The organism is Planctomycetota bacterium (assembly GCA_033763975.1).
GTDB lineage: Bacteria > Planctomycetota > Phycisphaerae > Phycisphaerales > UBA1924 > RI-211.
Window position 1 is genome coordinate 1 of the sequence record JANRJM010000012.1, and the last position, 57671, is coordinate 57671.

The window sequence follows — 57671 nt, forward strand, 5'->3', positions numbered from 1 at the left end:
GACATCGCCTGCATCTCGCAGGTCGTCGCGGGCGACCCGAGCTGCTCCCCGGTTGATCCTGACTTCAACCGCGACGGCAACGTCGACCAGGACGACATCGCCAGCCTCGAGCAGGTCGTCGCCGGGTCGCCCTGCCCGTAAGTTCGCCTTCGAGCCTTCACCGGGCCCGAAGCGCACGCGAGGGCCTCTTCCGACGCATCAACGCACTTGATCTCAATGCCGCCCCGGGCCCCGCGCCCGGGGCGTTTTCATTCAGGGGCGGGCCGCGGCGAGCGCGGCCCGGACCGCCGCGACGTGGGCGCTGGGCACGCCCTGGTCGACGAGCGCATCGGGCAGCACCCAGCGGCGCGTCCGGGAAGGGCGCGGGCGGGTCGGGACGTGTGCACGCCACAGGCGCAGCCGCACCCGCCGGTGCGTGAGCGTGCGCGCGAGTTCGCCCGCGGGGAGGAGCGAAAGCCCGCGCCGGGCCGCGTCGCGCGCGAGGTCGGCGTCGGCGCCGGCGATGGTCGGGGGCGCCCAGAGGCGGGCCCACAGGCCGTCGGCGGGCAGTTGCTCCAGCAGCACGCGTCCGGCGAGGTCGGTCACGACGAGCACGTGCAGGTGCACCTCGGCCCGCGGGGGCGGGCGCTTGGGACGGGGGATCTCGTGCACGCGTCCCGTGCGGCGCGCGACGCACTGCCGGGCGAGCGGGCAGGCGTCGCAGCGCGGGGCGGCCGGGGTGCAGACGAGCGCGCCGAACTCCATGATGCCCTCGTTCACCTCGCCCGGCTGCACGCGCGGGTCGGCGGCGAGGTGGCGGGCCTGCGCCCAGGCCCACGAGACCGAGGCGGGGTCGTCGGCCGCGCCGTCGCGTCCGTGCAGACGCAGCAGCACGCGCAGGACGTTGCCGTCGACGATGGGCTCGCGCTCGTTGTACACGATCGACGCGATCGCGCCGGCGGTGTACGCCCCCACCCCCGGCAGCGTGCGCAGCGCCGCGGCGTCGCGCGGGACGACGCCCCCGAACCGCGAGACGATCTCACAAGCGGCGGCGTGGAGCATCGAGGCTCGCCGGTAATACCCAAGGCCCGACCAGGCGCGGCGCACCTCGTCGGGATGCGCGCGGGCCAGCGCGCGCACGGAAGGAAACCGGCGGACGAACGCGCGGAAGGCGGGCTCGACGCGCGACGCCTGCGTCTGCTGGAGCATGAACTCGCTGACGAGGGCGCGGTACGGATCACGCCGCCCGGTGCGGGGGTTTACCTTCCGCCAGGGAAAGGGGCGGCGGGACTGCTCGAACCACCGGACGAGCGCGACGGGGACGCGCTCGTGTGCGTCAGGCTCGGCGAGAGGAGGTTTCACGCGGGGCCCGGCGCCGCGGCGAGGGCTTCGGCGACGCGCCGGCGGAGGGCGTCCCAGGGTGTGCCGGGAGTGCGGGAGACGGTGATCCAGCCGTCGTGGATGAGCACGTGCGACACTCCCTCGATGGCCATCAGAGCGCCGGCGAGCGGATCGGCGGCCTCGGCCCGGGACCGCACGGAGCGGGGACGGTCGGGCGCGGGAGAGGCGTCGAGGACGAACTTGAGCGCGTCGGGGTTGGGCGTCTGGACGACTTCCACGATGCGGTAGGGCACGGGGCGATGGTACCGCCGCGGGTGATCGGCGGCGGTAGACTCACCCCGGAGTACGCCGCCTGATGTTCACGGACCGCCCGCAAGCGCTGATCGACCGGCTGGGGAACTACTCCCTATGGGAGGTCGCGCTCGAATTGGCGCTCATCTGGGTCGTGGTGTACGTGGTGATCCGGTTCGTGCAGGGGACTCGTGCGGCGGGGGCGCTCAAGGGCCTGCTGCTGCTGCTCGTCGCGATCACCATCGCGTCGCGGGTGCTGGGAGGCTCCGACGCGTTCCAAAGGCTGACATACCTGTACGACAAGTTCATCGCGCTGGCGGCGGTGGCGCTCATCGTGATCTTCCAGCCCGAACTGCGCCGGGCGCTGGTGCGCCTCGGCGAGACCCCGTTCCTGCGGGGATCGCCCAAGGACGTGCAGCACGTGGCGTCGGAGATCGCGGCGGCGTGCACGTACCTGTCTCGCTCGAAGTTCGGGGCCCTCATCGTGCTCGAGCGCAACACCCCGCTCGCGGGCGTGGTGGAAGGCGGAACCGTGCTGGGGGCCGAGTTGTCGGCCCGGCTGCTGCAGACGATTTTCTTTCCGGGATCGGCGCTGCACGACCTGGCGGTGATCGTGAAGGGTCGGACGGTGCACGCGGCGGGGGTGCAGTTGCCCCTCGCCGAGCCCGAGGAGATGCGCGACGCGTCGCTGGGGTCTCGCCACCGGGCGGCGGTGGGCGTGTCGAAGGAAGCGGACGCGCTGGTGGTGGTGGTGAGCGAAGAGACGGGGTCGATCCGCATCGCGGAGCGCGGGCGACTCGCCGGGCCCTTCACGCCGGCCCAACTGCGCGATGAACTGACGGTGCGGCTGTCGAAGACGCCGGTGCTGGCCGGGCCCAGGGCGTCGGAGCCCGAGCGGGGTGTCGAAACGCCGGAAGAGGCTTCGGAACGGAGCGTGTGATGGCGCGGCACGTGCAGACCATTGTGGCGGCGACGGTGCTGGCGATGCTGGTGTGGCTGTTCGCCGAGGCCGAGAGCCTGCGCACGGAGGAAGTGACGATCGAACTGGTGTTCGACGCGGACCGCGGGTCGGAGCGGACGATCGACCTGGTGGATCCGTCGTCGACGCCGGGGGCGCCGGGCACGCCGCGCCCGAGCGGGACGGTGCTGCGGGTGGCGATGACGGTGGAAGGGGCGACGGAGTCCATCGAGGGCGTGCTGCGCCTGTCGCGGTCTGGGCCGGTCCGGATCACGCCGGGGAGCGAGGGCGTGGGCACGGCCCGGGGCGAGTTCTCGCTGCCCCTGCGCCCGGTGGTCCGCGCGCTCCCGGAGTTCGGCGCGCAGGGCGTGAGCATCCGGCGGATCGAGCCCGAGGACGTGACGGTGCGCGTGGACGACCTCGTCACGCGCGACGTGAAGATCACCGTGGTGACACCCGAGGGGGACCTGGAAGGGCTGCCCGAGGCGGTGCCGGCGACGGCGAAGGTCATCGCACCGTCGCGCGAGGCGGCGAAGCTGACCGAGACGTCGGCGGTGGTGCTGCGGATCGACGATCGGACATGGTCGCGCCTGGTCCCCGGACGGCGCGAGACGGTGCCGGCGGTGCCCCTGGAGGCGCCGGCCGAGCTGCGCGGCGCGACCCGCGTGCAGATCGTGCCGGGGGCGGCGGACGCGATCCTGACAGTCCGAAGCCGCACCGCGACGGTCCGACTGCCGAACGTGCCGGTGCACCTGCGTGTGGCGCCGGCGGAGTTGGCGGCGTTCGACATCACGGTGCCGGAGGCGGACCGGGCGCTGCTCGACGTGACGGTGTCGGGCCCGGCGGACCTGATCCGTCAGATCGAGACGCGGGAGATCCCGGTGGTGGCGTTCGTGCCGCTGTCGTTCGAGGAACTGGAACGGGCGATCACGTCGAAGGAAGCGGTGTTCACGGGCTTTCCGACCGCGCTTCGGTTCGAGGCGGCAAGCCGCGTGGTTCGGCTGACGATCACGCGGCGCGCCCCGGCGGGGACCGGTGCGACGCCCCCCGGCCAGTAGCCCGGCGGGCCGGCCCTAGGCCTTGTATCCCGGGGGAGGCTTGCGCGCCGGCGGCTTGGGCAGCGGTCGGCCGGCGTTGGGGTTGGCCTTGGCCCCGGCGGGCTTGGCCGGCGCGACGGGCGGCTTGGTGGCGGGGGCGGGCTTGGGCGGTGGCGCGGGCGGCTTGGCCTTCTGCAGTTCCTTTGCTTCTTTGACCAGCTTCTCCATCGTCGACAACTGGGTCTTGTACGTGGAGATCACCCCGGTGGTGCCGCTGTAGACACCGGCGGCCATCTGCACCGGGAGAATGGCTTTTCCCACGCGCGAGAGTTCGGCGACGACATCGCGCATTTCCTCGAGATCTGCGTCGAGGGTGGAGAGCGCCGCGAGTTCGCTCGGGTCCTTCCCGCCGTAGGCCTTGTAGTGCTTGGTCGCCACATCCTCCCACTTCTTGATGTGGGCCTTGACCGCCTCCGCCGCCGCTTTGAGTTGCGCGTCCATGTTCGTGTGACCCCTTCAGTAGAGCGGCGGATCCTACCGTGAACGGGCCGAGTTTCGCAAGCGAGCCGCAGGCGCGGCGGGCGCGCGGTCTTCGCCGGCGTGCAGGGCACCAGGCGGGGGCGTCGCCCGGTCGGGGTGACATCGGCGGCGCGGGCGACTACCCTTCACCCCCCGCGGCGGGCAGGTCGTCGCGGATTCGAAATCAAGCATCCGCGAAGGACTAACGCCGTGAAAATCCGCGCCGACGAGATCGCCACCGTCATCAAGAACGAGATCGCCCAGTTCGGGGCCGACCTGGAAGTGTCCGAGGTCGGACGGGTGGTGGAGGTCGGCGACGGCATCGCGCGGATCTACGGCCTGAGCAAGGCGATGGCGGGCGAACTGCTGGAGTTCCAGACCGCCGAGGGCGCCGTGATGGGCCAGGTGTTCAACCTCGAGCTCGACACGGTCGGCGCGGTCATCTACGGCGACTACCTGTCCGTCAAGGAAGGCGACATGGTCAAGTCGACCGGCCGCCTGCTCGAGGTGCCCGTCGGCGAGGGGCTGCTGGGGCGCGTGGTGGACCCGCTGGGGCGCCCGATCGACGACGCGGGCCCGATCCAGGCGGCGGCGTACCGGAAGGTCGACATCATCGCCCCGGGCATCGCCGAGCGTCAGCCGGTGCACGAGCCCCTGCAGACGGGCATCAAGGCGGTCGACGCCATGATCCCGATCGGGCGCGGGCAGCGCGAGCTGATCATCGGCGACCGCAAGACGGGCAAGACGGCGGTCGCGCTCGACACGATCATCAACCAGAAGCAGTACTGGGGCACGCCCGACGCGGTGGTGTGCATCTACGTCGCCGTCGGCCAGAAGGAGTCGACGGTCGCGGGCGTGGTGGAGACGCTGAAGAAGAACGGCGCGATGGACTACACGATCGTGGTGAACGCCGCCAGTTCGGCGCCCGCGCCGATGCAGTACATCGCGCCGTACTCGGGCTGCGCGATGGGCGAGTACTTCATGTGGCAGGGCATGCAGGGCAAGACGCCCAAGCACGCCCTGTGCATCTACGACGACTTGTCGAAGCAGGCCGTCGCGTACCGCCAGTTGTCGCTGCTGCTGCGTCGCCCGCCGGGGCGTGAGGCCTTCCCGGGCGACGTGTTCTATCTCCACAGCCGCCTGCTGGAGCGCGCGACCAAGCTGAGCAACGAGAACGGCGCCGGCTCGCTGACGGCCCTGCCCGTCATCGAGACGCAGGAGGGCGACGTGTCGGCGTACATCCCCACGAACGTGATCTCGATCACCGACGGGCAGATCTACCTCGAGCCCGAACTGTTCTTCAGCGGCGTGCGCCCCGCCATCAACGTCGGTATCTCGGTGTCGCGCGTCGGCGGCAACGCCCAGGTGAAGGCGATGAAGAAGATCGCCGGCTCGCTGCGCCTGGACCTGGCCGCGGCCCGCGAACTCGAGGCCTTCGCGCAGCTCGGCACCGAGCTCGACAAGGCCACGCAGCGCCAGCTCGACCGCGGGCGCCGCATGGTGGAGCTGCTCAAGCAGGGGCAGTACACGCCCTTCCACATCGTGGACCAGGTGATCTCAATCTTCGCCGGCTCGAAGGGCTACATGGACGACATCGCGGTGACGAACGTCCGGCAGTTCGAGAGCGGGCTGCTCGAGTACTTCAAGGGCGTGGGCAAGCCCGTGTGGGATGAACTCAACGCGAAGCGCGCCCTCGACGCCGACCTCGAGAAGAAGCTCGAGAGCGCGATCAAGGCGTACAAGAGCACGTTCAAGGCCGAGAAGTAGCGGCACTCCCCTGCGAGCGACGGCCCCGCAGACTACCAACGCGTTCGGGACGCCTGGTGTACGCCGATCTCGCTGAGCGGTGAACGCGGGCGACATCCTGGCGCTCACGAAGTCGTCGCCGGTTCCGGCTGCCCAGAGGCAGCACGCACGCGTGCATCGCTCCGCCTTCAGGGTGGCATTACACACGCATGTGGAGTGCGCCTGGCGTCCGCACGCGCATTTTCTCGCGTCATCCGGGTGAGTTATCGGCGGCGGCGTCGCTCACCACGTACGCACGCATCCTCGCGTGCCGCGGCCGGGGGGCCGGGGCGACGCGCGGAGCGGCACGAACCACCGGAGACACGGTCATGGCATGCACTCGTCTGGCCTCGATTCTGGCCCTCACGCTCGCGAGCGGCACCGCCCTCGCGCAGGGCGATCATTTCAGCTATGAGTATCAGGACGACCTCTTCCTGAACGCCGCCGCGGAGTTCCCCGTCGTCGCGGGCGGGACCGGCGGCTGGGCCTCGGTCGGGCGCGTCGACGCGTCGAACCCCGCGCAGCTCCGCATGCCGGTGGTCCGCCACGCGCCTTCGGGCGCGCTCGTCTGGGACCGCGTCTGGCGGGTGAACATCGCCGGATCGCTGGAGGACATCGTCGGCACCGACGTCGTCACGACCTCGAGCCAGGACATTCTCGTCGCCGGGCAGACGACGTGGAACCCCGCCACCGCCTTCGACTACGGGAACATCCTCGCCCGCTTCAACGGCGCGGGCAATCTGCTCTGGTCGTGGAACTACCTCGGGCAGGGCTTCATCAGCGAGCCCGGGCCCGCCCTCACCCTCGGGGGCGACGGCGTCGTCACCATGGTCGGCACCGCCCTGCGACCCGGCGGCGCGCCCGGCAACCGCGGGCACCTCGTTCGGGCGAGCGGCGCCACCGGCGCGCCGATCCTCCAGCGCATCGTCAGCGCGTCGATCGGCGGCGTCGGCGTTCCCGTGCAGTTCACCGATGTCGTCGAGTACCCCGGCGGGCGCCTGTTCATCGTCGGGTACACGGTGCGCGGCGGGCAGAGCGACATCATCGTGCTGCTGGGAAACCTCGACCTGTCCCTCGCGATCGCGTACGTCGTCGACATCCCCATGTCCGACGAGCGCGACGTTTCGGTGGACATCCGCGGCGACGAGGTGATCGTCGCGGCCCCGTCGCGCACCATGGCGTCGAGCGAGCCCGATTCGACGATCGTGCTGCGGATGAACCCGTCGATCCCGCCCACGGCCGGGGCCCTGCGATGGGGGGTCCGCCTGCCGCAGTTCATCGTGGGCGCGCGCGGGACGGCGTTCGACCAGGTGGCGGCGGGCGGGCCCGAGACGGTGCTGCTCGCGGGGCGTGAGTTCCCGCTCGGGGCGGGGCGTGCGGCGGTGGTCGCGCTCGACGGGCTGGGCGCCCCGCAGTGGGGCCGTCGCTACGGCGCGCCCAACCCGCGCGAGAGCTTCGACGGGATCGCGACCTCGCCCAGCACGCTCTTCGCGGTCGGGCAGCGCATCGACGGGGCGACGCCGATCTCGGGGTACGGCGTGACGGCGCCGAAGACCACGGGCGTCACGGACTGCCTCGACGACCGCCTGCCCGTGCCCGTCGTCCCCCTCGAGGCGCCGCTGCCGGAACTGGGGCTGAACGTCGAAGCGTTCAGCGGTGCGCTCACGCTGCCGCTCGCGTTCGTGCGGGGCGTCGAGGCGGTTGACCTGTGCACGCCGCCCTGCGACCCGGACGTCAACTGCGACGGCAACGTCGACCAGGACGACATCGACTGCCTGGCGCAGGCGGTGGCGGGCGATCTGACGTGCATCTGCGTGGACCCCGACTTCAACCGCGACGGCAACGTCGATCAGGACGACATCGACGCCCTGGCCCAGGTCATCGCGGGCCAGCCCTGCCCGTAAACCGGCGCTCGAAACGCGGCGCGCCCGCCGATCGGCGCACGCACCTTTGATAAACCCAAGACCGCGACCGACCTCGCCGCCGGGGTCGGTTTTCGCTTGAACTGGGGTCTGCAGAGGCTCTCCGTCGACCTACATTCGCGTCCGACGTGAAGTTTGTATGAATCAACAGAAGACCCCGCGCGTCGATTCGCGCCGACTGGTAGCCTCGCGCCACCGTCGGCTTGTGCCATTGATGGTGCGAGTGAGTATCCGTCTTTCAGGAGACATGATCATGAATCTCGCGTCGCTCGGTCGTCGCGTTTCTTTCGCACTCGCGGCCGTCACGTGCTTGGGCACGCCCGTCGCCTCGGCCCAGATCACCATCCCCATCGTGCCCATCGGCAACCCCGGCAACGCGCCGGACCCGACAACGGGCTACGGCTCGGTGGCGTACACCTACAACATCGGCACCACTGAGGTGACCAACGCGCAGTACGCCGCGTTTCTGAACGCCAAAGCCGCGTCGGATCCGTTCAACCTGTACAACACGAACATGGCCGGCTCGTTCGGCGGTATCACCCGCTCGGGCTCGCCGGGGTCGTACACGTATTCGACCGTGAGCGGGCGCGAGAACAATCCGGTGAACTTTGTCTCGTTCTGGGATGCGACGCGCTTCGCGAACTGGCTGCACAACGGCCAGGGCAGTGGCGACACCGAGACCGGCGCGTACACCCTCACCCCCGACGGCATCAACAACAACACCGTCATGCGCAACGCGGGCTGGCGGTGGGCCGTGACCAGCGAGGACGAGTGGTACAAGGCGGCGTACCACCAGCCCGCTAGCGCGGGCGGTAACGCGGACAACTATTGGCTGTACCCGACATCGAGCAACACGGCGCCGATCGCTGGGCTTCCGCCCGCGGGCCAGGCGAACTATAACAACGTGATCGGCAACTACACGCCCGTCGGCTCGTACGCGGCGAACTACTACGGCACGTTCGACATGGGCGGGAACGTGTGGGAATGGAACGAGGCGATCATTTTCGGCTCCAACCGCAGCCTCCGGGGCGGGTCGTTCCTCAGCAACGGCAGCGGCCTGCGGGCCGACGTCCGCATCGCCGACAGCCCGGCGAACGATGACGACGTCACCGGGTTCCGTGTCTCCCGGGTTGTCTCGCCTTCCGATGGGTGCGCGGAGGCCCCGATCTTCTCCACCTACGGCACGTTCTCCTTCGACAATCGCCTCGCGGACACCGGGCCGGTCCCCACCGGGTGCGCACTCAGTGTCCAGGACGTGTTCGTCCGGTGGATCGCACCCGCGACCGGCCGCGTCCGCTTCTCCACCTGCGGCCTGACTGGCGTCGACACCGACCTTTCGGTCCACACGAGTTGCATCGATCCTCCCTTGGAGTGCAACGATCAGTTCTGCGGCGACCAGAGCGAACTGGTGTTCGACGCGGTCGCGGGCGTTCAGTACTACCTCCGGATCGCCACGTACCCCGGCACGCCGACGGGTGAGGGCCAGTTCTCGCTCACGCCGGTCACCGTGGGCGGCTCGGCGTCGCTGGTCGACTCCACGTATCTCACTACCGCCAACAGCGGCGGCATCAACCCCCAACAGTTCACGCTCGAAGCCCGCATCCAGCCGACCGGGCCGGGGTACGGCGGCACCAACTCGGGCCCCGGCGCGGCCATCATCGAGAAGCCCCGTCAGGGTGCCACCGGGCTCTGGCTTGGATCGATGGCGTTGTATTGGTCGCCCGTGTCGCAGCGCGTCACATTCGTCGTCACCCACGTCTTTGGCAGTTCCGGAACGTCGGTCGCCTCCAACGCGATCGTGGGCGTCGGACAGTCCGCCCACGTCGCCGGGACGTTCGACGGCACGACGCTGCGCCTGTACATCAACGGCGTGCTCGACGCCTCCGCCACGGCCGTGAGCAGCGTGGTGTACTACGGCGCCAACGAGCCGGTGCTCATCGGCGCGGGCAACTTCGCGTTCGGATTCACACGCCGCTTCCAGGGCCGGATCGACGACGTCCGGATCTGGAGCGCCGCGCGCTCGGCCTCGGACATCGCCGCCAACGCCGTCTGCCAGCTCCCCACCGGCCCCCAGCCGAACCTCCTGGCGCACTGGGTCTTCGACAACAGCTCGACCGTCGACCAGAGCGGGAATAACCGCAACGCGTCGTTTGTCGCCGGCCCGCCCGCCTTCGGGCCGGACCTTGCCACTCCCGTGGGCTGGACGCAGCTCCCCGTGTCAGGCCCGGCATCGCGCGCAACTCCCGCCATGGTCTACGACACCATTCGCGACCGTGCCGTCATGTACTCCGGCAGCTTCGGCTCACAACGCCGCAACGACACGTGGGAGTGGAACGGGGCTGCTTGGTTGCTAGTCAGCGCCAACGCGCCCCAGGTTGGCCGGAGCGCCAGCGGGGCGGCGTTTGACGTCTCCCGCGGGCGCTTCGTCCTGTTCGGCGGCGCTCTCGCCGGCGACATCCTCAGCATCGGGGACACCAACGAGTGGGACGGCTCTTCGTGGTTCCAGCGCCTCCCGTCCCCCTCCGGCCCGGGGCTCCGCTGCTGCCTGGGCATGACCTACGACGCCGCACGCGGGCACACCCTGCTCTTCGGGGGCATTAACGGCACAACCGTCTTCCGCGACACCTGGCGCTGGGACGGCTCGACATGGCTCCAACTCTCCAACACCGGCCCCTCGGTCCGCTACGCCCCCGCGCTCGCCGACGACCCTGTCCGCCAGCGCGTCGTCTTCTTCGGCGGTACCACGTCCTTCGGCGCCTCCACCTTCTTCAACGACACGTGGGAGTGGGACGGCTCAACCTGGACGCAGAAGTTCCCCGCGGTCTCTCCCCCGGCGCGCCGCTTCCACACCATGGCCTTCGACCCCGTCCGCAACGCCGTCATCCTCTTCGGGGGTGAAGGCCCCACCAATGGCGCGATCCTCGGCGACACCTGGGCCTGGGACGGGACCAACTGGACGCTGCTGGCCGTCGGCGGCCCCTCGCCGCGCGCGGGACCGGGCATGGTCTATGACGAAGTGCGGCGCGGGATGCTGCTCTTCGGCGGCGCGACCTCGGCCACAGTGCAAGTCGCTGAAACCTGGTTCCTTCCCTCGGTGTCACCGTTCGCGATCACGCGCCAGCCGGTGTCCACCAGCGTGTGTGCTGGCACGGATCTGACCCTCGACATCCTCGCCATCGGCGACGGACCGTTCACATACCAGTGGCTCCGCAACGGCGTGGCGCTCGCCAACGGCGGAAGGATTTCCGGGGCGACCTCGCCGGTCCTGACCGTCAGCGCGACGGTGCCCGCTGATTCGGGTGTCTACGCCTGCGTGGTCTCGCAGGCGTGCAGCCAGAGCCTCACCAGCGGTGCCGCGACGGTCACGCTCCGCTCACCCAGCGACCCCGCGTGCATTCCGCCCTGCGACCCCGATTTCAATGCCGACGGCAACGTCGACCAGGACGACATCGAGTGCCTGGCGCAGGTGGTGGCGGGCGATCCGTCGTGCTCGGCAACCGATCCGGATTTCAATCGCGATGGCAACGTCGATCAGGACGACATCGACGTGCTGGCTCAGGTCGTCGCCGGTTCGCCGTGCCCGTAGCCTCTCGCACATTCCCACACCCGTCCGACCCCCGCCGCCGGGGGTCGGGCGCCTTTTGGCGGGACGCAGTCCACGCGCCGCCCCCGAGACGCGGCACGTCGGCCCGGACGGGGCAATCCCGGTAGACTCGCGCGCGGGCGGCGGCGCCCGGCGGGAGGCGACACATGCGCGACGGGCTCACTCGGCGTGGATTTCTGGGCGGAGCGGCGGCGGCGGCGATCGCGGGGGCGGCCGGGCCGCTGATCTTCACGAGCAAGACGCGCGGCGCCCTGTGGAGCGCGGGCGGGCGGGCGGGCGCGCAGGTCGGGCTGGGGTTCATCGGCGTGGGGCTGATGAACCGGATCCACCTGCAGAGCTTCGTCAAGAACCCGCGGGTGCGCGTCGTGGGCGTGTGCGAGGTGGACACGACGCGGCGCGAGCACGCGAAGGGATTGGTGGACAAGGCGTACTCGAACAGCGACTGCGTCGCGACCGACGACTACCGCACGCTGCTGGCACGCCGCGACATCGACGCGGTGGTGATCGCGACGCCCGACCACTGGCACGCGATCCACGCGATCGACGCGTGCGCGGCGGGCAAGGACGTGTACTGCGAGAAGCCGCTGTGCCTGACGCTGCGCGAGTGCAAGGCGATGATCGACGCCGTACGCACGCACGGACGCGTCTTCCAGACCGGCTCGCAGCAGCGGACGGAGTACGACGGGAAGTTCCGCACGGCGTGCGAGTACGTGCGCAGCGGGCGGCTGGGGCGCATCCTGTCGGTCAACGTGGGGGTGGGGACGTCGAGCCGCTGGTGCGACCTGCCGGCCGAGACGCCGCCCGAGGGGCTCGACTGGGACCGGTGGCTGGGCCCGGCCCCGGTGCGGGCGTACAACGCGATCCTCTCGCCCCGGGGCATCCACGACCACTTCCCGCGCTGGCGCTGGTTCCGCGAGTACAGCGGGGGCATCATGACGGACTGGGGCGCGCACCACTTCGACATCGCGGCGTGGGGGCTCGACATGGACGTGTCCGGCCCGCTCGCGGTGAAGCCTCCCGCGCGCCAGGGCGACGAGTACGGCGCGGAACTGATCTACCCCGGCGGGGTGCGGGTCATCCACGGCGGGCCGAGCGGGGTGACGTTCGTGGGCGAGCAGGGCGTGATCTTCGTGACGCGCGAGCGGCTGGAGAGCATCCCGGGCGACATCCTGAAGAAGCCGCTGGAAGACGGGGACGTGCACCTGCCGCGCGCAAAGGGCCACCACGAGAACTGGCTGGACTGCATCGCGAGCCGCCAGCGCCCGATCTGCGATGTCGAGGTGGGTGCGCGCAGCATCGCGGCGGCGCACCTGCTGAACACGGCGTACTGGTACGGCGAATCGTCGGAGTGGTGCCCGGTCGGGTGGCGGTTCCTGTCGGAGCGTCAGAACGCCTGGCTCGACTATGAACGCCGCAAGGGGTTTGAGCTGCCCCGGGCGTAGCAACGAGCCCGGCGGAAAATCCAGCGCAAATCAGGGCGCGGGGCGGGCTGTTCGTTATTAGACTGATGGAGGGAAGTTCGTGCGCCGCCCGCGGAGGATGCTCCCATGGAAGCCGGCCCGCTCTCGATCCAGCGTCTGCTGGGCGCGATGAAGAAACTGAACGCGTCGGACCTGCACATCAAGGTCGGCGTGCCGCCGACGTACCGGATCAACGGCGCGCTGCGTGCGGTGGCGGGCGAGCCGCTGACGGAGGACGAGGCGGACCACCTGCTGGACCCGATCGTGCCCGAGGCGCTCAAGGCGCGGTTCGAGCAGGCGGGGAGCCTGGACTTCGCGAGCCACCTGAAGGACGGGGACCGCTTCCGCATCAACATGTTCCGCGCGGGCGGGCACACGCACGCCGCGATCCGGCGCGTGAAGGCGGAGATCCCCAGCTACGCGGACCTGCACGTTCCGGCGTCGTACAGCGACCTCATCGAGAAGACGATGGAGGGGCTGATCGTCGTGGTGGGCGTGACGGGGAGCGGGAAGAGCAGCACGCTCGCCGCGATGATCGAGCACATCAACCAGACGCGGGCGGACAACATCATCACGGTCGAGGACCCGGTCGAGTACCGCTTCACGCCCAAGCGGTCGATCATCAGCCAGCGCGAGATCGGGATCGACGTGCCGGACTTCGCGTCCGCGCTCAAGTACATCGTGCGCGAGGACCCGGACGTGGTCTTCATCGGCGAACTGCGCGACCACGCGACGGTGCTGAGCGCGGTGCAGGCGGCGGAGACCGGGCACCTGGTCTTCAGCACGATGCACACGGCGGACACGATGCAGGCCTTCAGCCGCATCCTCGAGTTCTTCCCCAGCCACGAGCACGGGTTCCTGCGCCACGCGCTCTCGAACACGCTGCGGGGCGTGCTGGCGCAGCGCCTGCTGCCCGCGACGCCCGAGACCGGGTTCGGCGTCGTGCCCGCGTGCGAGGTGCTGCTGGGGACGTCGGTGGTGCGCGAGAAGATCCGCGAGGGCGACGACGCGGCCCTGCCGATGATCGTGGGCAAGAACGAGGAGGGCATGCAGACCTTCACGCACGCGCTCGCGGACCTGGTGAACAAGGACTGGGTCACGCTGCAGACGGCGATGGAGTTCGCGCCCAACCGCGACGCGCTGTCCAGCATCCTCAAGGGCGTCGAGGTCAAGAGCCAGGGGCTGGTGAGCCGCATCAAGTCGGCGGGGAACCGGAGCTAGCCCGGGCCCGGGCGGCGCCGGGCGAGCAGGTCGCGCGGTGTGCGCGCACCGGTGGCCGGAAGGGCCGGAATCGCGCGAAACTTCGCGGTTTCTTTGCAATCGCGGGCCGCCGGGGCTCTGGCGCCACCAGTACAGTGGCGGGATGAAGACTCTCACATTCGTGGCGGTGCTGGCGTTCGCGTCGGCGGCGTGGTCGCATCCTGATCACGAAGAGCCGGGGCTGCTGTCGCACTGGGCCGTGGGACACCTGGACCCTGATACCGGCGCCCCGGGCGGGCTGGTCGAGGACGTGACGCACTCGCTGAAGGCGAAGCTGATGGGCGCGCCGGCGATCGAGACCGTGGGCCCGACGCTCGCGGCGATCTTCAACGGCAAGTCGGACTACCTCGTCATCCACCAGGACATCGCCAAGGACCGCAAGGGCCTGCCGACGAAGGAGTTCAGCGTCGCGGCGTGGGTGAGCGTTCGCGAGACCCAGCAGTGGGGCTCGATCATGGGGTGCGTGCAGGACGACGGGGGCACCGAGAAGGGCTGGGTGCTCGGCTTCAACGACCAGACGTTCACGTTCGGGCTGTCGACCGTGGGCGGGAGCGACGGCGACGGGAAGCTGACCTTCCTGCCCGCCAAGACCCCCATCGTGCCGGGCAAGTGGTACTACGTCGTGGGCACGTACGACGGCACGACGATGCGGCTGTACGTCAACGGCGTGCAGGAAGGCGAGAGCAAGGACCAGAGCGGGGACATCCTGTACCCGCCGAGCGGGCCCTACACGATCGCGTGCTTCAAGGACGCCAACGAGGAGTATCCGCTCGCGGGCGCGCTGCACCGCGTGAAGGCGTACTCGCGGGTCCTGACGCCCAAGGAGATCACGGACGTCACGCAGAAGAACTCGAACCTGGTGGCGTACGTGCCGCCCGAGGACGCGGAGGTGCGCTGGCTGGTGAAGCCCTACCTGCAGGCGGCGACGCTGAGCAGCATGGTGGTGATGAGCGAGACGAACCGCGCGTCGACGATGACGGTGGAGTACGGGCGTCGTCAGCCCCTGCAGTACAAGGCGGAGATGACGACGCCGGCGATGATCGGCGAGGTGAAGCTGTCGGACCTGGAGCCCGCGACGGACTACTTCTACCGCGTGACGCGCACGACCGAGGACGGGAAGACGATCTCGAGCGATGTCAAGGCGATGAAGACGGCGATCCCGGCGGACATGCCCTGGTCGTTCGGGATCATCGGCGACACGCAGCGGAACCCGAGCGTGACGCAGGCGTGCGCGGAGGTGATGTACAAGAGCCGCCCGAACTTCGTGCTGCACTGCGGGGACGTGGTGGACGACGGGTACTCGAAGAACCAGTGGCTGAAGGACCTGTTCGAGCCGATGTCGGGCCTGCTGGCGCACGCGCCGATCTACCCGACGATCGGCAACCACGAGCGCAACAGCCACTTCTACTACGACTATTTCAGCCTGCCCACCCCGGAGTACTACTACACGTTCACGTTCGGCAACGCCGAGTTCTTCATGATCGACACGAACAAGCCGTGCGGCCCGGACAGCGAGCAGTGGAAGTGGCTCGAACGCGACCTCGCGAAGAGCACCGCCACCTGGAAGTTCACCTGCCACCACCACCCGTGCTTCACGAGCGACGAGGACGACTACGGCGACACCATCACCGGCAAGAAGAACCCGCCCGACATCGCCGAGCCCTCGTTCCGGGGTGATCGCAACGCCCGCCAGCTCGTCGAGCTGTACGAGAAGTACGGCGTGGACATCGCCTTCAACGGGCACATCCACGTGTACGAGCGCACCTGGCCGATCCTGGACATGAAGATCAACCAGGCGAAGGGCATCCGGTACATCACGTCCGGGGGCGGCGGCGGCGGGCTCGAGCACCCCGCGCCGAACAAGGCGTGGTTCAGCCTGCAGGTGAACCGCGAGCACCACGTGTGCTACGTCGCGATCCACGACCGGACGATCGTCTTCAAGGCGATCGACACGTCGGGGCGGATGTTCGACGCGTTCGAGCTGACCAAGCCCTCGGACCGTTGAGGTCGGCGTGACGTGGCGGGCGTCGGACGCTCGCTCAGTGTGCCCCGTCGGACCCCCGCGAGACAGTGGGACGCGCCACGCCCGCGAGACGGCGCGGGCCGTTCAGGATGCGCCCGATCAGCGTGTGGCGCACCATGACGTGGTACGTGGGGAGCAGCACGGCGGCCGTGCCCGCGAGCAGGAGGGGGAGTTTCCACGCGCACGAGATGGGAACGGGCAGCAGCAGGCCGCCGATCGCGAAGACGACCGGCAGGTGCATGAGGTAGAACCAGTACGAGGCATCGGCGGCGTATCGCCAGGCGTGCGAGGGCGTGGTGCGGTACTTCAGGAAGACGCCCAGCAGCGCGAAGCTGAGCGCCCACGCCGCGACGGAGAGGAGCGTGCGGGCGAGGGCGTCGACGAGCGGCCAGGCGGGCGCGTCCGGGGTGTGGTTCTTGAGCCAGGGATAGCACCCGAAGAGGATGATGACGAGGCAGCAGGCGCCGATGGTGAGGTGGCGCCCCCAGCGTGCGGCGAGGTGGTCCATGGCGGCCTGCTTGTTGCCCCAGAGGACGACGCCGTAGGTGAAGAAGAGGGCGTAGTAGGCCCAGATGTGCGGCGTCGGGAAGATGTGGCGGGGCGTGTCGATGGTCCATTCGTGCATGACGGCGACGAAGGGGAGCGTGGCGAGGGCGAGCGGGACGAGCGCGTAGGACGAGGTGGTGAGGAAGTCGCGGTAGCGGTGCGCGCGGGCGCGGAGCGACGCGGGGCATCGGGCGGCGAGGTGATGCCCGGCGAGCGCGATGGGGTACATGCACCCGAGGTAGACAAGGAACCAGAGGTGGATGGGGTCGAACCACTGGCCGGGGGTGCGCGAGATGTAATACCCGAGGAAGAGCCGCCAGGTGGAGGCGTCGGGGTCGGCGCGTCCGGACTGCTGAAGGGCGAAGAGGATGGTGAACATCGTGAGCGGGCCGATGAGGAGCAGGCCGCCGACGGTGGGGATGCCGATGCGGACGAGGCGGTTGCGGACGAAGGCGCCCGGGCCCTTGGTGGCGATCATCATGGCGCCGAAGAAGCCGGCGATGAGGAAGAAGGCCTGCATGCGGTGGGCATGGATGACGTAGACGATGACGTCGAAGAAGGGGCTCTGGGAGGGATCGGCGAGGGGCCACTGGGGCGGGCGGTTCTCGATGTAGCCGATGGCGCCGTGGAGGAGGAGCCCGCCGAACATGGCGACGGCGCGTGCGGCGTCGAAGGCGTGGAGCCGCTCACCCGTGGGCGGGAGCGCCGGGCCCGTCATGGGGTGGCGCCCGGGCGGAGGGTGCGGCCGATGCGAGGCCACGCGATCAGCATCGGGACGAGCGCGAGCATGGTGAGGATGGAGCCGGCGAGGAAGGGAGCGCCGGGGAAGTAGACCGGGGCGGTGTCGGCGGTGAAGGAGCGGAACGCGGCGCTGCCGACGAGCGGGCCGATGACGCCGGCGATGCTCTGGAGCCCGCTGAGCGAGCCGTGGAGGAGGCCCTGCTCGTTGGGCGGGACGCTGCGGCTCATGATGCCCTGGGCCGCGGGGCTGGCGAGCCCCCCGAGCGAGCCGGCGATGATGGTCGCGTAGATCATCCACGACTGCGTGGCGAACGCGTACCCGCCGAAGGCGAAGACGCTGATGACCAGGCCCCCGATGAGGCAGGCGCGTTCGCCCAGGCGCGGGATGATCCGGCGCGAGAAGAGGCCCTGCACGAGCGCGGAGGTGACGCCGACGGTGAAGAGCGACCAGCCGACGTCGCGCGCGGACCAGTCGAAGCGCACGTCCATGGAGAGGACCCAGGTGGCGTGCAGGCCGAACTGCGCGATGGCGACGAGGAAGAACCCGGCGCCGATGGTGAATACGAGGCGGTGTCGCCGGACCCAGAGGAACGCGCCCAGCGGGTTGGCCTTGCGCCAGGAGAACGGGCGCCGGTTCTCGGGGCTGAGCGACTCGGGGAGCACGAAGCACCCGTAGAGCCAGTTCAGCAGCGTGAGGATGCCGGCGGCGATGAAGGGGAAGTGCAGGTCGCCCGGACCGACGAAGGGGAATGTGATCTCGGGGTCGCCGAGCACGCCCCCGAGGAGGGGCCCCAGGATGAAGCCCAGCCCGAAGGCCGCGCCGATGAGCCCAAAGCCGGCGGCACGCTTCTCGGGCGGGGTGACGTCGGCGATGTAGGCGCTGCAGGCGCTGACGTTGGCGCCCGAGATGCCGTTGAGCGCGCGGGTGATGAAGAGGATGGTGAGGTTGGGCGCCAAGGCGGCGACGATGTAATCAACCCCCGAGCCGAAGAGCGAGATGAGGATGACCGGGCGCCGGCCGAAGCGGTCGGAGAGCGACCCGAGGATCGGGGCGAAGAGGAACTGCATGGCGGCGTAGGTGGCGGCGAGGGCCCCCACCGCGAGCGAGGCCTCGCTCTGCGCCCCGTCGGGCGGAAGTCCCATCACGCGCTCGACGAGCTTGGGCGCGACCGGGATGATCAGGCCGATGCCAAGCACGTCGAGCAGCAGGGTGATGAAGACAAAGACGAGGCTGGGCGCCCGGCGCGTCATGCGAGATCGAGCGTACGCCGCGGGACCGGGGAGCGATGCTCAGTGATCCCGCAGCCAGGCGAGCGCCGCGTCGAGCACCGGGTCGCGATCGGCCGGCGGCGGCGAAGGCCAGGGCACGGCGTGGTCGGGCTCGATGCCCCGTCCTTCGACCTCGGACCCGTCGGGCGCGAGGTCGCGCCATGAGGGAAGGTGCACGGTGACGGCGTGCCCGAGGTCGTGCGGGCGCGGGTTGCCGCTGCTGCCCCAGGTGCGGGCGCCGAAGAGCTCGCGCTGGCCGGGGCGTCGCATCATGAGGACGAACGACTCGTTGGAACTCATGCACGCGGGGCCGATGAGGATGGCGACGCGATGGCCGAACGGCGTGGCGTCGGGCGCGGGCTCGACGGTGCGTTCGAACGGGCCGTCCCAGCCGCCCGAGGCGTCGGGGCTTCGGATAAGGCTGCGCGAGTAGACGGTCGGCCCCTCGACGAATCGGGTGGCGAAGGCGCGCGCGGCGGCCTCATCGCCCCCGGAGTTCAGGCGCACATCGACGACGAGGCCGGTGATGTCGCCCAGTGCGCGGAGGTCGGCGAGCGCCTGCGTGCTCGCGTCGGCGTTCCAGGTGTGGATCGCGATGTAGCCGATGCGCCCGTCGCGGGAGGGTGTGTCGAACACGCCGCGGGCGCCGGTGCGCGAGGGCGTGTAGTTCGGCACGATCGTCGCGAGCGTGCGGGCGTTGTAGTTGGGCGCGACGGCCCGGCGTCCGGTCGCGAGGCGCACGCCGCTGACTTCGAGCGTGAGATGCAGGTCGTTGTTTACGCGGAGGCACTCGGCGGCGGCGCGCGCGAACGCGGCGGGCGTGGGCGCGCCGGCGAGGCGCCCGCGGAACTGCTCGAAGCGGGCGGGCCAGTCGATGTCGTGCAGGTCGCGATGCGAGTATCGCTCGTCGATGAGACGGCGCAGGCGGACGAGCATGTCGGCGGCCTGCTCGGGCGCGAGCGTGGGCGGGGCCTCGCCGGCCTTGGTCGTGGCGAACGAGATGGCGTAGGGCTCGGCGGGCTCGCCGGTGACGGACTTGAAGTTGCGGGCCGCGGGGCAGTTGACGCTCAGGACGTACGCCTTGTCGGCCTGGAGGGTGATCGGCAGGACGAAGGTCCGGGCATCGAGCCATCGCGGTGCGCCGGAGATCGTGGGGAATGTGTCGCCCCCGCCGCAGATTGATCGCCCGCCGGGTTGCATGTCCTGGTCGAAGATGATCCGGAGTTCGGTCGTTGTGGGGTCAACCCGGTCGGCGGTGTCGGGGAAGGCCTCGACGACCCGAGGCGGGGCGGCGTGCAGCGAGAGCGTGGCGGCCCACGTGCACATCAACATGCCGGCTGACACGGTGCGCATGCGCGAGCGTAGCCCGGCACACGGGCTGCGCACGCGGCTTGCCTTGGGAGAGTCTCTGCCCTGTTGTGCAACGCGGGTGCGTCGGCGCGGTATAACGAGCATTGCTCGCGGTATCACGTTGGGAGGTCCTATGAGCGCAGCGCGATGGACACGCGGCTTGACGGAGTGGGCGAGTGTGCTGGCGCTCGCGGCCGGGGTCGCGGGGACGCCCGAACGCGCGGCCGCCTGCCTGTGGGACCGCGACACGCTGGCGCACGAGGCGCGGGCACGTCGTGCGTCTCGTTGCCGCTCGCGGCTGTCGCGACCGCGGGCGTTCTCATTGCCGTGCGTCGCATCCGTCGCGCATGGGCGGGGGCGGCATAGCCTCGGCGTGCTTCGCGCGCACGACTCACGCGGACGGACGCGGCTGATCTCCCGCTCGGTGCGACGCCGGCAGCATCCACCGGAACACACGCCACTCGATGACCTCTGTGAACCCGCTCGCGCGGAGGTTGCGAAGCGAGGTCTCGGTCGTGGTGTTGATCTCGCTCGCGCACCAGGCGGCGCCGAGTTCCGCGGCCCGCGCCACTCGGGCGGCGATGAGCCCACGCTGTGCGCCGCGCCCGCGCGCATCCGGGCGGGTGAGCGCCGAGCCGAGGTACGCCCACTTGGCGTCTGGCGTCAGCGGATCGGAGGTCTGCACGTCGGGGGTCAGCAGGCCGAGCGCGACGGGCGTGTCGGCGTCGAACGCGCCGTAGGTCTCGATGAGCCCGCCCTGCATCTGTCGCAGCGCGGTGTCGGCGCCGGTGGGCCAGTACCACGGGCGGACGTGATCGAAGAACGCGGGGGCTTCGTCGAGGTGCACGCGCCGGATGCGCAGCGACGTCGCGGGCGCGGGCTGGGGCGCGGGCGCGGGCTCGATCGGCGCGGCGGGGCGCGCGAGCGCGATGAACCGCACGTCCGGCACGGGGACGGCCCCGGCGTCGAAGAGCGCCCGCTCGCACGCGGCATCGCACGCCCAGGGCGCGAGCCACACGAAGATCGAGGCGAGCCCGAGTTCACGGGCGCCGGCGGCGGCCTGCGCGATCTCGGCGACGGAGATGGGGCCGGTGGGCGCGTGCCAGTAGACGCGGTTGCGCGTGCCGGAGGCGGTCTCGCCGGAATCGGTGTTGGGCTCGGCGCAGAGCCAGCCGTTGGGCAGGTCTCGCACGCCCATGGAAGGCCGGAACGCGACCTGCCAGCGGCGTGTGCGGTCGATGTGCCGGGCGAGTTCGGGCGGGTCGATCATGGCGGCAGCGTACCCGCACGAAAGCGGGGGGCCGAGCATGTTCGCCCGGCCGCCCGTGGTGTTGTCGCGTCGGACTCACACGGGTACATCAGCGGGCGCTGGCCGCGGCGCCGGCCGGGGCAGCGCCCCCGGAGCGGATGGAGCGGTCGAAGAGGACGGCGAGGCGTGCGCGCTTGACGCCGTCGGGCCCGGGGGTGACCTTCGACCAGTCGACGCGTGCGGCGGCGCGGGCGACGATGTGCCCGGTGGGGAAGCGCGCGGGATCGTCGAGCATGACGTGCCCGGGGATGGCGGCGCTGATGAGGAGATCGCCGGGCTTGATGTTGTCGCGGCCGTCGTCGGTGACGAAGACGTCGCCGTTGCCCTCGGCTAGGACGAGCACGGGGTTGGAATCCGAGCCGGGCTGGGCCTCGTCGAGCAGGCCGTTGTAGACGCCGATGACGGCGGGGTCGTTGGGGGTGGAGGTGAGCGCGACGCCGTGCAGGGTCTCGCCGTCGTCCTGCGCGTTCATGCGGAGGTTGTTGCCGGTCATGGTGAGGAGCAGGCCGCGCTCGGGGCGCCGGGTGTAGTCGGCGTCGAAGTGCCCGTAGTGCGAGCCGCTGAAGGCGTTGTACGAGACGGTGGCGCCGACGACGCTGATGGAGCCGGCGGGGGTGCCGTCGTTGCTGAAGACGACGATGGCGCCGTCGGTGCCGGTGCGGTCGAAGATGGCGGTGATGGCCGAGTCGTCGGTCACTTCGAGCCGCGCGCCGGGGTCGATGGTGCCGATGGCGAGGCGGTACGGGACGCGCAGGTACGTGTCATTCTGGAAGACGTCGAAGGACATGCCGACGTCGCCCAAAGTGCCCTCCGGATTCCAGCGCCGGAAGAGCGAGCGCCCGCCTTCGTTCGCGATCTCCACCGACGGCTGGGTCGACGAATCGAAGAACCGAACGCCCGATGCCTCGATCGACATCCGCTTCGTGTTGTTCTGCACGAGCGACCACTCGCCCGAACTGCCGTCGACGAAGTGATACGCGAGGGGAACCCCGTTCGCGGCGTAGCCGTAGAACGGCTCGCCGCCGGCGTTGGTCGAGACGTACATCCCGCCGAAGCTCGCCGTGGGTCGGTGCACGCCGAACTGCTCGGCGCTGGTGATCGAGGTGGTTCGTCCGCCGACGCCGACGAACTGTTCGTTGGAGTTCACGTAGACGCCGCGGACCTCGCGGGCGAAGTCGGCGTACGGGGCGCTGGTGAGTTCCTGGCGCGGGAAGAGGGTGGTGAGATCGGTGCAGCTGTTGTCGGGGTTGTATGGCTTGACCTGGATCTGCAGGAAGCGCTTCTGGCCGTCGGCGTTCGCGACGAAGTCGGGCAGCGTGACCTTGAACCGACCGTCGGCCACGGTAAGTCCGGCCCAGCAGACCGGGGTGCCGACGGGATTTCCGCCGAAGGGATCGTCGAAGAACTGAAACCGCATAGTGTAGAGGCCGTTGGCCGGTTGCCCGTTTTCCTTCAGCTCACCCTGATAGGTCCAGCTTCCGTCGATGGGCTCGGCAAGGGCCGACGTGCCGCCTGCGAGCGCGGCCAAGAGGGCGATGACGCGGACAGAACGGTTCGCATATGGACGCATGACCGGCTCCTTCGTGAGTTCGGGGCCGACGCGGCCCGCCGATGTCAATGCGACGTCTGGCTGGGAACCTGCTAGAAATTCGGGAACGCATACCGGAACGATCGCACGCGGAATCCGCGGGGGCGGCGAGCGGAGTCCGCCCGCCCAGCCGAGGCACCCCTAGAGTCGTGCACGCTTCGGGGCGCGGCCGGGGACTGTCCCTGGCCGCTGAGACGTACCCGTGGAACCTGATCCGGTTCGCACCGGCGGAGGGAAAGCACCATGTCGTTCAATTCGGATGTCGCCGGCGCTTCGCGATTCATGCCGCCCGTGCACGGCGCGCTCAACCCCGGGTCTACGCCCAACGTCACCACGCCCGGCTCGTTCGCGCTGCGGCACGACGTGGGCGGGCCGCGGATGTTCGCATCGCCCGACACCCCGAACATGCCCGCGCCGAGCGAGAAGACGGCGTGGGACTTTCTGCCAGCGGGTTGGAGCGTGGTCGAACTCGGCGAGATCGCCGACCGCGCGTGGTCGGGCGAGGTGCCGAGCGGCAATCCGCACGTGCCCGATCAGTCGTCGCGCTCGTTCCCGCGTTCTTCGGGCGAGGTGTGCACGAACTGCGCGGGGAGCGCGCGCGACGTGGTCGAGTTCGCGACCGCGCGCGGGCGCCGGCTGCGGGTGATCTTCCCGTCCGGCTTCCGCCCGGTCACGCAGTTGGAGTTCGCGCGCCTGGGGATCATCACGCCGCAGATGCGGCGCGTGGCCGAGCGCGAGCCGCATTTCGAAGCCCTGTTTCCGAGTGATCCCGCGGGCGGGTGGAGCGAGGGCGAGCGTGCGGCGGCCGCCGTGCGAGACGAGATCGCCGCGGGCCGAATGGTGATCCCCGCGAACGTGAACCACTTGCAATACAACCTCGACCCCATGTGCATCGGGCGCGCGAGCAAGACGAAGGTGAACGCGAACATGGGCGCCTCGCCGGTCTCCAGCGGCACGGACGAAGAGGTCGAGAAGCTCAAGTGGGCCGAGCGCTGGGGCGCGGACACGGTGATGGACCTGAGCACCGGGGGCGACCTCGACGCATGCCGCGAGGCGATCTTGCGCGCGAGCACGGTGCCCATCGGCACGGTGCCGATCTACTCGATGATCATCGGGAAGAAGATCGAGGACCTCGACTGGGCCACGATCGAGGCGAGCCTGCACCACCAGGCACGCCAGGGCGTGGACTACTTCACGATCCACGCGGGCGTGCGCCGGGCGCACCTCAAGCACGTGAAGAACCGGCTCATCGGCATCGTCTCGCGCGGCGGGAGCCTGCTCGCGAAGTGGATGCTCGTGCACGGGCGCGAGAACATCATGTACGAGCGCTGGGACGACATCTGCGCGATCCTGCGCCGGTACGACGTGACCTTCTCGATCGGTGACGGCCTGCGCCCCGGCGGGCTCGCCGACGCCACCGACGCCGCCCAGATCGCCGAGCTCGAAACCCTCGGCGAACTCACCGAGCGTGCGTGGCGGCACGGCGTGCAGGTCATGATCGAAGGGCCCGGGCACGTGCCGTTCGACCAGATCGAGTGGAACGCGAAGGTGCAGCGCACGCTCTGCCACGGTGCACCGTTCTACGTGCTCGGGCCGCTGGTCACGGACATGTTCCCGGGGTACGACCATATTACATCGTGCATCGGCGCGACGGCGATGGCGTACCACGGCGCGGCGATGCTGTGCTACGTGACGCCCAAGGAGCACCTTGGCCTGCCGAAGAAGGACGACGTGAAGCAGGGGTGCATCGCGTACAAGATCGCGGCCCACGCCGCGGACGTGGCGCTGGGCATCCCCGGCACGCGCGACCGCGACGACGAGCTGACCAAGGCCAGGGCGGCCCTGAACTGGGAGAAGCACTTCGAGCTGTCGTTCGACCCCGACACGGCGCGGGCGTATCACGACGAGGACCTCGACGTCGATACCGACTTCTGCGCGATGTGCGGGCACGACTGGTGCAGCGTGCGCATCAGCAAGGAGATCCAGGAGTTCGCGAGCGGCAAGGCCGAGGGCTTCGAGCGCATGGGCGGCAAGGACGGCACGGTGACCGGAGGAGCCAAGAAGTCCGCCGCGCTCACGCCCGAGCAGCAAGAGATTCTCGCGAAGCGCGGCGTGCTCTCGCCCGACGAGATCCACCGGCTCGCGAGCAAAGTGAAGAAGGCGGTCGGCACCGGGCCGCGGGCATCAGCCGGGGCTGCTGCGACGGCCAGCCATGACCCGGGCATCGCGGGCGTGGACGGCGGCACGAATGCCGAATCACGAATGCCGAACGCCATGCAAAGCAAGCTCTCGTGCCACAGCGACTACGTCGACCCCGACGAGGCCAAGCGGCTCCAGACGGCCAAGGCCGGGCGCGAGGTGCTGGTGCAGGTCGACGTCCGCCCGGCGCTGGGGATCGCGAAAGAGGATCGGGTGGTGTGAGCGTCACGCCTTCCATGCCCATGTTACTCGGTTACCACCCGCGTCAACCTCGGGTTGTTACGGGCGACTTGTGTTTGCCGGGCGTCCGCGTGGTGTGCAGCGCCAGCAGGTGTCTCTCGGCAGAGATTCCCAAAGCGCCCGAATGGGACCTGCTCAACGAAACCGGGAGCTACCGCGATGCCGTCGCGGCGAGAGATGCCGGCGTTCGTGCGGGAGCCCGCGATTTCGAGGTTCACTCGTACCGCCTGTACCCGGTGTTGTTCACCAAGCGCGGCCCCATTGCGCTCGCGCTGCCATCGTCCGACGCGCCAGAAGTCGACTGCGCCACGACGCCGTGCCCGACGCGTCTGGGCCTGGACGTCGTGAGTCTCCAATCCGGCTGTTTCAAGATCGAGTTGCCCCGCGTCGATCTCCGGAGCTTCGGCTGCTCGCCACTCTCCTGCAACGGGTTCGCTGACGAGATCCCGGTCAATCCCCTCTGCCCGCTCGACGACATGGCCTTGGCGGGTTCTGCCGCGGAGCGCTTCGCGATCGAAGAGCCCGAGCCGGGGCCATACGTGATCGTGGAGATCGCGCGATGCGCCGTCAACACGGAGCACCGCACGTGACCACGCCCGCGCACGCCCTGATCTCGATCCGCCCCGCCGGCCCGGAGGCGCCGGGGCTGTGCGAGCCCATTCTCCGATCGGTGCCGGAGTGGTTCGGCATCGAGTCGTGCACGCGTCAGTACATCGACGAGACGGCGACGTTGCCGACGTGGATCGCGTGGCGGGGCGGCGTGCCCGTCGGGTTCGTCTCGATCCGCCGGCACTTCCCCGAAGCGGCGGAGGTCTCGTGCATCGCCGCGATGAAGTCAGCACACGGCACGGGCGTGGGAACCGCGCTCATGCGCGAGATTGAACGCGTCCTTGCGGCGGAGGGCGTGCGGGTGCTGCAGGTGAAGACCCAGGGCCCGTCGCTCCCTTGCGAGGAGTACGCGCTGACCATGCGGTTCTACCGGTCGATCGGGTATGCGCCGCTGGAAGAACTGCACGGCGTGTGGCCAGGCGTGCCCATGCTCATCATGGTGAAGCAGATCGCGGCGTCTTAGGCGGCGCGACGACGGCGGCCGGACGCACCGCGCCCTCGCCGGCGCACCGGCACGTCGGTGGAGCGTGCGCGGCTTGCGAGCGGGGAGCCCGCGCTCTCGCGCACGCCGCCCCGCGTGAGGCTGAACTCCATCCGCCCCCAGCGTGGTGCGCCGGGGAGTCCCGCGCCGTGACGCCCCATGCGGGGGCCGTCGGAATCTGATCGCCCAGGGACGTACGGCTCGTTGAATGCCATCGTGTTCGAAACATGCGCGCGCACATGAAGTGCTCATGAATGCCAGTTCACCGCTTTCTGATCGCAGGAATTCGTACGCTCCGGGTTAATTCCGGTTGCCACGGCGGTGTCATCACTCATACTTACACGCGGGGCGGGGGTGCGAGACATGTCGTCGCGCATGAGTACTTTCTCACTTTGAAGGAGGGCCCCATGAGAAGTTCCGTTCGTTCGATCCGCAACCTCGTTGTGTGCGCCGGAGTGTGCGGCGCGACGTCTGTCGGCTTCGCGCAGGCCGGCGGCACCATCAACGACGGCAACGTCCAGCTCACCGTCGGCGCCGCGCCGACCTCGGGCACATCGACGAGCATCCCGGCTGTCAGCTTCTCTGTGGACGGCGGGACGACGAACCAGGTTCTGGAGAACTTCTGGTGGTTCCGCCTGTCGACGGACAACCGCGAGTTCGTGTTCAACAGCGCGGTGGACGGCGCCTCATCGTCGTTCAGCGGCAACATCGGCCAGATGCAGCAGTTCTACGACCAGTTCCGCGCCGACATCACGTGGGAAGTCGAGTCCACTGGCGCGAACGCCGGGTTCTTCACGTCGCGCGTGACCATCACGAACACCAGCAACGACACCATCTCCATCAACCTGTTCAACTACACCGACGCGGACATCGGCGGCACGCCCGACGACGACACCGCGATCCTGCGCTCGACGAACCTCATCTCGATCAGCGATGCGCTCCTGCGCGCCGACTACAGCGGCTCCAACGCCACCAACTTCCAGGTGGCCTCCTCCCCGTCCCTGCGCGGCGAGCTCACCGACGCCAGCGAGGACAACTTCGACAATACCGGCCTGCCCTTCGCCGCCGGCAACTTTACGGGCGGCTACCAGTGGTCGAACGTCGTGATCGATCCCGGCTTCAGCCGCTCGGCGATCATCACCTTCTCGATCCCCAGCCCGGGCAGCCTGGCGCTCGCGGGCGTGGGCCTGCTCGCGCTGAGCCGTCGCCGGCGCTGACCGCGCGCGCCCGCGCGTGCGCTGCGCTGGCGCACATCTCGCATGTTCGCATCTCCGACGGCCGGACCCCATGGTCCGGCCGTCGGTGTTTCATGAGGGCGTGTGAGTCACTGTTCATGCAACTGTTGTGCGATCGACTCGTGACGATTGATCACATTAATTGCACAAAGTCCCTCGCTTTTGCTTGGCGCGCGCGCAGGCTTCATGCAGAATACCCCGCGATCGGAGAAGCCCGTGTGGGCGGCCCGGTCTCTGAGCGAGCGGAGCAGATGGCCATGCGACGGGCACAGCAGCACGGACGGCGAGCGCCCGCGTGCGCGGTGAACGGTGTCCTCCCCGTCCACGGTGGGGTCTGGAGGGGCCTCTCCGTCGGACGTTCGGGACGCGCGGTGGTTGGCTGAGAGAGAACAGCCGCCGCGCACTCTGCACGGGAGCGCGGACGCCGAGATGCACGGGCGTCCGCCTCCCGTTTTTTCATGGTGTGTTCGGCGCGGCAACGAGGCACGCCTCGCTCGTTCGCCGCCGCGCCTACTTCGGGGGCGAGAAGAGATCCTGCTTCAGCGAGCCGTGCGATTCCTGCTCGATCATCAGGATGAACTCGGGCACGCTCATCTTCTCCGACGCCGATTCTTCCTTCAGCCACTGGTCGATGGTGTTCGCGAGCGCCGCACCGTCGGACACCCAGGCCCCGTTCATCTGCACATAGGTGACTTCGTAGCCCTCGAGCGGCACCAGTTCCGACCGCGGCACGGCGGCGCTGATAAGGCTGACGAGGCCCGAGCCGCGCCGCCTGCCGAAGCGAATGCCGCTCGACCGTTCGGCCTCGACCTTCATCCCCATCTGCACCATCGCGGCACCCTGCTTGAACGAGACGCTGTACGGGTAGATGTCGTTGTCCGCGTCGACCGTGATGAAGCCCTGCTCCATCAGCCACAGGATGTAGTCATCCACGCTCATCCGCTTGAGGTACTGGAGGGGCTGGCGATTGCGCAGCGCGATCACGAACATCATCGTGGAGGGGCGGAGCGTCTTCGTGACGCTCGCGTCCGCCGTCATCGCGAGCGCGAGCTCGCCCTGCATGTCCTCGATCGCGTGCGGCGAGATCACCGACTTGTACGCCGCGACGTTGTAGTCGGCGATCGCCTGCTCGCCCTTGCGATATTGGGCGAGCACCTGGCTCTCGGGCGTGTCGCGGCAGCCGGCGACCGCGAACATCACCGCCACGCACGCCAGCACCAGCCCGCCCAGCCGATACATGCTTCGGGTCATCTGTTTCTCGCTTAGAGCGCGGCCTGCGACCGGCGCGGGATGAACATACCCGTACATCTGTCAGGCTGTCAAGACGCGTCCGGTGCCCGCAGCGCGCGGAACGTGTTAACTTTCTTCGTGACGTCGTCGCGCGAGGGCCGGCGGCCGGGCACTCACAGTCGGGTCGATAGCGTCGCGGGCAGGTTGCGATCGCGCGTTTATGAGTTGCCGCGCACGGATTCCGCCGCGGCTTTGCAGATGGAGACGAAGTCCGCGGCGTTCAGCGACGCGCCGCCAACGAGCCCGCCGTCGACATCCGGCTGCGCGAAGAGGGCCTGCGCGGAATCAGGCTTGAGCGACCCGCCGTAGATGATCCGCACGCGGGCGGCGACGTCCTTGCCGTACGTGCGCCCGATGAGCGTGCGGATCTGGGCGTGGGCATCCTGGGCGTCCTGGGGCGTGGCGGTCTTGCCGGTGCCGATGGCCCAGACGGGCTCGTACGCGATGACGAGCCGCTCGGTCATGCTCGCCGGGATGTCGGCCAGCCCGGTACGGACCTGCCGGGCGGTCACGATGTCCTGGTGCCCCGCGGTGCGCTCGTCGAGGGTCTCGCCAACGCACAGGACGGCCTCGAGCCCGCTCTCGAGCGCCGCGCGCAGCTTCTTGTTCACCAGTTCGTCCTTCTCGCCCAGGACATGGCGGCGTTCGGAATGCCCGACGAGCACCGCCTGCGTGCCGCAGTCTTTCAGCATGGCGACGGAGACCTCGCCCGTGTAAGCGCCGTCCTGCTGGAAGTAGACGTCCTGCGCGCCCAGGCGGACCGAAGACCCGCGGTCGCGGAGGATGGCGCGGACGGTGAGGAGGTACGGGAACGGCGGGAACACGGCGACGTCGACGCCGTCGACCTGGATCAGGCCGTCCGTGACGCCGCGCGTGAGGTCCGAACCGGTGGTCCGGTTCGTGTTCATCTTCCAGTTGCCGCCGACGAAGGGTTTGCGATCGCTCATCGGGGAAGAGCGTACGGCGCACGGGGGTGGCCCGTCACGGGCGGGTGGCTAGGGCGGGGACAGGAACCGCTCGGGGTTGGCGAAGAGGCTGGCGGGTCCCTGGGTGTTCTCGGCCCAGACGACGCCGGGGTCGCCTCCGCCGCGCCCGCGGGGGAAGTCGACCGCATCGACGGGGGCGGCGTGGGCGTCGGAGAACGAGACGTTGGCCGAGCCGCCGCCCCGCCCGGGGTGGCGGTAGCCGATACGCGATCCGGTCGACCCGATCTTGTTGCTGCGCTGGCGCCCGGCGTACACCCCGTCGGCGGTGCCGATGAGCTGGAACGGGCGGATGAACGCGCTGACCTTGAGCTGGCGTGCGACGACGCCGTTGGCGTCGGGGCCATAGCCCACCGAGGCGGTGTAGTAGAAGTCCTGCGTCACCGGGTTGCCGGTGCCGATCGGGTTGAACGCGTTCATCCAGTAGGCCACGCGGAGCACGCGGTGGAAGCCCCGCTCGGGGATGGTCGTGGGCGTGAAGGTGGTGCCGACCTTGATGGTGGGCCAGTCCATCCACCCCTTGGGGCGACGGGGGTCGTCGCCGGTCTCGCCGAGCTCCATGGCGTCGATGTCGAGGGTCTCGGGGCAGACGAGCGGGCCCCGCATGCCGCCGCCCGCGCCGGTGAGGTAGCCGTCGCGGTCGAAGATCGGCCCCCAGCCGTCGAGCGGCTCGGTGGTGTCCATCCCGGTCATGTTGTACGAAGGCACCACGAGGTCGCGGTTGGCGTTGTAATACAAGTGGAAGCCCTGCGCGACGGACCGCTGATTGCCCAGGCACACCGTCGCACGCCCGGCGCGCCGGGCACCGTTCAAGGCCGGCAGCAGCACCCCCAGCAGCAGCGCGACGATCGCGATGACCACCAGAAGTTCCAGCAGCGTGAAGGCGCGAGGCATGGCGCGATGGTACCGCGCCGGGCCGAGAATCCCAGACAAAATCGTCCACAAGGGGGCTACGGCAGGGCCAGCGCCTTCTCGGGGTTCGCGAAGATCGTCGCCTTGCCGTTCAGGTTCTCGTCGCGCACGACCTGCGGGTCGTTCCCGCCTCCCAGCCCCCGGGGAAACACGATCGCATCGATGGGACTGACGTGCCCATCGGCGAACGCGGCGTTCACCGCCCCGCCGCCGGGGCCCGGGTGGCGATAGCCGATCCGCGAGTTCGGCCGCCCGATCTTGTTGTCGCGATGGCGCCCGGCGTAGACGCCGTCGGCCGTGGCGATGAGCTGGTCCGGGCGAACAAACGCCTGGACCTTTGTCTGCTCGATGCCGAGGCCGTTCTTCCCGGGCCCGTAGCCCACCGAACCCGTGTAATGCAGGTCGCGGTCGACAACGACGGACCCGCCGATGGGGTTGAGCGCGTTGATCCAGTAGGAGACCCGAACGACCCGCTCGAAGCCGCGCTCGGGGATCTCCGTGGGGACGTTGCCCGTCCCGGTCCGGCTGAAAGGCCAGTCGACCCACCCCTTGGGCTTCTGCGGGTCCGTGCCCGTCTGCCCGGTCGAGACCGCGTCGACGTCGAGCGTCTCGGGGCAGACGAACGGCCCGCGCTTCGTCTCCCGCGCGCCGGTCATGTAGCCGTCGCGGTCGAGGATCGGCCCCCAGCCGTCGAGCGGCTCGGTGGTGTCGATCCCCGACATGTTGTACGACGGAATCACTCGCTCGCGATGGTCGGTGGTGTAGAGCAAGAACCCCTGCCCGATCGACCGCTGCGTGGCGGCGCACGTCGTCGCTCGGGCCGACCGCCGGGCCGCCCCGAGCGCCGGCAGCAGCACGCCAATCAACACCCCGATGATCGCGATCACAACCAGCAGCTCGATGAGGGTGAACGCCCGACGTGTCATGGCACCATTCTACTACGGATCACGCGCGGCGCCGCCCAGATTTCGCAGCATCCGAGAACACCTCGGCGTGCCGATCGATGTACCGCTCCACTGCCTCTCGGACGTCGTCGTTCTGGCGTTCGAAGGGATCGCACGCCCGCTCCAGGGCCCGATCCTGCGCGGGCGTCAGGCTCGACGCTCGCGCGCGGGCTTCGCCGAGCGTTCCGGCCGATTCCGCGCCGAACACACGCGTGGCGGCCTTGCGGAGCAGCACGGCCTGCCGGGGCAGTCCGACCGCCTCGAGCCCCGCCGCCGCCCAGCCCGCATGGTGCCCCAGGTTGTGGAAGTACACCGCCAGGCCGTCGCACGCGACATGCTCGGCGAGTTCGTACGCGGCGAGCACGTCCCGTGCGACACCCGTGAAGCGCTGCGGGCGCTTCATGAACCCGCGCAGCAGCGCCTGTGGGTCGGGCGCGCCCGAGCACCACCGCGAGGCCGCCGCGATCTCGTGCTTGAATCGAGCGCGAAGGGCGGGCTCGTCGTGCAAGGCCGCCACCTCGCGGCGTGCGCGTCCGGGCTCGGCCATGGCGCCCAGCACGAGCGCCATGCCGAAGACGAACGCCGCGTCTACCCCGCCCAAGTCTCCGCGCTTCGTTCGCGCCTCGCGCAGAGCCCGTGGCCGTACATCGTCGAGCACGCTCCACACCGCGTCCGCGTCGACATGCCGCTGAATGATCGACGCGCCCTCGGGTAGCTCGTTCTCCAGCTCGCGCAGCGCGGCCCGCAGCGCGGGGTTCGCGGGCCTCAGCACCGCGGGGCCCGCGAGCAGCGCGAGCCCCTCTTTCACGTCGGCGGCGACTTGAAGCGATGCGACGCGCCCGAGCGCCTCGCTCATGTCGCCCAGCGGGCCGGACTTACCGATCAGCGGCTTCTCCATCGTCAGGAACGGGCGAACGGCCCGCGCGATCGCGAGGCCGAACCCGGGCTCCGCGTGCTTGTGCGCGATCGCCCGGCCGGCCCCGAGCGCCACGCCCCCGACCACGGGCGCGCGGCGCGACGCCACGAGCTTTCGAAGGCGCGCGAGGTCCCGTCGCCGGCCCATCCAGGCCAGGTGCGCCGCCGCTTCGCCCGCGAGCACCGTGTCCGCCGAGCGCGCCCACACCGCCAGCCGCGCCGCGAACGCGGCGGATCGCATATGGACCAGGTCTCGCCAGGCACCCGCGTGCGAGAGCGTCAGGCGGCGCCCGGCCGCTCGGGACATCGCCTGCGTGCGGACAAACTCCAGCAGCCGCCCTTCGAGTCGGCGCGCGTCGGGCGTGCGATGTGCCGCGTCACGAGCGAGCCCCTGCTTCACCAGCGCGCGGTACACCGGGCAGGCGTTCACCACGCGCTCGTACAGCGCCTTACGCTCGTCCTCCGTGCGGCAGCGGTCGACGACGGCGCGGAACGCCGCTGCGGAACTCGGCAGCGTGGCATCGTCCCGGACGTTGGAGCGGCCCATGCTGGAATGCCCTGCCGACCGCCTACCCACGCGGGCCGGCGGCCCGGACGGCCTCGGGCATGTCGAACGTCGCGTCGTTGTCGCGGAAGCCCTTGGCCAGTTTGGCCGCCTGCGCGTCGTACGCCCTGGGGTCCGCCCAGGTGTTGCGGGGCATGAGCACATCGGTCGGCACGTCGTGCACCGCCTTGGGGATATGCAGCCCGAACACCGGGTCGGTGTGATACTCGGCCTTCGCGAGCGAGCCGTCGAGGATCGCCGTCACGAACGCGCGCGTGTACTTGAGGCTGAACCGCTTGCCCGTGCCGTAGGCCCCGCCGGTCCAGCCGGTGTTCAGCAGCCAGACGTTCGCGCCGTGCTGCTTGATCTTCGCGGCGAGTTGCTGGGCGTAGGTGATGGGCGGACGCGGGAGGAACACCCCGCCGAAGCAGGGCGAGAAGTTCGGCTGGGGCTCGGTGACGCCCGCCTCGGTGCCCGCGAGCTTGCTGGTGTATCCGTTGATGAAGTAGTACATCGCCTGCTCGGGCGTGAGCTTGCTGACGGGGGGCATCACGCCGTACGCGTCGGCCGTCAGGAAGATCACGTTCTTGGGGTGCCCGCAGACGCTGGGGATGACCGCGCCGTCGATGTAGTCCACCGGGTACGTCACGCGGGTGTTCTCGGTGTACTTCGCGCTGTCGTAGTCGGGGACGCGCGTGGCGGGGTCGATCACCGTGTTCTCGAGCACGCTGCCGAAGCGGATCGCGTTCCAGATCTCCGGCTCGCCCTCCTTGCTGAGCTTGATGCACTTGGCGTAGCACCCGCCCTCGAAGTTGAACACGCCCCGGTCGCTCCAGCCGTGCTCGTCGTCGCCGATGAGCGCGCGGTGCGGGTCGGCGGAGAGCGTCGTCTTGCCCGTGCCCGAGAGCCCGAAGAAGAGCGCCGGATTCGCGCCCGTCGCGCGGTCGACGTTGCACGAGCAGTGCATCGGGAACACGCCCGCCTCGGGCATGTCGTAGTTCATGGCGTAGAAGATGCTCTTCTTCATCTCGCCCGCGTACTCGCTCCCGAGGATGACCACGGTCTTGCGCGTCAGGCTCTGCGCGATCAGCACGGGGGACTTGTACCCCATCCGCGCCTGCTCCTCGGCCGTCAGTCGCCGGCGCCCGGCGTTGAGGATCGTCCAGTCCTTGCGGAACGGCACGGGCGCGCCCGCGGCCTTGGTCCCCTGGCGGATGAACAGCGTGCTCGCGAACAACGCGTGCCACGCCTGCTCCGTCACCACCTGCACCCCCAGGCGGTACTGCGGGTCGGCCCCCGCGTACCCCTCGAAGACGTACGCCTGCGGACGCGAGTTGAGATGGTTGACCGCGATCTCCAACGCCGCGTCGAACTGCGCGGGCGTCACCGGCGTGTTCACCTTGCCCCACCAGATCTTGTCGTGGATCGCCGGCACGTCTTCCAGATGCTTGTCCTTGGGGCTGCGTCCCGTGCGATCTCCCGTCAGGCACACGATCGCCCCGTTCGACGCGAGCTGCCCCTCGCCCGCCCGCAGCGCCCGCTCCACCAGCTCCGCGCTCGAGAGGTTCGCGAACACGCGCGACGACGAAGAGTCGAGTCGGTCGAGGATCGCCTGGCTCATGGTGCACTCCCACACCGGCCCACACGCCGGGAGAGAAGATTAGTGCCCGCGATGCACCCGGGTCTACCGCCCGCACGCGCCCGCCCGGCGCCGTAGACGCGCCCGCCCGGCATCACCTAGAATCACTCTTGCGGCGGATCTCCGCCATGCATGGTGGCCATAGCTCAGTTGGTTAGAGCACCGGGTTGTGATCCCGGGGGTCGCGGGTTCGAGTCCCGTTGGCCACCCTTGCGCTACAGCAGTGCGCTGAACCCCATCTGCGGCGGGGGCGCGGGCGCGTCTTCCTTCGCGATGATCAGCCATTCGCCCAGCGTCACCAAGAGTTGATCCTGCGTGAAGGGCTTGGGCAGCAGCCCGATCCGGAACCGCGCCGGGTCGCTCGACAGCACCGCCAGCGGGTCCGCCGTCGCCACCACGATCGGCACGTTGATGCCCTTGCTCCGCAGCTCGTGCAGCAGGTCCGACGCCACCCGGTCGCCCAGGTGCCAGTCGCACAGCACCACGTCGAACGTCCCCGGCAGCGCCTCCAGCGCCTCGCCCGCCGTCTTCACCCGCGTGATCTTCAGCTTCGAGCCCGTCAGGAAGTGCGGCACGATCCGGGCGTCCAGGTCGCTGTCCTCCACGTGCAGCATGTGCCCTTCGAGCCGCCCCGCGTCCACCGCCTCGAGCGCGTGCAGCACGCCCGTGTCCGTGTTCGACACGAACTCCGACAGCTTCAGAGGCCGCTCGAGCTGGATGCCCAGCTCGTGGATCACCCCGCGATGGTGGCGGCACTGCTTGATCACCCCGGCCGACTTCACCGTCGAGCCGTTGAGCTTCGGCAGGTGCGCGAAGCACTTCGTGCCGGGGTAGAGGAACGAGTTGTGCAGCAGCGACACCCCGCGACGCGACAGGTTCCGCGCCGCCAGACGCAGCGTCACCGCCGAGCCCCCGGGGTGGATGAAGTCCGTCACCACGGTCACCTGGCGGTACGGCCAGCGCGCAAACGCCCGCTTGCTCCGCGGGCCCGACCCGTTCTCGCCCCCGTCCATGTGCGCCAGCAGGACCTCCAGGTCCATCTGGTTGACGCCGATGGTGTTCAGGCGATCGCCAGTCGCGACGCGCGCGGTGCGGATGCCGGCCTGCTGCGCCATGCCGATGAGTCCCCTGCGCGGGGTGCCTCGGCCCGCGTAGTTCCACCATCGGCCCCGCCCCGAGGGGACCTGAGCAAACCACCGATCTCGCACCCGGTTCTCGGACGCCGCGCCCGCGACGGCTACACGTCGAGCACCCGCACCTCGAGCGCGTGGTCCTCGATGAACTTGCGCCGGGGCTCCACTTCCTCGCCCATCAGGATCGTGAACAGCGCGTCGGCGTTCCCGCCCATGTCCCACGTCACCTTCAGCAGCGTCCGGCGCGTCGGGTCCATCGTCGTGTCCCAGAGCTGGTCGGCGTCCATCTCGCCCAGCCCCTTGAAGCGCTTCACCTCGACGCCGCGACGGCCGATCTCGCGCAGCCCGTCGAGGATCGACGGCACGTTCGGGCACTCCACCACGCGCGGCGACCGCTTCGCCTCCGCGCCGGGCGCGCCCGCCGCGCCCTCGGGCCCGGGCTCGCTCTCGCTCCCGCTGGTGACCCACGCGAACGCGCAGGGCATCTTCTCGCCCGTGACCGCTTCGCCCTGCTGCGCACGCCACGACTCGGGCGTCACGCGGATGCCCAGCGCCCCCAGTTCGCCCAGCAGACGCTCCAGTTCGCGGTTCTCGTGGAGTTCGCGGATGACGGCCGTGCCCGCGCCGCCCTCGGCCCGTCCCTCGCCCGACGCGCCGTCCGCCGCCACCTGGTCGGCCAGGCGGAGCCCGCGCCGCCCGACGTCGGCCAGGGCGGCCTCTTCAGACCACGCGTGCGACTCGCCGCCGCGCCACGTGACCCGGTGCGTGGGGAGTCGCCCGGCGCCGTCGGGGTCGTTGGCCGCCTGGGCGAGCATGGTCGCGAAGGGCGTGCCGCGCCGTTCGGCGATCTCAACGAGTTCGATGGTGCGTCGCAGCAGGAACAGCACGCGCCGGAGCGTGTTGCCCTCGAGCACGGCGGCCTCGCGGACATTCCACGCGGCCTCGCCCGTCGGCACGACCTCGCGCACGTGCAGGCTCGCGGCGCCCATGCCCATCTCCATCAGCGCGTCGTCGAGAAGGCGGTCGTTGAGCACGTAGGTGCCCTTCTTCCCGCGCCCGGCCCGCGCCAACTGGAAGAGCGGCGGCTGCGCGATGAAGATGTGCCCGCGCCGGATCAGCTCGGGCATCTGGCGGAAGAAGAACGTGAGCAGCAGCGTGCGGATGTGGCTGCCGTCCACGTCGGCGTCGGTCATGATGATGATCTTGCCGTAGCGGAGCTTCGAGAGATCGACCTCGGCCCCGATGCCGACCCGCAGCGCCGCGATGAGCGTGCGGATCTCCTCGCTGTCGAGCATCCGGTCGACGCGCGCCTTCTCGACGTTCAGGATCTTGCCCTTGAGGGGCAGGATCGCCTGCGTCTCGACGTTGCGCCCCTGGGTGGCGCTGCCCCCGGCGCTGTCGCCCTCGACGATGAACAGCTCGGACTCCTCCACGTTGCGCGTCTTGCAGTCGCGCAGCTTGTGGGGCATGCTCCCGCTGTCGAGCGCGCTCTTGCGCCGGGTGAGTTCGCGGGCCTTGCGGGCGGCCTCTCGCGCCTGGGCCGCCACGATGCCCTTCAGGCACAGACGCTTCGCGTCCGCCGGGTGCTCCTCCAGCCAGCGCTCGAGCCCCTCCCCCACCGCCTGCGAGACGAACGTCTCGATCTCGGGGTTGAGCAGCTTTTCCTTCGGCTGGTTGTTGAAGGTCGGGCTCGGCAGCTTCACCGACACGATCGCCACGAGCCCCTCGCGCAGGTCCTCGCCCGTCGGCACCGGGTCCTTGTCCTTGATGATGCCGGCCTTGCGGGCGTAGGCGTTGAGCGCGCGCGTGAGGGCGACCTTGAACCCCTGCCCGTGCGTCCCGCCGTCCACGTTGTTGATGTTGTTCGCGAACGTCAGCAGGGTCTCGTTGTACCCGTCGTGGTAGCGCAGCGCCACATCGCAGCGCAGCGACTGGGCGGCGTCCTCGCGCGAGACCTCGACCGCGGGCGTGACGGCGGTCTTGCCCGTCATCAGGTGCTCGACGTACTCGAGCAGGCCCGCCTCGGCCCGGAAGGTCTCGCTGCGCGCCCGCCCGTCGGGCCCGACGCGCTCGTCCGTCAGCGTCAGCGTCACGCCCGGGTTGAGGAACGACAGCTCGCGCAGGCGGGCGGCGAGGGTCGCGTAGTCGAACGTGGTGTCCGGGAAGATCGTCGGGTCCGGGCGGAACGTCACGGTCGTGCCGCGCGTGCGGTCGGCGTTCGAGGGGATGTTGCCCACCACGTGCAGGGGCTCGGTCACGCGTCCGCGCTCGAAGCCGATCGAGTAGACCTTCCCGTCGCGGTACACCTCGCAGTCGAGGTGCTCAGACAGCGCGTTGACGCACGAGACGCCCACGCCGTGCAGCCCGCCCGAGACCTTGTACGCGCTGCCCTCCTGCTGGAACTTGCCCCCGGCGTGCAGCTTGGTGAGCACGACCTCGATCGCGGGGCGTCCGTTGAGGGTCGGGTCCTCGTGGCGCATGGGATCGGTCGGAATGCCGCGCCCGTCGTCGATGACCGTGCACGTCCCGTCGGGCTCGATGGTGACGCGCACGAACGTGGCGTGCCCGGCCATGGCCTCGTCGATCGAGTTGTCGACCACTTCGTACACGAGGTGGTGCAGCGCGTTGAGCCCGGTGCCCCCGATGTACATGCCCGGGCGCTTGCGGACCGCCTCCAGCCCTTCGAGCACCTGGATCTGTGCCGCGCCGTACCCACCGCTCACCCCGCTCACCCCGTTCGTCCCGCGCTCCGGCGGGCTGACCTCGGCCGGCGTGCTCGGGAGTTTCGGCGCGGACAGATCGGCGTGCGTCATGTGTCCTCGGCGGTTAGGGTGCGTTGCCGGCGCCGCGGGCGTGTTCGCCCCGACGCGGAGGAGCGTCCGGACCCCGCGGCCCGGAACCTGGAATGATAGGTTCAACCCCGGCCCGTTGCGAGCCTCCGACCCACGTTTGCGCGGGAATTCTCGGCGAAATCGCCCGGTGCGGGGCCTTGTCCTCCATCCCCGATCGGGGCGACGCTCGGCCCGCGCCTCGCCCCGCGCGCTCGGACGCGCCGCACCCGTCGGACATGCCGAAGGCTGCACCGATCAATACCCGTCCATACATCGAACAGATCGGCGCGGTGCCGCGGATCGGTCAGGGCACGACCTTCACGATGCTGACGTCCTCGGCCAGCAGTTCGTACATCAACGCGATGTCGTCGGCGAGCATGCGCACGCAGCCCATCGAGCGGCGCTGCCCGATGCTCTCCGGCTCGATCGTGCCGTGCAGCCCGAAGCCGGTGTGCACCTTGGAATCGCCCAGCCCCTCCCAGCCGAGCCAGTGCTCGCCGATGGGGTTCTTGGGGTCGTTGGCGTCGAAGCGCTCGCGCGTGCGGGGGTTGATCCACCACGGGTTGGCCATGCGGTTGCGGATCTTGAAGGTGCCCAGGGGCGTGCCGCTCTCTTCGGCGCCCAGGCCCACGCGGAACGAACGGATGAACAGCCACGACGCCGGGTCGTCGGGCGAGCCCGCGAACAGGTCGAGACGGAAGTCGCTCTTGTGCACGATGGCGTGGAACGGCCCGCGGACGAGCTTGAGCTTCTGCCCGATCTTCAGCCGGTCCGGGTTCGCCAGCGCGTTCACGCGCGCGATGAAGTGCCAGTCGGGCGTCAGTTCGCGGCGCTTGCGGATCTTCTCGAGCACGTCGCCGCTCTGCACGGTGTACTGCTCGGTCAGCGGGTCGCCCGGCGTCACCTTCGGCGAGAAGACCAGGTCGGCGTTCGCCGCCCCGAGCTTCTGGCGGATCATCTCCGCGTCGCCGGAGGCGATGTTCGGATCCATGTACGCGCGGCTCAGGTTCACCCGCGCCTCGACCAGCTTGCCCGACGCCAGCGCGCGCTCGCCCGCCTCGATCAGCGTCCGCACGTTGGCCGTGGAGGTGCTCGACGTGAGCGTGCCGTCCGGGCGCGGCGGGGGCGGGGCGGCGTCGGCAGGCTGCTCACGGACCGGCGCCAGGTCCGGACGCGTGACGTCCACCGGCGTCGGACGACCACCGACGGTGTCGGCCGGAGGAGGCGTGCCGGCGGCGCGCTTGGCGGCGTCCTCGAGGGCCGAGCCGAGCGTGCCGGGAACCGGCCCGGTGGGCGTGGAGGTGCGTGCGGGGTCCGGGGCGCCGGGCGCGGGGCGATCGGCGGACGCGGGGGTCTGGCGGGGCGTCTCCTGCACGAGGGATCGGGGCGTGCTCGGGGGGGTCTGTCGGGGTGGGGGCTGGCTCGGCGTCGGCCCGGGGCGTGCGTCGGCGACATCGCGCGCGGGCGGAGCGTCGTCGTTCTGCCGGGAGGCGCCGCCCTCGGGGAGCGTCGAGTAGAGCGCCAGGAGCGCCCCGACGATCGGCACGACGATGGTGACGACCAGCACGCTGCGCGGCATGCGGGAGCGCGAGGCGCGGGTCATCACCGGGCGTCCGGAATGAGAACTGCGTTCGGTCTGCGAGGGGAGGGCCATGTCACCACCTTGTGAGATGCGAGGACGGTCTGCCCGGGGGGCGCGTCGCGCGGGCGAGCGCGCACCCGGACGCTGGATGCTACCCCTGTCGCACGAGGACGCGCGTCGGGGTGACAACCGCGTCGAGGCGTGTGTCGGCGGCTCCCATCGGCACGCTCTCCACGACCTGCTCGTCGAGGCAGACGCCGACCTTGTAGCCCCGCATGCACCCGCCGGCCCCGGCGAGGAACCGGTCGTAGAACCCCGACCCCCGTCCCAGTCGCCCGCCGCACGCGTCGAAGGCGACGCCCGGGACGACAACGAGATCGATGCGGCTGGGCGCGACGGCGGCGGCGGCGGGCAGGGGCTCACGGATGCCGCGGACCGGTTCGGAGAGCCCCTCGCCCCAGGCGCACAGGCGCGCCGGCTGCAACTGCCCGGTGATCCAGTTCGCACGCGGGAGGCACACGGTCCGCCCGGTGCGCAGGCACGCCTCGGCAACACCCCGCAGGCTCAGTTCCCGCTGCGTGGGGTGGTAGAGCATCACGACGCGGGCCAGGCGGTATTCGGTGAGTTCCAGGATGCGGGCGCACACCGCCGACGACGCCTCGGCCCAGCGTTCGGGCGTCACCTCGCGGACGGTCGCCCGGACCCGCTCGCGGAGCGCCACCTTCGCTTCCCGCAGGTCGTCCATCGCGAGCACCTCCACGCTCCTCGCACCGAGAATCACTTCCCGCATGGCACACGCTCCCGCGCCGTCCGCGCGCCCCGCCCGTCTCAGTATCGGAATGCGACGCGCGGGCGTGTGAAACCTCGCGCGTCAATCAGGCGGGTGGCGGCGGCCCCTCGCGCCGGGCCGCCCGCGCCCGCTCCAGCACCTCCGCCATCGCCTTCTCCGCACCCCGGTCCGTGGGCACGTAGTACCGCTTCTCGACACCCAGATAGTCCTGACGCCCCAACCCGTCGGCGTGGTCGTGCGCGTAGTCGTACGAAGCCCCCCGGGTGGCGCCCGCGCTCATCGCCGTCGCCTTGCGGACGTTCCCGTCCTTGATGTGCACGGGCACGGGGATGGTCCGACCCTCGCGCACGTCGGCGACGGCGGCGTCGATGGCGAGGTAGCTCGCGTTGCTCTTGGGGGCCAGCGCCAAGTACGTGGTGCACTGCGCAAGAATGATGCGGGCCTCGGGCATGCCGACGCGCTCGACCAGTTCCCACGCCGCCGCGGCGACCATGATCCCGCGCGGGTCGGCGTTGCCGATGTCCTCGCTCGCGAGGATCGCCAGGCGGCGCGCGATGAACCGGGGGTCTTCGCCCGCCTCGATCATCCGCGCGAGCCAGTACACCGCCGCGTCCGGGTCCGTCCCCCGCACGCTCTTGATGAACGCCGAGATCGTGTCGTAGTGCTCGTCGCCCGTCCCGTCGTACACGGCGGCCTTCTGCTGGATCGAGTCCTCCGCCGCGGCGCGATCGATCACGAGTTCGTCCTGGGTCGCGTGCGATTTCGAACTCAGCACCGCGACTTCCAGGGCGGTCAGGGCGCGCCGGGCGTCCCCGTCGCTCTTGGCCGCCCACACGGCGAGCGCGTCGTCCGCGACGCGCACCGGCAGGCGCCCATACCCGCGCTGCGGGTCGGCGATCGCCCGGCGCAGCACGCCGATGATCGCGTCTTCGCTGAGGGGTTCCAGGCGCAGGAGCGTGCTGCGGCTCACCAGGGCCGAGTTCACCGCGAACAGCGGGTTCTCGGTAGTCGCGCCGATCAGCGTGATCAGCCCGCGCTCGACATCTGCCAGCAGCACGTCCTGCTGCGCACGCGTGAACCGGTGGATCTCGTCGAGGAACAGGATGGTGCGCCGGCGTTCGAGGTCCAGGCGATTGCCGGCCTCTTCGACGAACTCGCGGATGCGCTTCACGCCCACGCTGGCGGCGTTCTCGCGCACGAACGCGCGCTTCGTGTGCCCGGCGATGACCTCGGCGAGGGTGGTCTTGCCCGTGCCGGGCGGGCCGTGCAGGATCAGGCTGGTGATGGCGTCGGCCGCGAGCATCCGGCGCAGGAGTTTGCCGGGCCCCAGGATGTGCTCCTGCCCGGCGATCTCGTCGAGCGTGCGGGGACGCATCCGCACCGCCAGGGGCTCCACGGCGCGGATGGAATCGTCCCGGCGCTGGGCCCAGAGATCGGTCATGGAGAACTCTAGGGGCGGGCCTGACCGCCCCCGAACACGAGCGCCCCGACCGTGTGAAACCGGCTTCATGCGGGCGATACGGGCATGACAAATCTTCAGTGACCGCTAACATGCCGGTTCGATGTCAGTCCTGTGGTGGATCATCCTCGCGGCGGCGTGGCTGGGGTGGGCTGTGCTCAGCCGTCGGCTGGAGGACAACCCGCGCGGGGACGTCGTCACCGGATTCTTCTACTTCGCGAATCGCCTGTACGCGCGGCTGGTGCACCGCGTGCGGGTGCGGGGCGAGATTCCCGGTGGGCGGCACACCGGGCCGCTGATCGTCGTGTGCAATCACACGGCCGGGGTCGACCCGCTGCTGGTGCAGGGCGTGACGCCCTTCGAAGTCCGGTGGATGATGGGGTCGGACATGATGACGCCCCGGCTGGGGTTTTTCTGGCAGTGGGCGCGGATCATCGCGGTGAACCGGCGCGGGCGCGATCTCGGGGGCACGCGCGAGGCGCTGCGCCACCTCGCGGACGGGGGCGTGCTGGGCGTGTTTCCCGAGGGAGGCCTGGAGCGTCCGCCGGGACGGCTGCGCGCGTTCCAGCCGGGGATCGGGTTCCTGGTCGCGCGGACGCGCGCACCGGTGCTTCCGATCTGGATCTCGGGCACGCCCCAGGCGGACAAGGCGTGGGAGAGCCTGTGGCGCACGAGCCGCTCAACGCTGACGGTGGGTCCGGTGATGGACTTTGCCGGGGCCACGCCGGGCGAGATCGTGGCGGCGCTGGAAGGCTGGTTCCGGGAGACGAGCGGGTGGGCCCGGGAGAGCGAGCCGCAGGCGGACGGGCCCGCGGGGGCGGGCGCGGTGGCGTGCTAAGGGGCGGGTGAGGCGCGACGTGCGAGCAGCGCATCGAGCCGACGCTGGTGCGCCGTGCGGTCGGGCTCGAGGATGGTGAGCGCCCGGAGGTGACGCTCGGCGGCGTCGAGGTCGTTCGCCATGAGGGCGATGGTCGCCGCGAACTCGCGGATGGTCGCGTCGTAGGGGGCGATCTGCGTCGCGCGAGCGGCCGACGCGAGCGCGCGAGGGAACTCCTTCTTCGTCGCGTACAGGCGCGCGATCTCGGCGGCGTAGCCGGGCGAGCTCTGCTCGCGCGCGTCGAGATACTCCAGGTGCGGGATGGCGTCGAGGGGGCTCTTGCCCGCGGGGGCGTCCTGGCCCGAGAGGTACAACGCCGCGAGCAGCTTGTGCGGGAGCGGATCGACCGGGCGGGCCTTGGCGTAGCGCTCGCACAGGGCGGGGACGTCGGCGGGGGCGTCTTTGGTGGCCTGCTCGAGCGCGAGTTCGAGCACGAAGGGGTTGTCGGGGTGCGAGGAGAGCCACTCGGCGATGAGCGGGGGCGAGGGCTCGTCGGCGCCGCTCCGGGAGAGGAGCGTCAGGATGCCCGGGCGTTCGTCGGTCGCGGACATGCCCCAGGCCACGAGCTGCTCGCGCGCCCAGTCTGTGAAGCCGGCGAGGAAGTCCTCGCGCGACGTTTGGAGCACGGTGCGGAAGGCCTCGGGCTCGCGCACGCCGGCGGCGTACAGGTCCATGAGTTGCAGCGGCGCTTCGTTCCCCCACCGCTCGATGATGTACTCGTACATCCAGTGCCCCTGCGCGTAGGCCAGGGCGCGATCGCTGGGTCGCCGGGGCCTGACGAACCCGACGTTGATGGAGTCGAGGTCGAAGAGCGTCCCGGTCTCGACCGCGCGGGCGAGGAGCTGGACCGTGCTGTACCCGCGGGGCGCGTCCTCGAGGTACACGGCGGACGCCTCGGTGAACCAGTGCGGGAGGCGGTTCTTCGTGCGCGAGAGCGTGACCGTGTGCACGTACTCGTGCTGCACGACCCGCGCCCAGTCGTACGTCCCCACCTTGTGCCCGGGCCCGGTGCGCGGGGCTTCCATCGCGATGACCGGCCCGGTGGCGGCGGCGATCGTGTGCAGTTGTGGCAGCCCGGCGATGCGCACGCTGAACCAGCGGTGATCGGGGTAGAGCTCGACGACGGTCTTGTGGTTCGGCGCGTGCCGGATGCCGCCCGGCCCGTCGCCGGTCACGCGCGCGAAGATCTTCTCGAGCTGCGCGAGCATCTCGCGCGCCAGGATCTCGTCCTGCCCGGGGCGGCATCGCACGACGAAGTGCTCGCTCTCGAAGCGCAGGTACGACCGCAGTTCGCGCAGCAGCGTCAGGCTGTTCGCGGCACGCACGTTGTACTGGTCCATCGTCGCCCCGCGCTCCAGCGCGTCCAGCGCCTGCGCGTCGCGTCCGGCCTGCAGCTCGGACAGGCCCAGCTCGATCACCGGCTCGGCCCAGCGCGGCGCACGCTCGGCCGCGGCCCGGAGGTACCGGGCGGCCTCCTCGTACTGGCGCGCCGAGGCCATCGCGCGCCCCACCGCGAGCTGCCCCACCGGGGTGCCGGGCGCGAGCGCGTCGAGCTCCGCCAGGCGCGCGTCGGCGGCGGCAAAGTCGAAGCGTGCGGCGGCGGCGGCGGCCCACTGCGCCCGCACGGCGCGGCTGTCGGGGAACGCCCCGCGGGCCCCCTCCAGCGCCCGTTCGGCCGCGGCGCCCTCGCCCCGGCGGACCTCGACCATCGACCGGATGATCGCGCCGTCGATCGTGGCTTCGCCCGCGAGTTCATCCAGGCGCAGCGCGATCGCCTCGGCGCGCGGGAAGTCGAAGCTGTCGACCGCGGCACGCCCGAGCAGCGACCACGCCGCGGCGCACCGCGGGTTCAGCGTCAGCGTGTTCTCGATCGCCGGGCCCACCTCGGCGTACCGGTCCTTCTCGTACAGCAGCATCGCCTCGGCCAGCGGGACGCTCCACGCCAGGCGGTTGAGCGTTTCGCGCGCCCGCCCCAGCGCATCGAGCATCGGCTGGTACTTCATCGCACGCTCGTCGGCCGGCCCCACGAGACGCGCAAGCAGCAGCAGCCCCATCGCGGCGTCGCCCGCCTCGTCGGCGTCGCGCGCATTCGCGAGCATCCCGGCCAGCGGCGTCAGTGCCGCGATCGCGTCGTCGAACCGACCGAGATCGGCCAGGGCCTCGCCCCGCAGGCGGGCGGCGCGGGCCGCGGCCGGGCCCTGGGGCGCCTCGGCCCCGTCCAGCAGTTCGAGCGCGCGCGCCGGGTTGCCGCGGCGGAGGTGCGCCTCGGCGCGGTCGAGCGCGGGGGCCTGCTCGTCGTCGAGCGCGGGAGACCGCAGCGCGCCGCGGACCAGCGCGGCGCGGGCATGGTCGGCGGGCGTCTGCAGGTCGGCGTCTTCCCACACGCCGTGCCGGATCCGGAGGAGGCGGCGTTCGTCCTCGCGCAGGTAGGGCTGCTCGAGCAAACGCGTGACGGCGTCGGAAACTTCGGGCGCGGGGAACGCCTCGGCCGGCGGGGCGGGGGCGGCGGGCGTTGGGACGTCGGCGGGCGCCACCTGGGCCCGCGCGGCGGGCATCCACCCGAGCAGGGCGACGAGCAGCCAGGCCCACTTGGCGCGGGCGGATGGCGACGAGCGGGCGGGCTCTGGCATGGTGCGGCTCCTTCCGCGGAGGACGGTCCCTCGCGATGCTATCGGCCCGATCGGCTCACTCCTTGCCGGCGGAGGACGGGGGAAGCGTCCGCACCTGCTGGTTCCAGTCGGCGGGGGCCGCGGTATCGAGCGATTCGGGCGCGATCGGCGTGTTCACGCGGACGTTGATCATCTGCACCAGGCCGATGTCGCCCGCGCGGTTGACGGTGCGGGCCAGTCGCGGGAGCAGCATGGCGTCGTCGCCCCGCCGGTACCACAGGCGGATCTCGCGGAGGTCCTCGGTCGCGGCGAGCGCGGGCTTCACGACCAGGCGCAGCTGCTGCGACCCCGCGACGAACGCGCGGAGGGCGGGCGTGTCCTTGGCGTCGAGGGCCTCGAGCCCGTCGTCGGGCGCGAGCAGCGTGACGTCGTAGCGTGCCTCGATCTCGGCGCGTTTCTGGCCCACGGGCAGCGGGAAGGGCCCCTGGCCGATGCGCAGCGGATCGAACGTGTCGCCCGCGCGGACGATCTGCGTCCGGGTGAGTTCCTTGTTCGCCGGGCGCTTCTCGATGAGCCACTGCCCGTCGAAGAGCACCTCGTACACCTCGGGGATGAGGCGGCTGCCGACCTGGAGGCTCTCGAAGCGCACCGCGAAGCGACGGTCGCGCGGCGCGGGCGCTGCGTCGGGCGTCACGTTCCCCTCGGGCGTGAAGTCCTTGTAGAAGAGCTTGCCGACGCGCACCTGCCGGTCGCCCTGGATCTCGAACTCGCGCTCGAACTTCAGGTCCGCGGTGAGCGTGCGCAGCTCGGCGTCGGCCTTCTCGAGCGCGTTGAGCATGTCGCCCGCGCTCGCGAACGGCGCGTCGGACGCGGGCGGCACGGCGCGGGGGGCGTCGGGCGCGGGCGGGTTCGTCGGGGCGACGCACGGGCCGTCGGGAAGAGGGGGCTCATCGGTGCGCGGCTGGGCGCCGGGTTGAACCGTGAGAATCGCGGCGACGAGCAGGTTCACGAGCGGCATGCGTTGATCCTAGGTGACGCCCCGTGACATGCCGGCACGCACGGGCGCGTCCCGCGTGTGTCAGACGCGGCGGTGAGGCCCGGGTTTCACGAGCGGGGCCGGGGGTGCCCAAGGACCGGGCCGCCCCGCGCGCCAAAGGCGATTAGTCGTGGTCCGACGCCGGAGAATCGCCGGGCGTGCTCCCCGGGAGGGTGGCGAGGAAGTCCGAGAGGATGGCGCACGCGGCGAGCGCGTCCCGCCGTGCTTTCTTCTGGGCGTGGGTGAGGCCCGAGCGAGCCATGCGCCAGTCGGCGTCGGCGCTGGAGAGGCGCTCGTCGTGGAAGTGCACGGGCAGGCCGGCACGCTCGGCGATGCGGGCGGCGAAGGCGCGGGTGAGCGCGGCGCGGGGGCCTTCGGAGCCGTCCATGTTGAGCGGGAGCCCGACGACCAGCGCGGCGCGACGGCGGGCGGGCGGGCCCAGCGCGTCGTCGATAGCGCGGACGAGGGCGTCGAGGAGGGCGTCGCCGGCGCGTTCGTCGCGGCGGACTTCGAGCACCGAGAGGGGCGACACGATGCGCGTCTGCGCGTCGCCCAGCGCGAGGCCGGTGCGGGCGTCTCCCAGGTCGATCGCGAGGTATCGCATCCGGCGGAACTATTGACGCGGTCGAGCGGTGGGAGCGGGCTCGTCGATGAGCAGCAGGACGCGGAGCAGTTCGCCGACGCTCCAGGCCTGGGCGGGGCACCCCTGCGGGCGCTGCGGGCGTTCGGCGTCGTAGATCTCGGCGACGGCGCCGATGGGCGTGGGCGACTGGGGCGTGCCGGTGAGCAGCCCCAGCAGGGGCGCGATCGCGTCGAACGCGTCGCGCCGGGCCTGGGGCGAGAAGTCGCCGACGCGGAGGACGGCCTCGGCGTAGGGCCCGAGGAGGAAGGGCCACGCCGTGCCGTTGTGGTACGCGCCGTCGCGCTCGAAGAGCGTCCCCTCGTAGCGCGGGCGATAGCGGAAGTCGTCGCGTTCGAGCGTGCGCAGGCCCATCGGGGTGAGCAACTGGTTGCGCACGCACTCCACCACCGCGCGCTGCTGCTCGCGCGACAGCGGCGAGTGCGGGAGGCTGACGGCGTAGATCTGGTTCGGGCGGATCTCGTCGGAGGGCGGCGTGTCGCCGTCGGGCAGGCAGTCGAACAGGCAGCGACGCTCGAGGTTCCAGAACTTCGAGAACGACGACGCGGCGCGGTCGGCCAGCGCGCCCCATTCGGCGCGGCGGGCGGCGTCGGCGCTCGCCATGCGTCGCAGCGCGGCGATCCAGAGCGCGTTGAGCTCGACCGGCTTCCCGCTCCGCGGGGTGAAGACCACGCCATCGCGGGCGGCGTCCATCCACGTGAGCTGCGTGCCGGGCGTGCCCGCGCGGATCAGGGCGTCGGCGTCGGCACGGATGTCGTAGTCGGTTCCCGCGGCGTAGGCGCGGAGAATGTCGACGCACGCGGGGAGGAGTTCGGCGGCGACGATGCCCGGGTCGGCGCCGGCCTCGGCCGCGTCGAGGGCGGCGTGCACGAACCACAGGGCCGCGTCGGCGGTGTTGTACTCCGCGTGCCCCGACGAATCGATGAAGCAGTTGGGGATCAGGCCCCGCCGGCGCTGCCCGGCGAAGGCGCGCAGCACGCCGACGGCCTCGGGCACGCGCCCCGTCGCGAGCAGCAGCCCGCGCAGCGCGATCATCGAGTCGCGCCCCCAGTCGGAGAACCACGGGTAGCCCGCGATGATCGTCGCCATCGAGCCGCCCGATGGCAGGTCACGCCGCACGATGAAGTGGTCGGACGCGTCGGCGAGCGCGGCCCCGGCAGAGCGGTGGGCGTCGGACAGGCGCGGGCCGACGCGTTCGCGCAGCACGCGCAGGCGGGCGCGCTTGGGCGAGGCGGGCTCGGGCGGGGGCGGGGTCTGCCCGTCGGTCCAGGCCTCGAGCCGCGGGACGGCGCCCGCGGGCCAGGGGTCGACGACGAACGTTCCCGGGCAGAACAGGTCCTCGGCGAAGTCCTGCCCGCGTTCGCGGTCGAAGGCGTACTGGAAGGCGCGCCACCAGTCCGGGGCGGGCTCGAAGCGGGCGACCACGCAGCGCAGGCGCAGTTCGCGCGAGCCGGCCCGCAGGACGCAGGCGTCGGGGCCTTCGAGTGTGAGCGAGGGGGCGCCGGCGTGCTCGTGGGCGAGTTCGTGGAAGTCGCGGAGCGCGACGAGCGGGCGGAGTTCGAGGCGGGCGGGGCGTTCGCCGTCGCGCTCGTAGGTGAGGATGCCGGCGTTGCGGGCATCGGCGAGTTCGAGGGATCGGCGGACCGAGCCGGCGGGGGTGATCCACCGCCAGGAGACGCGGGCCGGATCGGCGATGAACTCGTCGGGCGAGCGGGCGGCGGGCCTGCCGGGGAAGTCAAAGTCCGACAGGTCGATTCGCTCGGGGCGATCGCCGGCCGCGACGACGATCGAGTCGGCGACGTGGGCGAGGGCGACGACGCGACCGACGGGGGGCGTCGTGGCGCCGATGAGCAGCGCGTGGTACCGGCGGCGGGGGACGGCGTCGGCACAGCCCATCGCGAACCCGCCCAGGGCGTTGGTGAGGAGCCATTCGCTCCGCCCGAGGTCGGGGCGGCTGGTCAGGTCGATGCGGGTGCCGTCCTGCCGTTCCACGGGCGATCCTACCCCGCGCCCGCGGGTGCTTCGACGGTCGATCGTTTGGGGATGAGAGGTCGGCACTTGACCTTGGATGCCTCCGCCCCAACCCTGTTTCATGGAAGGCATCGCGAACCCACGGCTTCTCCGATCCACGGGCGCGACCGCGAGCCCGGCCCCCGCCTCTGCCCACCCCAAGATCGTGTCCGACGGGATCACGTTCGACGACGTGCTGCTGTTGCCGCGCCGCTCGGGGGTGATGCCGGCTGAAGCCGACACGTCGACGCGGCTGACGCGATCGATCCGCCTGCACATCCCGCTGGTGTCGGCGCCGATGGACACGGTGACGGAGTCGTCGCTGGCGATCGCGCTCGCGCAGGAGGGCGGGCTGGGGATCATCCACAAGAACCTGAGCGTGGAGGCGCAGGCGCGCGAGGTCGCGAAGGTCAAGCGTTCGGCGAACGGCATCATCGTCGATCCGATCACGCTCGGGCCCGGCGACAGCGTGGCGCGCGCCAAGGAGCTCATGCGGACGTACCACGTCTCGGGCTTCCCGGTGACGGAGGACGGGGGCACGAACCTGCGCGGCAAGGGGAAGGTCGTCGGGATCATCACGCGCCGTGACCTCAAGTTCGTGGAAGACACGGGCACGACGGTGCGGGAGGTGATGACCTCGTCGGGGCTCATCACCGCGCCGCCGGGAACGAGCCTCGACCACGCCGAGCGCGTCCTGAACGAGAACAAGGTCGAGAAGCTGATCCTGGTGGACGAGGGCGGGCGCCTGGCCGGGCTCATCACGATGAAGGACATCGAGCGCCAGAGCCAGTTCCCGCGCGCATGCCGCGACGAGCGCGGGCGCCTGCGCTGCGGGGCGGCGGTGGGCGTGATGCAGTTCGAGCGTGTGGAGGCGCTGCTGGCGGCGGAGGTGGACGTGCTGGTGGTGGACACCGCCCACGGGCACAGCGAGAACGTGCTGCGCACGGTCGCCGAGATCCGCAAGCGCTGGGCGGGCGTGCAACTGATCGCGGGCAACATCGCGACCGCCGACGCGGCGCGCGACCTGATCGAGGCGGGCGTCGACGCGGTGAAGGTCGGCATCGGGCCCGGGAGCATCTGCACGACGCGCGTGGTGACGGGCGTGGGCGTGCCGCAGATCACCGCGGTGATGAGCGTGGCCGACGCGGTGGCGGAGATCGACCCCGACGTGCCGGTGATCGCGGACGGCGGGATCCGCCTCTCGGGCGACATCCCCAAGGCGATCGCCGCGGGCGCGAGCTGCGTGATGATGGGCTCGCTCTTCGCGGGGCTCGACGAATCGCCCGGGGAGATCGTGATCCACCAGGGACGCCGGTACAAGAGCTACCGGGGCATGGGCAGCGAGGGCGCGATGAACGCGGGCAGCGCCGACCGCTACCGCCAGGCCGACAAGGTCGCGCCCGACGGCAAGGTGACGCAGAAGTTCGTCCCCGAAGGGGTCGAGGGGCTGGTGACGTACCGGGGCTCGCTCGCCGAGTTCGTGTACCAACTGGTGGGCGGGCTGCGCAGCGCGATGGGGTATTGCGGCTGCGGCACGATCGAGGCGCTGCGACGCGACGCCCGGTTCTGCCGCGTGTCGAACGCGACCGTCGTCGAGAACCACCCCCACGACATCCTCATCACGAAGGAAAGCCCGAACTACATGGTTGGGAGGATGTAGGAGGCAGCGAGGCAGCGAGGCAGCGAGAGAGCGAGACAGCGAGAGAGCGAGACAGCGAGAGAGCGAGACAGCGAGAGAGCGAGACAGCGAGACAGCGAGTGGGTGAGGGGGTGAGGGGTGAGTGGGCGGCCCACGCCTCGCAGCGGGTATGCTCGCCCCGCAATGGAACGAAGCAAGCGGGGCATGTCGCTCTGGACGATGCTGCGGGGCGTGGTGGGCGCCTCGCCGATCCCGCGTCTGCAACTGCGGTTTCCCGGCACATCGCACGCCGGTCCCCTGCCGCCCGTCACGCCCGACGAAGCGGCGCTGGCCGGCGCACTCCGCCGTGATGTCGAGGCGCTCGCGACCGACTATCGCGCCCGCAACTGGTTCCACCCCGACGTGTACGCGCGGGCGCGCGCGTTCCTCGCGGGCCGCCTGCGGGCGTGCGGGCTGACACCCCGCGAGCAGACGTACGTCGTGGAAGGCGTCGAGTGCGCGAACATCATCGCCGAGATCCCCGGCTCGTCGCGCCCCAGCGAGATCATCGTCGTCGGCGCGCACTACGACAGCATCGAGCTCCGCAGCGGGCCCTGCCCCGCGGCGAACGACAACGCCAGCGGCGTGGCGTGCACGCTCGCGCTCGCGGCCTACTTCGGCGCGCCGGGCCCGCCCGCCCGCGCCCCAGGCCGCACGCTCCGCTTCGTGCTCTACGCGAACGAGGAGCCCCCGTGGTTCTGGACGGAGGCGATGGGCAGCCTGGTGCACGCGCGATCATGCCGCGCGGCGGGCGAGAACATCGTCGCGATGCTCACGCCCGAAACGCTCGGGCATTACACCGACGAGCCCGGCAGCCAGCGCTACCCGCCCCTGCTCTCGCGGTACTACCCGAAGGTGGGCAACTTCGTGTCGTTCGTGGGGCTGCACGAGTCGCGCGCGCTGGTCGCGCGCTGCGTGGAGACGTTCCGGCGGACGACGCCCTTCCCGTGCGAGGGAGCCGCGGTGCCCGCGATCATCCCCCGCGCGGGCGCGAGCGACCACTGGTCGTACTGGAAGTGCGGCTATCCCGGGCTGATGGTGACGGACACGGCCCCGCTGCGCTACCGGCACTACCACACCCAGCAGGACACGCCAGACAAGATCGACTTCGAACGCTTCGCGCGGGTGACGGGCGGGCTGGTGCGGGCGGTAGAGGAGTTGGCGGGCGGTTCGGTCGGCTGACTGGGACGTTGAACGACCTGTCAGACGTTGAACAGGAAGTGGCAGATGTCGCCGTCCTTCATGACGTATTCCTTGCCCTCGATGCGCATCCGCCCGGCCTCTTTGATCGCCTTCTCGCTCTTGTGCTTCTCGAGGTCTTCGAGGGTGTAGACCTCGGCGCGGATGAACCCGCGTTCGAAGTCGGTGTGGATGACGCCCGCGGCCTGCGGGGCCGTCGCGCCCACCGGCACCGTCCACGCCCGCACTTCCTTCTCGCCCGCCGTGAAGTACGACTGCAGCCCGAGCAGGTGGTACGTCGCGCGGGCGACGGCGGCGAGCGCCGGCTCGGTCAGCCCGTACGCCGCCAGCATCTCCTGCTGCTCCTCGGGCGTCATCTGCGAGAGTTCGCTCTCGATCTTCGCGCACACCGGGACGACCTCGGAGCCTTCCTTGGCGGCGTACTGGCGCACGGCCTGGCACGCGGCGCTCTGGCCGGCGAGGTCGTCTTCGTCGACGTTCATCACGTACAGCACGCGCTTGGCGGTGATGAGCCCGAGGTGCTTGAGTTGGCGCTGCTGCTCGGGCTCCTCGATCTTCGCCGCACGGGCCGCGCGTCCTTCGCCAAGCACGGGCTTGAGCTTCTTCAGCACCTCGAAGCGGGCGACGTCCTCGGGCTTGCCGCTCTTGGCGGCCCGCTCGCTCTTGCTCCACGCACCCTCGACGGTCTCGAGGTCGGCGAGGATGAGTTCGGTGTTGATGATGTCGATATCGCGGATGGGATCGACCGAGCCCGCGACGTGCAGCACGTCCTCGCCGCCCGGGGCCTTGGTGAAGCAGCGGACGACCTGCAGGATCGCGTCGACCTCGCGGATGTGGCTGAGGAACTTGTTGCCCAGCCCCTCGCCCTTGCTGGCGCCCTTCACGATGCCGGCGATGTCGACCAGGCGCAACGCCGCGGGGATGACCTTCTGCGGCGGGATGTACTTCGTGATCCGCGCGAGGCGTGCGTCGGGGATGGGCACGACGCCGACGTTCGGCTCGATCGTGGCGAAGGGGTAGTTCGCGGCGAGGGCGTTGCCGCGCGTCAGCGCATTGAACAGCGTGCTCTTGCCGACGTTGGGCAGACCGACAATCCCGGCTTCCATATGGGGGCTTCCTCGAAAGGCCCCGATAGTAGCGCGGGCGTTCACCGATCAGCGTTGGCGTCCCTGCTCGAACCTGATCCTGGTCATGTGCGATTTGCACCACTCGCCAAACCAGCCGCGGGCACGAACGTCCTCGACCAGCGCGTCCGCCAGGGCCCGATCGCCCGCAGACGCCGCGAAGATCGCGCGGTTCATGAGCAGGTGCGCGTGCACCGGGCCGGTGGCGGCCGCCCGCGCCGGCGTCAGCCGTGTGTTGCGGAGACGCGTCGCCTCGTCAAGAACGGCCGCGTCGAGTGTCAGGCAGTCGTCCACGATCCGGGCGAGAACAACCTCGTCCTCGGGCTGGGCGACGACGGCGGCGTTGGCAACAAGGTTCACCGTGTCGGCGTCGTGGGGCAGACGATCCCAGAGAAGACAGACGAACGGGCCGAGCTGCCTCTGGTCCCTCGCGGCGCGAAGGAGCAACTGCGCATGCATCGCGGCGTGCCGGGCGCTCGCCGGATTCGCGTGGATCTCGCGGATCGTGTCCGCCGCCTGGGTGATGTTCCCGCTTCGAATCTCGTCGGTCGCCGCCCTCTGCAGGAACTCGTCGGACGCGAAGCCCCTCAATGCGGCGTTGGCCTCGCGCGTCGCCCCGAACGATGCGACGAATGCCGCTCCGGCACGCTCGGCGGCGGCGGCACCCGCGAAGTCTCCGCCCGAGCGAACAACTGACGCGTTGCGGATCAGTGCGTCGGCCGCAAACTGACGCCACATGCTCGGATCGGCCAGACGCCCGTCACGGCTGATTGTTCCGATGTACTCTGCGAACACCGCAACGTCGCCCGCGAGATCGACGCCGGGGGGCGCGGGGGGTTCACCGCTGACCAGGCGGTACGACGCGTTCGCCCGCTCGCAGAGCCAGTGTGCGCGGGTTTCCACGCGCGACACCGCCGGGCCTGCCTCACGCTGGAGCGCCGCGCCGCTGAGTTCGTGCAGCCGGCGCCAATCGCCCGTCGCTTCTGCCAACCGAGCCGCGATGAGACGCACGCCCGGATGAGCGCCGACGCAGGCTTCGTCCGCGAGAATCGCGCTCGCCTGCGCGAGGAGGCGCCCAGCGGTCTCCGGCTCTGCCATGCGGACGCCGAGCGCGCGAACCTCGGCCTCAAACGCACGTGCGTCGTCGCACTGGCCCGACGCAGTGCCGCTTGCCCCGAGGCAAATGGCCGCCGAAAGAACGCTGGTGGCGATGCGACGCATGGGGACGCTCCGTTCAATTGCACCTATTCGCAGGGAATACGAGGCAGACACTGCTTCGAGAAAGGGGATCCGCAGCCGTTATCCCAAAATCGGTTTGCCTTCGCAGATATGATCTCGATACCGCCACAGTACAAACCCATGACGATCCACGGAGTTCCAGCCACCGGGCAGCCAACCCAAGAGAAATCGCATGGCGCAACGGGAACCGTGACCCATGAGCCGGTCATCGCCCATGTCAACGTAGATTCAACCTCCCGTCCCTCTTCGTATTCGACCCATGACAGAGTTGCCTGCCATTCACACTTGGGCGCGTTTAGCGTGCAGACTGGACCGGGAAAGTAGGGAATGGGATTCATTCCTATCGCGTTTCGTAGCCAGTTGATGATTGCCGACTGAGGATTTCCGCGGACGCCCGGCATGAACCACGCGGTTTCGGTGAATGACGGACCATCCAGCACACAGGTTCGAAGTTCCGGAATCGGGTCATTCCCGTGACACTCATCGGGTTCGTACTTGCAGCAGTTCACGCAATCGAGCTCGAGGTAGTCACGGACGAGCACACCCATGGTAACGACCGGCGGTGATGTGAATCGCTGGCACTTTGTCGCAAATGCGATGCAACATGGATCGTCCTCGACGGGTACGACACACGGGTCGCACTCCGACATAGCAACTCCCTGCCCATACGCGAACGCAGGAAGAGTGATAATTGCAATCAGGAACTTTGCAGGACGGCGAAGAAGCGAGTTCATAGTGGAAGGTTAACCCCCCCCCCTTGTCAAGCCGTATCTGCAGCCGCGCCGCGGCGTTCGCACATTCTTCATGTGACTTGAGATTCAGGCGCGAGGAATTCGCGCGGAAGGAGCGACGACCACGAACCGGCGTGAAAAGCCGGTGCTACAGCCCCATTTCCTTGATCGCGCCCTTCGTGTGCTTGCCGCGCCAGGCGTTGACTTCATCGAGCGTGGGCATCTTCTTGTTCTTGACCTCGGCGATGTACGCCGCGAGTCGCCCGGCGAGGTCGTTCAATGCCGTCTTGAGGATGATCTTCTCGTTGTCGGGGAAGGGCACGGGAGGCTTGCTGGGCTTGGTCTTGGCGTTCTGCAGGGTCGTGAAGTACGACTTGACGAGCTTCTCGGCCTTCTCGGCCTCGACCTTCACCTTGTCCACGTTCGTCACGACCTTCTCGAGGTTGTCTTCGTACTTCTTGTAATCGAGGTAGGTGTTTTCCGCTTTGTCGAGCGCGCCGCCGAGGTTGTCCTTGAACAGCGCGTCGCAGTCTTTGACCTTCTTCTTCGCATCCGTCCAGATCTTGTGAAGTGCGCCCATGGTCCGTGACTCCTGAGTGTGGCGGATAGCCTAGCGGATTGCGGGACGCGCGCGGGGCGAGGCCCGGGGGGCGTCACGTCGGAAAGTGCTGCGGCGATACCGAACATTCTCCCTACGGCGGCCCGAACGCCGCTCTACAATGCCGATGAACTCCCCGTGTTCATCTCGCAGGCCCATTCCTTCCAGCAGCAGGCCCGTCTGGCGGTGACGCTCGCCTGGGTGTCGGGCTACACGAATCTCATCGCGGTGCTCGCGCTCGGGACGGCGATCTCGCACATCTCGGGGACCACGTCGATGCTCGGGCGAGACGTGGTCGAGGGCAAGTGGGCGCTGGCGGCGTTGGCGGGGTTCCTGCTGGTGACGTTCCTGTGCGGCGCGGTGCTGTCGGGCCTGCTCACCGAGCACGCGCGCCGGCGCGGGTGGGAGTCCATCTACGTCACGCCGATGCTGGTGGAGGCGGTGCTGCTCGGGCTCTTCGCCATCGGCGTGGAAGTGCGCGAGGGCAGCGTGTTGACCGGCCCCTCGGGCACGTACCTGCTCGGCGGCATTGCGTCGTGCGCCATGGGCCTGCAGAACGCGACGATCACGCGGATCTCCAACGGCGTCGTGCGCACGACGCACGTGACCGGCGTGCTGACCGACGTCGGGCTCGAGTTCGCGCAGCTTCTCTCCTGGCCGCGCGAACGCACGGGCACACCTCGCACCACGGGCGCGTTGTCGGCGCAGCCCGGCGCCCGGCGTCTGGTGCTGCTCGCGTCGGTGTTCGGGTCGTTCCTGCTCGGGGCGGCGCTCGGCACGATCGCGTTCGACACGCTTCCCCGGTGGTCGATGTTCCCGCCGGTGGCATTCCTGCTGTGGCTGGTGTTCGTCGACGCGACGCGCCCCATCGCGGAGATCGAGGCATCGGACCTGGTGACGAAGGACTTCGGCCTGCCGCCCGAGATCGGCGTGTATCACCTGCGGCGCGATCGCGACCATCCGACCGGCGCGCAGCGCCTGCCGGACCTGACGGCGTGGGCCGACCGCCTGCCGCCGCGGGTCCGCGTGGTGGTGCTCGACCTCGACGAAGTCACGTCGCTGGATTCCAACGCGGTGCACCAGATCGCGGGCGTGCTGGAGCGCATGCGCGGCGAGCACCGGCGGATGGTCATCGCGGGGCTGCGGGGCGATCAGTTCGAG

42 protein-coding genes, 1 tRNA gene and 1 riboswitch (1 of these 44 running past the window's edge) are annotated in these 57671 nt (G+C 70.2%); of the genes, 17 read left to right on the top strand and 26 right to left on the bottom strand.

The window, feature by feature from the left end; translation table 11 throughout:
* Positions 1 to 252: 252 nt before the first annotated feature.
* On the bottom strand, positions 253 to 1341 hold the full coding sequence (locus tag SFY69_06675) for an A/G-specific adenine glycosylase (GenBank protein ID MDX2131717.1): 1089 nt from the start codon (positions 1339 to 1341) through the stop codon (positions 253 to 255).
* Positions 1338 to 1613: a NifU N-terminal domain-containing protein gene (locus tag SFY69_06680; GenBank protein ID MDX2131718.1), complete on the bottom strand. Its 276-nt coding sequence runs from the start codon at positions 1611 to 1613 to the stop codon at positions 1338 to 1340. The genes SFY69_06675 and SFY69_06680 overlap by 4 nt, the downstream gene beginning before the upstream one ends.
* Positions 1614 to 1675: 62 nt before the next feature.
* Between SFY69_06680 and cdaA the strand changes: the two genes are divergently transcribed.
* Both cdaA and SFY69_06690 read left to right on the top strand, forming a co-directional pair.
* Positions 1676 to 2551, top strand: coding sequence for a diadenylate cyclase CdaA (gene cdaA / locus SFY69_06685; GenBank protein ID MDX2131719.1), 876 nt, complete (start codon positions 1676 to 1678; stop codon positions 2549 to 2551).
* Positions 2551 to 3627 carry a hypothetical protein gene (locus SFY69_06690; protein MDX2131720.1) on the top strand — a complete coding sequence of 359 codons (1077 nt, stop codon included), beginning with the start codon at positions 2551 to 2553 and terminating at the stop codon, positions 3625 to 3627. The genes cdaA and SFY69_06690 overlap by 1 nt, the downstream gene beginning before the upstream one ends.
* Before the next feature lie 15 nt (positions 3628 to 3642).
* Here SFY69_06690 and SFY69_06695 read toward each other — a convergent pair whose 3' ends face one another.
* Positions 3643 to 4107, bottom strand: coding sequence for a hypothetical protein (locus SFY69_06695; protein MDX2131721.1), 465 nt, complete (start codon positions 4105 to 4107; stop codon positions 3643 to 3645).
* A 228-nt stretch (positions 4108 to 4335) separates the two neighbouring features.
* On the opposite strand from SFY69_06695, the gene atpA reads away from it, so the two are divergent.
* The 6 genes from atpA (at position 4336) to SFY69_06725 (ending at position 16161) form a co-directional block, all read left to right on the top strand.
* The gene (gene atpA, locus SFY69_06700) at positions 4336 to 5892 is read left to right on the top strand and encodes a F0F1 ATP synthase subunit alpha (protein MDX2131722.1); all 1557 of its coding nucleotides are present in this window, start codon (positions 4336 to 4338) and stop codon (positions 5890 to 5892) included.
* A 347-nt stretch (positions 5893 to 6239) separates the two neighbouring features.
* Positions 6240 to 7814: a hypothetical protein gene (locus tag SFY69_06705; protein MDX2131723.1), complete on the top strand. Its 1575-nt coding sequence runs from the start codon at positions 6240 to 6242 to the stop codon at positions 7812 to 7814.
* Between the two features lie 265 nt (positions 7815 to 8079).
* On the top strand, positions 8080 to 11418 hold the full coding sequence (locus SFY69_06710; GenBank protein MDX2131724.1) for a LamG-like jellyroll fold domain-containing protein: 3339 nt from the start codon (positions 8080 to 8082) through the stop codon (positions 11416 to 11418).
* 164 nt (positions 11419 to 11582) lie between these two features.
* Positions 11583 to 12878 carry a Gfo/Idh/MocA family oxidoreductase gene (locus SFY69_06715; protein ID MDX2131725.1) on the top strand — a complete coding sequence of 432 codons (1296 nt, stop codon included), beginning with the start codon at positions 11583 to 11585 and terminating at the stop codon, positions 12876 to 12878.
* 105 nt (positions 12879 to 12983) lie between these two features.
* Entirely contained in the window at positions 12984 to 14117 is a 1134-nt protein-coding gene (locus tag SFY69_06720) for a PilT/PilU family type 4a pilus ATPase (protein ID MDX2131726.1), read from the top strand.
* Positions 14118 to 14259: 142 nt separating this feature from the next.
* Positions 14260 to 16161, top strand: coding sequence for a LamG-like jellyroll fold domain-containing protein (locus SFY69_06725; GenBank protein MDX2131727.1), 1902 nt, complete (start codon positions 14260 to 14262; stop codon positions 16159 to 16161).
* 34 nt (positions 16162 to 16195) lie between these two features.
* On the opposite strand, the gene SFY69_06730 is transcribed toward SFY69_06725, so the two are convergent.
* The 5 genes from SFY69_06730 to SFY69_06750 all read right to left on the bottom strand — a co-directional run bounded on the left by SFY69_06730 (position 16196) and on the right by SFY69_06750 (position 22964).
* Positions 16196 to 17443: an acyltransferase family protein gene (locus tag SFY69_06730; protein ID MDX2131728.1), complete on the bottom strand. Its 1248-nt coding sequence runs from the start codon at positions 17441 to 17443 to the stop codon at positions 16196 to 16198.
* Positions 17440 to 18717: a TCR/Tet family MFS transporter gene (locus SFY69_06735; protein ID MDX2131729.1), complete on the bottom strand. Its 1278-nt coding sequence runs from the start codon at positions 18715 to 18717 to the stop codon at positions 17440 to 17442. Before SFY69_06735 ends, SFY69_06730 begins: the two co-directional genes overlap by 4 nt.
* 39 nt (positions 18718 to 18756) lie before the next feature.
* Positions 18757 to 20088: a S41 family peptidase gene (locus SFY69_06740; GenBank protein MDX2131730.1), complete on the bottom strand. Its 1332-nt coding sequence runs from the start codon at positions 20086 to 20088 to the stop codon at positions 18757 to 18759.
* 388 nt (positions 20089 to 20476) lie between these two features.
* Positions 20477 to 21355: a GNAT family N-acetyltransferase gene (locus SFY69_06745; protein MDX2131731.1), complete on the bottom strand. Its 879-nt coding sequence runs from the start codon at positions 21353 to 21355 to the stop codon at positions 20477 to 20479.
* 88 nt (positions 21356 to 21443) lie between these two features.
* Complete coding sequence (locus SFY69_06750) at positions 21444 to 22964, bottom strand: hypothetical protein (protein MDX2131732.1); 1521 nt, start codon at positions 22962 to 22964, stop codon at positions 21444 to 21446.
* A gap of 167 nt (positions 22965 to 23131) precedes the next feature.
* A riboswitch (TPP riboswitch) is annotated at positions 23132 to 23235 on the top strand.
* Between SFY69_06750 and thiC the strand changes: the two genes are divergently transcribed.
* From thiC to SFY69_06770, 4 genes are all read left to right on the top strand, one after another.
* A complete protein-coding gene (gene thiC / locus SFY69_06755) occupies positions 23226 to 25403 on the top strand; it encodes a phosphomethylpyrimidine synthase (GenBank protein ID MDX2131733.1) in 2178 nt (725 codons plus the stop codon). Its footprint overlaps the riboswitch before it by 10 nt.
* Positions 25400 to 26011, top strand: coding sequence for a hypothetical protein (locus SFY69_06760; GenBank protein MDX2131734.1), 612 nt, complete (start codon positions 25400 to 25402; stop codon positions 26009 to 26011). Before thiC ends, SFY69_06760 begins: the two co-directional genes overlap by 4 nt.
* Positions 26008 to 26493 (top strand): GNAT family N-acetyltransferase, encoded by a 486-nt coding sequence (locus SFY69_06765; protein ID MDX2131735.1) that lies wholly within the window; start codon positions 26008 to 26010, stop codon positions 26491 to 26493. The genes SFY69_06760 and SFY69_06765 overlap by 4 nt, the downstream gene beginning before the upstream one ends.
* A 425-nt stretch (positions 26494 to 26918) precedes the next feature.
* Entirely contained in the window at positions 26919 to 27728 is an 810-nt protein-coding gene (locus SFY69_06770) for a PEP-CTERM sorting domain-containing protein (protein ID MDX2131736.1), read from the top strand.
* A 528-nt stretch (positions 27729 to 28256) separates the two neighbouring features.
* Here the strand turns inward: SFY69_06770 and SFY69_06775 are convergent.
* The 6 genes from SFY69_06775 to pckA all read right to left on the bottom strand — a co-directional run bounded on the left by SFY69_06775 (position 28257) and on the right by pckA (position 34955).
* Positions 28257 to 28997 carry a hypothetical protein gene (locus SFY69_06775; GenBank protein MDX2131737.1) on the bottom strand — a complete coding sequence of 247 codons (741 nt, stop codon included), beginning with the start codon at positions 28995 to 28997 and terminating at the stop codon, positions 28257 to 28259.
* A 197-nt stretch (positions 28998 to 29194) separates the two neighbouring features.
* Entirely contained in the window at positions 29195 to 29983 is a 789-nt protein-coding gene (tpiA, locus tag SFY69_06780; GenBank protein ID MDX2131738.1) for a triose-phosphate isomerase, read from the bottom strand.
* Between the two features lie 48 nt (positions 29984 to 30031).
* Positions 30032 to 30913: a type II secretion system protein gene (locus tag SFY69_06785; GenBank protein ID MDX2131739.1), complete on the bottom strand. Its 882-nt coding sequence runs from the start codon at positions 30911 to 30913 to the stop codon at positions 30032 to 30034.
* A gap of 56 nt (positions 30914 to 30969) precedes the next feature.
* The gene (locus tag SFY69_06790) at positions 30970 to 31857 is read right to left on the bottom strand and encodes a type II secretion system protein (GenBank protein MDX2131740.1); all 888 of its coding nucleotides are present in this window, start codon (positions 31855 to 31857) and stop codon (positions 30970 to 30972) included.
* 19 nt (positions 31858 to 31876) lie between these two features.
* The gene (locus SFY69_06795; protein ID MDX2131741.1) at positions 31877 to 33337 is read right to left on the bottom strand and encodes a DUF4375 domain-containing protein; all 1461 of its coding nucleotides are present in this window, start codon (positions 33335 to 33337) and stop codon (positions 31877 to 31879) included.
* A gap of 22 nt (positions 33338 to 33359) precedes the next feature.
* Positions 33360 to 34955: a phosphoenolpyruvate carboxykinase (ATP) gene (gene pckA, locus SFY69_06800; GenBank protein ID MDX2131742.1), complete on the bottom strand. Its 1596-nt coding sequence runs from the start codon at positions 34953 to 34955 to the stop codon at positions 33360 to 33362.
* A gap of 153 nt (positions 34956 to 35108) precedes the next feature.
* Between pckA and SFY69_06805 the strand changes: the two genes are divergently transcribed.
* A tRNA-His gene (locus SFY69_06805) sits at positions 35109 to 35182 on the top strand.
* Between the two features lie 6 nt (positions 35183 to 35188).
* Here SFY69_06805 and SFY69_06810 read toward each other — a convergent pair.
* From SFY69_06810 to SFY69_06830, 5 genes are all read right to left on the bottom strand, one after another.
* Positions 35189 to 36088 carry a hypothetical protein gene (locus tag SFY69_06810; GenBank protein MDX2131743.1) on the bottom strand — a complete coding sequence of 300 codons (900 nt, stop codon included), beginning with the start codon at positions 36086 to 36088 and terminating at the stop codon, positions 35189 to 35191.
* A gap of 122 nt (positions 36089 to 36210) precedes the next feature.
* The gene (locus SFY69_06815; protein ID MDX2131744.1) at positions 36211 to 38919 is read right to left on the bottom strand and encodes a DNA gyrase subunit B; all 2709 of its coding nucleotides are present in this window, start codon (positions 38917 to 38919) and stop codon (positions 36211 to 36213) included.
* 322 nt (positions 38920 to 39241) lie between these two features.
* Positions 39242 to 40540 carry a L,D-transpeptidase family protein gene (locus SFY69_06820; protein ID MDX2131745.1) on the bottom strand — a complete coding sequence of 433 codons (1299 nt, stop codon included), beginning with the start codon at positions 40538 to 40540 and terminating at the stop codon, positions 39242 to 39244.
* Positions 40541 to 40670: 130 nt separating this feature from the next.
* Positions 40671 to 41309, bottom strand: a complete 639-nt coding sequence (locus SFY69_06825; protein ID MDX2131746.1) for a 5-formyltetrahydrofolate cyclo-ligase — start codon at positions 41307 to 41309, stop codon at positions 40671 to 40673.
* An 85-nt stretch (positions 41310 to 41394) separates the two neighbouring features.
* Positions 41395 to 42750, bottom strand: coding sequence for a replication-associated recombination protein A (locus tag SFY69_06830; protein ID MDX2131747.1), 1356 nt, complete (start codon positions 42748 to 42750; stop codon positions 41395 to 41397).
* Between the two features lie 121 nt (positions 42751 to 42871).
* Between SFY69_06830 and SFY69_06835 the strand changes: the two genes are divergently transcribed.
* Positions 42872 to 43606 (top strand): lysophospholipid acyltransferase family protein, encoded by a 735-nt coding sequence (locus tag SFY69_06835; GenBank protein MDX2131748.1) that lies wholly within the window; start codon positions 42872 to 42874, stop codon positions 43604 to 43606.
* Here SFY69_06835 and SFY69_06840 read toward each other — a convergent pair.
* The 4 genes from SFY69_06840 to SFY69_06855 form a co-directional block, all read right to left on the bottom strand.
* Positions 43603 to 46275, bottom strand: coding sequence for a hypothetical protein (locus SFY69_06840; protein MDX2131749.1), 2673 nt, complete (start codon positions 46273 to 46275; stop codon positions 43603 to 43605). The two genes, SFY69_06835 and SFY69_06840, sit on opposite strands and share 4 nt — an antisense overlap.
* 55 nt (positions 46276 to 46330) lie before the next feature.
* The gene (locus SFY69_06845) at positions 46331 to 47272 is read right to left on the bottom strand and encodes a hypothetical protein (GenBank protein MDX2131750.1); all 942 of its coding nucleotides are present in this window, start codon (positions 47270 to 47272) and stop codon (positions 46331 to 46333) included.
* Between the two features lie 142 nt (positions 47273 to 47414).
* A complete protein-coding gene (ruvX, locus tag SFY69_06850; protein MDX2131751.1) occupies positions 47415 to 47894 on the bottom strand; it encodes a Holliday junction resolvase RuvX in 480 nt (159 codons plus the stop codon).
* A gap of 9 nt (positions 47895 to 47903) precedes the next feature.
* Positions 47904 to 49922: an amylo-alpha-1,6-glucosidase gene (locus SFY69_06855; GenBank protein MDX2131752.1), complete on the bottom strand. Its 2019-nt coding sequence runs from the start codon at positions 49920 to 49922 to the stop codon at positions 47904 to 47906.
* Between the two features lie 100 nt (positions 49923 to 50022).
* Between SFY69_06855 and guaB the strand changes: the two genes are divergently transcribed.
* Both guaB and SFY69_06865 read left to right on the top strand, forming a co-directional pair.
* Positions 50023 to 51600: an IMP dehydrogenase gene (gene guaB / locus SFY69_06860; GenBank protein ID MDX2131753.1), complete on the top strand. Its 1578-nt coding sequence runs from the start codon at positions 50023 to 50025 to the stop codon at positions 51598 to 51600.
* Positions 51601 to 51762: 162 nt separating this feature from the next.
* Positions 51763 to 52800, top strand: coding sequence for a M28 family peptidase (locus SFY69_06865; GenBank protein ID MDX2131754.1), 1038 nt, complete (start codon positions 51763 to 51765; stop codon positions 52798 to 52800).
* A gap of 20 nt (positions 52801 to 52820) precedes the next feature.
* On the opposite strand, the gene ychF is transcribed toward SFY69_06865, so the two are convergent.
* From ychF to SFY69_06880, 3 genes are all read right to left on the bottom strand, one after another.
* Positions 52821 to 53924: a redox-regulated ATPase YchF gene (gene ychF / locus SFY69_06870; protein ID MDX2131755.1), complete on the bottom strand. Its 1104-nt coding sequence runs from the start codon at positions 53922 to 53924 to the stop codon at positions 52821 to 52823.
* A gap of 48 nt (positions 53925 to 53972) precedes the next feature.
* Complete coding sequence (locus SFY69_06875) at positions 53973 to 55163, bottom strand: hypothetical protein (protein ID MDX2131756.1); 1191 nt, start codon at positions 55161 to 55163, stop codon at positions 53973 to 53975.
* 897 nt (positions 55164 to 56060) lie between these two features.
* Positions 56061 to 56492 carry a hypothetical protein gene (locus SFY69_06880; protein MDX2131757.1) on the bottom strand — a complete coding sequence of 144 codons (432 nt, stop codon included), beginning with the start codon at positions 56490 to 56492 and terminating at the stop codon, positions 56061 to 56063.
* 156 nt (positions 56493 to 56648) lie between these two features.
* Between SFY69_06880 and SFY69_06885 the strand changes: the two genes are divergently transcribed.
* A protein-coding gene (locus SFY69_06885) for a DUF1275 family protein (GenBank protein ID MDX2131758.1) crosses the window boundary here: on the top strand, positions 56649 to 57671 show its 5' portion. Its footprint extends 111 nt past the window's final position; the window shows 1023 of its 1134 coding nt (coding positions 1–1023); it begins with the start codon at positions 56649 to 56651; the stop codon falls past the right edge of the window.

Bases quoted from the DNA above. Each gene is read 5' to 3' on its own strand.
- cdaA (MDX2131719.1), top strand. From the start codon at position 1,676: ATGTTCACGGACCGCCCGCAAGCGCTGATCGACCGGCTGGGGAACTAC.
- SFY69_06690 (MDX2131720.1), top strand. From the start codon at position 2,551: ATGGCGCGGCACGTGCAGACCATTGTGGCGGCGACGGTGCTGGCGATG.
- SFY69_06695 (MDX2131721.1), bottom strand. From the start codon at position 4,107: ATGGACGCGCAACTCAAAGCGGCGGCGGAGGCGGTCAAGGCCCACATC.
- SFY69_06705 (MDX2131723.1), top strand. From the start codon at position 6,240: ATGGCATGCACTCGTCTGGCCTCGATTCTGGCCCTCACGCTCGCGAGC.
- SFY69_06710 (MDX2131724.1), top strand. From the start codon at position 8,080: ATGATCATGAATCTCGCGTCGCTCGGTCGTCGCGTTTCTTTCGCACTC.
- SFY69_06715 (MDX2131725.1), top strand. From the start codon at position 11,583: ATGCGCGACGGGCTCACTCGGCGTGGATTTCTGGGCGGAGCGGCGGCG.
- SFY69_06720 (MDX2131726.1), top strand. From the start codon at position 12,984: ATGGAAGCCGGCCCGCTCTCGATCCAGCGTCTGCTGGGCGCGATGAAG.
- SFY69_06725 (MDX2131727.1), top strand. From the start codon at position 14,260: ATGAAGACTCTCACATTCGTGGCGGTGCTGGCGTTCGCGTCGGCGGCG.
- SFY69_06730 (MDX2131728.1), bottom strand. From the start codon at position 17,443: ATGACGGGCCCGGCGCTCCCGCCCACGGGTGAGCGGCTCCACGCCTTC.
- SFY69_06735 (MDX2131729.1), bottom strand. From the start codon at position 18,717: ATGACGCGCCGGGCGCCCAGCCTCGTCTTTGTCTTCATCACCCTGCTG.
- SFY69_06740 (MDX2131730.1), bottom strand. From the start codon at position 20,088: ATGCGCACCGTGTCAGCCGGCATGTTGATGTGCACGTGGGCCGCCACG.
- SFY69_06745 (MDX2131731.1), bottom strand. From the start codon at position 21,355: ATGATCGACCCGCCCGAACTCGCCCGGCACATCGACCGCACACGCCGC.
- SFY69_06750 (MDX2131732.1), bottom strand. From the start codon at position 22,964: ATGCGTCCATATGCGAACCGTTCTGTCCGCGTCATCGCCCTCTTGGCC.
- thiC (MDX2131733.1), top strand. From the start codon at position 23,226: ATGTCGTTCAATTCGGATGTCGCCGGCGCTTCGCGATTCATGCCGCCC.
- SFY69_06770 (MDX2131736.1), top strand. From the start codon at position 26,919: ATGAGAAGTTCCGTTCGTTCGATCCGCAACCTCGTTGTGTGCGCCGGA.
- SFY69_06775 (MDX2131737.1), bottom strand. From the start codon at position 28,997: ATGACCCGAAGCATGTATCGGCTGGGCGGGCTGGTGCTGGCGTGCGTG.
- tpiA (MDX2131738.1), bottom strand. From the start codon at position 29,983: ATGAGCGATCGCAAACCCTTCGTCGGCGGCAACTGGAAGATGAACACG.
- SFY69_06785 (MDX2131739.1), bottom strand. From the start codon at position 30,913: ATGCCTCGCGCCTTCACGCTGCTGGAACTTCTGGTGGTCATCGCGATC.
- SFY69_06790 (MDX2131740.1), bottom strand. From the start codon at position 31,857: ATGACACGTCGGGCGTTCACCCTCATCGAGCTGCTGGTTGTGATCGCG.
- SFY69_06795 (MDX2131741.1), bottom strand. From the start codon at position 33,337: ATGGGCCGCTCCAACGTCCGGGACGATGCCACGCTGCCGAGTTCCGCA.
- pckA (MDX2131742.1), bottom strand. From the start codon at position 34,955: ATGAGCCAGGCGATCCTCGACCGACTCGACTCTTCGTCGTCGCGCGTG.
- SFY69_06810 (MDX2131743.1), bottom strand. From the start codon at position 36,088: ATGGCGCAGCAGGCCGGCATCCGCACCGCGCGCGTCGCGACTGGCGAT.
- SFY69_06815 (MDX2131744.1), bottom strand. From the start codon at position 38,919: ATGACGCACGCCGATCTGTCCGCGCCGAAACTCCCGAGCACGCCGGCC.
- SFY69_06820 (MDX2131745.1), bottom strand. From the start codon at position 40,540: ATGACCCGCGCCTCGCGCTCCCGCATGCCGCGCAGCGTGCTGGTCGTC.
- SFY69_06825 (MDX2131746.1), bottom strand. From the start codon at position 41,309: ATGCGGGAAGTGATTCTCGGTGCGAGGAGCGTGGAGGTGCTCGCGATG.
- SFY69_06830 (MDX2131747.1), bottom strand. From the start codon at position 42,750: ATGACCGATCTCTGGGCCCAGCGCCGGGACGATTCCATCCGCGCCGTG.
- SFY69_06835 (MDX2131748.1), top strand. From the start codon at position 42,872: ATGTCAGTCCTGTGGTGGATCATCCTCGCGGCGGCGTGGCTGGGGTGG.
- SFY69_06840 (MDX2131749.1), bottom strand. From the start codon at position 46,275: ATGCCAGAGCCCGCCCGCTCGTCGCCATCCGCCCGCGCCAAGTGGGCC.
- SFY69_06845 (MDX2131750.1), bottom strand. From the start codon at position 47,272: ATGCCGCTCGTGAACCTGCTCGTCGCCGCGATTCTCACGGTTCAACCC.
- ruvX (MDX2131751.1), bottom strand. From the start codon at position 47,894: ATGCGATACCTCGCGATCGACCTGGGAGACGCCCGCACCGGCCTCGCG.
- guaB (MDX2131753.1), top strand. From the start codon at position 50,023: ATGGAAGGCATCGCGAACCCACGGCTTCTCCGATCCACGGGCGCGACC.
- SFY69_06865 (MDX2131754.1), top strand. From the start codon at position 51,763: ATGGAACGAAGCAAGCGGGGCATGTCGCTCTGGACGATGCTGCGGGGC.
- ychF (MDX2131755.1), bottom strand. From the start codon at position 53,924: ATGGAAGCCGGGATTGTCGGTCTGCCCAACGTCGGCAAGAGCACGCTG.
- SFY69_06875 (MDX2131756.1), bottom strand. From the start codon at position 55,163: ATGCGTCGCATCGCCACCAGCGTTCTTTCGGCGGCCATTTGCCTCGGG.
- SFY69_06880 (MDX2131757.1), bottom strand. From the start codon at position 56,492: ATGGGCGCACTTCACAAGATCTGGACGGATGCGAAGAAGAAGGTCAAA.